Raw genomic sequence first — 54,966 nt, forward strand, 5'->3', positions numbered from 1 at the left:
GGCATTGAGGAACACCGCTTTCCAATGTGGAATGATCGGCTGGTGGCTGGCGATATCGGCATCGTCATAGAGCGCGGGGATGGTCGGCAGGTTGGCGGTCTTCAGCGTGCGGTATTTCTGCATTGCCGGCGAGGCGATGAACTTGACCAGTTCGATCGCCGCCTCCTTGTGCCTGGAATATTTCGAGACCGCGAGGTTCCAGCCGCCCAGCGTCGCCGCCGGCCGGGCGCCCTCGCCCGTGCCCGCCGGCAGCGGCGCGACGTCGAACTTGCCCTTGATCGGCGACCCCTGGCTGTTGCCCAGCGCATAGGCATAGGGCCAGTTGCGCATGAACACCGCATTGCCGGTCTGCCACACGCCGCGCGCCTCCTCTTCCTGATAGGCGAGCACGCCCGGCGGCGCGATGGTACCGATCCAGCCCCTGGCCATGTCGAGCGCCGCCGCCGCCCGGGCGTTGTTGATGGAAATCGCGCCGTCCGGCTCGACGATCTGGCCGCCGCCATTCGATACCACCCATTCGAACGCGTCGCAGGTCAGCCCCTCATAGGCGTTGCCCTGGAAGACGAAGCCCCAGATATCCCTGTTGCCCGAGGCCCGCTCCTTGTCCATCACCAGCCTGGCGGTGTCGCCCAGTTCCTTCCAGCTGGCCGGCACCTTGGCGCCGTATTTGTCGAGCAGATCCTTGCGGTAATAGAGCGCCGGCGCATCGGTGAAAATGGGCAGCGCCACCAGCCTGCCGTCGACGGTCTGCGACTGGATGATCGACGCGAAATGCTGGCCCACGACATCCCTGGTCGCTTCGGTCAGGTCGACGAACTGGCGGGCCAGCTGCGGCGCCCAGATGACATCGGTGTGGTAGACGTCGACGTCGCTGTTGCCCGCCGCGAGCCACAGCCTGTACTGGCCGAACTGGTCGGTTCCCGACGATGGCATGGCGACGATGGTGACCTTGTCGCCGGTCTCCTTCTCGTAGTGGTCGAGGATCTCGCGCAGCACCTTGAGGCCGTTGCCGGTGTCGCCCGACACGATCGACAGCTCGACCGCCCGCGCCGGACCCGCCGCGAGGACGGCAGCGACGCTCAACGCCAGCAATGCGTGGAAAAGCCTCATCGCGGTGGATCTCCCTTGGCGGCCGGCGGCGCAGAGCACCGGCAGCCGGTCAGACCCCACCGTTCATTGAATGCAAAGCAGCGCTTTGGGTTCCCCAACCGGCCGTCGCCGGTGACGGCCAGGATCAACGCCGCCGGTCAGCCTTCCCAGGCAACGGGCCGCATGCCCAGCCGCTCGTAGAGCCGCACGGCGGCGGCGTTCTCGAGCGTATTGGTCTTGAGGTCGACATGGGAGGCACCCCGGTCGCGAAAAATGGCGAAGGCGTGCCACATCAGCGCTTCGCCGACCCCCTTGCCGCGCGCCTCGGGATGGACGGCGAGGTCCTTGACGAAGGCCGAGCTCCAGCACAGTGCGGCCGCCGCCAGCCGGCCCTTGGCATCGATGACCAGGAAACACAGCTCCGGATCGAATTCGGGATCTTCTGAAATGCGCGGCCACCATTCGTCGAAGTGGCCGTCGGTGCCATCGTCGAACACTTCGCCCAGCAGCGCATGCAAAGGCAGCGCGTCACCACGCTCGAAGCTGCGCATGACAAAACCATCAGGCCAGTGCGGCGCAACCAGCGTCTCGTCGAGGATCTTGCGCAGCCGGATGTCGTTTGGAGCCGGCGGGCGCGGTTCGGGCATAGCGCTCAGGCGTCGGGCTGCAGGCGGTGCCGTTTGCGGTCGACACCGAGCCCGGTCGCCTCGAGCAGGCCCTTGCGCTTGGCGTCGAAATAATAACCGGTCTGGTAGAGCCAGTCGGCCTTCTTGGCGTTGCCGTCGGACACCAGCCAGGCGCCGCGCAGATATTTGACCGCGTATTTCAAATTGGTCTCGGCGTCGAACAGGCCCTTGGCCGGCCCGTCATAACCCATGCCGCGCGCGGTTGCGTGCTTGATCTGCATCAAGCCCCAATGGCCGTTGTTATAGGCCTTGGGATTGTAGGTGCTTTCGCGGTTGACGACATGGCGCACCAGATCCACCGGCACCTGATAGAGGGCGGCGTATTTGACGATCAGCCGGTCGACGTCGCCGCGCATGCCGGTGTGCTCTTCTCGCGCCGGGGCGGCCGGATCAACCGGCACGGACGGGAACTGCACCAGCGCGGCAGGGTTATGCGGCACGACATAGGCCACTTGCTGCACGCCGGGCATTTTCTGGCCGCCGGCTGTCGCCGGCACGATGAGCCCGGCTGTCGTGTAGGTCTCGGCGGACTTGATTACTGGCAAGCCTGCCTTGATCGCTGGCAAGCCTGCCTTGGCCGGCTGGCCAGCCTTGGCGGGCGCCGGAGCCTGCCAGGCGTTGGTGCCGACGACCATGATGGCGGGCACGGCCGGAGCCGCGGGCGTCGCGCCGGCAAAGGCCGCGGTCGCGGCGGCCGGCCGCGTGGCGGGCTCACCCTCGGAAATGACCGTCGGGCCGGACGTCACTTCGACGGTCTGGACCGGCGCGATGCCCGAGGATTGCGGCAGCACCGAAACCGTTTCCGGCAGCGGGATCGTGAAGCCCGCATCACTGCCGGCAACGGTCGCTGTTTCGGTCAGGGACGGCGCGGCTTTCATCTGCGAGGTCGACGTGCAGCCGCTCATGCTGGCCGCCGCCACGATCACGCCAATCGCGATAAGGGTTTGTTTTGCTGGCAAGCCGCGCTCGAAGTCCGGTTTGTCGGGTCGTTAAGATTTCCCTTACACCAGCGATTCCTGGGTAGCAATCGGGGCCATCCGGTGGTTTTCGGGTGGCGGGATGCAGGCAGCGATGCCATATTGTTCCTGATATGTACCGACGGAATGCCGGATTTCGCCGCTTTGCGAAAAGGAGCGCATCATGGAAACGACCACTTCGATCACAGCTGGCCACGCAGTGTTAGAAACAGTGATCGGCTTCATGGGCATCGCCTGGAGCGAAAAGGGCCTGATCCGGCTCTGCCTGCCCGAACGCAGCCGCGAAGCGGTGGAGCGGCGGCTGATGCGCCATGCCGGCGTTTCCGCCTCCACGGCACAGCCGCCCTGGGTGGTCGAACTGGTCGCCGCGATCAAGGCTTACGCCGCCGGGAAGGACGTCGATTTCACCGGCTTTCCCGTCGACCTCGACGGCGTCGACGATTTCCGCCTCGCCATCTACGACGCGGCCCGAAAACTCGGCTATGGCGAAACCACGACCTATGGTGAATTGGCCAAGCGCGCCGGCCATGCCGGCCTGCCGCGCGAAACGGGTGCCGCGCTGGGCGCCAATCCGGTGCCGCTGGTCATCCCGTGCCATCGCATCATGGCGGCAGGCGGCAAGATCGGCGGCTTCTCCGCGCCGGGCGGTTCGGTCACCAAGGAAAAGATGCTGGCCATGGAAGGCGTGCACGTCGGCCCGCCGCCGCCAGCACAGGTTTCGTTCGGATTTTGATGTCAGCCGCTCTAACGGCGGTGGATGAAGCGATGCCTGAAATGCTCGTTGTCCGGCCGCTTGCAGTTGTAGACCGGGCAGGACTTGGTGTCGGCGCTCGGCACATAGGCGCGCGTCCTCACCTCGCCCATGGTGCAGAATTGCTGGCTCTGCACATAGCGGTCGTAGAGCGGCAGCCCCGGCACCCGTTTCGACTGATAGCGCAGGATGACCGCACCTTGGCGCGCGATCGTTGACTGCACCTTGCCGCAGCTCATACGCGTCGGGTCGTAGCGCGAGATCGCCTGCGCCTGGGCGGCCACCAGCGTCAGGCAGGTGGCAAGAAGGATGGTTTTCATGGTCCTCTCCCCTCGACCCGCCGCCCACGGACGGCGCGATCTGCGTCACGGTTTCACCAGATTGGGGCGGCCGTTGGGCGGCCCCGGATCACGACGTTTTCACGCAGTCTTGTTTTTTGTGCGAAAGCAGCCTATATCAGCCCCATTGATATTTCGGCCGATCGATCCGGGCCTCGCGATCTTCGCGTTTGCTGACGTCTATCTCCAAAATCTCGATGCACACCGGCTGGACTTCGGTCCGGTCATACCAAAGCAAATGTGAAGGACTATTTTTATGGCAACTGGAACGGTCAAGTGGTTCAACGCCACCAAGGGTTTCGGCTTCATCCAGCCTGACAGCGGCGGCGCGGACGTTTTCGTCCACATCTCGGCTGTCGAGCGCGCTGGCCTGTCGACCCTGGTCGAAGGCCAGAAGATCAACTTCGAGATCGAGCAGGACCGCCGCACTGGCAAGTCGTCCGCTGGTTCTCTGAGCAAGGCAGCCTGATTTTGAAATGGCGCGCGCCGGACGAGAGTTCGGGGCGCGCGGCAAGTCACGGATGTACTGACGGTCGCGCGAGAAGCGCGCCGGAGCGGAAAGACCCGACAAGCTGGAACAGCAGATAGCTGCCAGCCCGGACCGGACGCTCCCAATCAGGCTACCGAAATGGGAAGGCGGGATTTATCCCGCCTTTTTATTTGTCTGGAGTTGGGGCGCCGCAGCCGGCGATATAGCCCCACTTATGGTGCTTTTGGTCCAATAGTGGTACCATTTCGTCATGACAAAGCTTGAGCAAATTGAAAAATCCATCACCGAACTGAGCCCCGAAGAACTAAAGGCGTTTGCCGCCTAGTTTGAGGCGCTCCGGGCCGATCAATGGGACAAGCAGATTGAAGCCGACGCCCATGCAGGTCGGCTGGACAAGCTGGCCGCACAAGCTTTGGCCGATCATCGCGCCGGCCGGACCCGACCTCTGTGAACCACGTCCTCAATCATCGACAATTTGGCGAAGGCGACGAAGCTGCATCCTTCTCCCCGTCTATATACGGGGAGAAGTGCCCGGCAGGGCGATGAGGGGCAGCGCAATTGCCCTTTTTGAAATTATCCAGAGAGGCTGGCGCCGCCCCTCATCTGGCTGCCGCCATCTTCTCCCCGTGAACGGGGAGAAGGACGCTCCCTCAACCCACCCACCCGATCGGCACGTGCCCCGGATCCGCTTCCACGCGGCCGAGCCAGGCGACCACCGCCGGATAGGCGTCAAGCTGGAAGCCGCCCTTTTCCGCCGTGTGCGTGTAGGCATAGAGCGCGATGTCGGCGACGCTGTAGGCGCCACCGCTGAAGAAGGTATGGGTTTCGAGATGCCGGTTCATCACGCCAAGCGCTTTGTTGCCGCGCTCCAGCGTCACTGCCAGCCGCTCCGGCGTGGCATCCCTGGCACGCTCGGGAACGGTCAGCAGTACCTTGCGCACGGCAATGTAGGGTTCGTGGCTGTACTGTTCGAAGAACAGCCACTGATAGGCCAACCCCCGCTCGTATCTGTCCGTCGGCAGAAAGCGCGTGCCTTCGGCGAGATAGAGCAGGATGGCGTTGGATTCGGCTAGCCGGCGGCCGTCCTCGAGTTCCAGCAGCGGCACCATGGCGTTCGGGTTCTTGGCGACGAAATCGGCTGTGCGCGTATCGCCGGCATGCGAACTCATCTCGACAGTGGTGAAGGCAAGGCCGAGCTTGGCCATCAGCAGGCGCGGCTTGTAGCAATTGCCGCTGTCGATCATGCTGTAAAGTATCATCGTCTGGTCCCCGAGCGCTGCTTCTAGGGCGGGATTATCGCAGCGGCGGCATCCTCAACCAATGATTTGTTTTGGCGCGACCATCAACGCCGCTTATGCAACGGCACCACCTTGTTGTCGAAGCCAAGCAGCGCCTCGATGGCAAGCGGCTTCTCGTCGAAGAGGGTGCCGGCCAGCGCCGGACGCCCGAGCAGAAAACCCTGCAGCAGGTCGACGCCGCCTTCGATCGCGACTCGCAGGTGGACGGGCTGTTCGATCCCCTCGACCAGCACCTTGGCGCCACGGTCATGCAGGCTAGACACCAGCGGACGAAAGAAGCGTTCCGCCGCGGCATGACGGCAGAATTCCGCGAACCAGCCGCCATCGATCTTGACGATGTCGGGCTGGAGCAGGCTCACCCGCTCCTCGGTCGAGTGGCCGGTGCCGAAATCGTCGATGGCGATGCGGATGCCGCCGCGCCGCATCTCGCGCACCAGCCTGGCCAGCAGCGCATCGTCCGCTGCCTGTTCGGTGATTTCACAGACCAGCATGGCGGGCGCCAGGCCGAGTTCGTCGAGATGCCGGCTCATCAGCCGGATCTCGGCCAGCGCCCGTCCAGCATGGTCGTTGACCAGCGGGTTGTAGTTGAAGAACAGGTCGAGCCCATCGACGCCGATATTGTGGAAATTCCGGAGATGCAGCATCCGGCACATGGTTTCGACGAACAGCCGGTCCGCGGCCGCGAGGCTGTCGAAGAACATCCTCGGCGACCCTGGCCGACCGGCGCGGTGCGGCTCGATCAGGCCTTCGACGGCCACCGGATATAAGCTGCCGCCGCGCGGGGCGTAGATCGGCTGGTAGACGCTGCGCAGGCGGAAGTCGCCATGGACGCCATATTCGATGCCGATCTCGTCGACGAAGATCGCGTCGCCGAGTATGCGCCGCCGCTCGGCCCTCATGGCACGACCCTGCGCCCGAAAGCCTTTGCCGGCCGCCCCGCGCGCGGCACAATGGGAGCGGGAGCAGGCGCGTGGCTTGCGGCGGGGACAGGTTCGGGACTGCTCCTGGCGAAAACACGGAAACTCGTCGGCGCCAGTTCGGGACGGGCGAGCACGTAACCCTGGACCATCGAGGCGCCCGATCGCTCGGCCAGTTCCAGTTGCCAGCCTTCCTCGATACCTTCGAACACGGTGCGGATGCCCTGGTCCCCGAAGCTCCTCACCATGGAGGTCAGCAGCGCGAAACCAGGACCCGATTCCATCAGTTGCGTGATCCACTGCGCGTCGAACTTGACGATGTCGGGCTTCAGCTCCTTGATGCGGTTGATGTCGGAATCGTCAGCGCCATAGTCGTCGACGGCGATGCGGAAGCCGTTGGCTCTGAGCGCCGCCACGAAGCCGTGCAGGGTTTCCTGCGACGCCGATCTCTGCTCCGTCACCTCGCACACGACGCGGCCCGGATCGATGCCGGCCTCGTGCAGCACCAGCCGCATGTCGCGCAAGGCACTGTCGGCGACAGCGCGCTCGGTGAACACCGACGGGTCGAAATTGACGAAGACCGACGCCTCGTGCGGCAGGCAGGCGCCCGCATTGAGCAGATGCAATGTCCTGGTCAGCGCTTCGACGTGCAGGCGGTCGGCGGCTGGGCATGTCGAGAAGAAGCTCATCGGCGATTGCGGCTCGCCATCGCGAAACGGACGGATCAGCCCTTCGAAAGCGGCAACCGAGAGCTTGCCCTCGTTGAAGGCGAAGATCGGCTGGAAAGCACTCTGCAGCGTGTAGATGCCCCAGACACCTGACGAGGTGCCGTCATCATGACGGATGATATGGGCAAGCCCAATGCTGCGTGACAAGGGTTCCTCGCTCCGCGACCTGGCGGAATTGGATTTACGATCCTGCCATGCAAGCCTCTACCGTGCGTTAATGAACTTTCTATTGATCACGCCTCATTGACCGCACCGCCATACCTGGCCCAGCCGACAATGCTTGCACTTGCCGGCGTCATGCGACATGAGAAGCGCCGCGGCCGCTCCTGGCCGCGCCGATCCTTTGGAGAGACAAAAGGTCATGGCCTTTCTTGCCGACACCCTTTCCCGCGTTAAGCCTTCCGCCACCATCGCGGTGACGCAGAAAGCCCGCGAGCTGAAAAATGCCGGCCGGGACATTATTGGCCTTGGCGCCGGCGAGCCGGACTTCGATACGCCCGACAACATCAAGAACGCGGCGATCGAGGCCATCCGCCGTGGCGAAACCAAGTACCCGCCGGTTTCGGGCATCGTCCCGCTGCGCGAGGCGATCGCCAGGAAGTTCAAGCGCGAGAACAATCTCGACTACAAGCCCGAGCAGACCATCGTCGGCACCGGCGGCAAGCAGATCCTGTTCAACGCCTTCATGGCGACGCTGAACCCCGGCGACGAGGTCGTCATCCCCCGCCCTTACTGGGTCAGCTACCCCGAAATGGTGGCGATCTGCGGCGGCGCTTCGGTGTTTGCCGACACCTCGATCGACAATGGCTTCAAGCTGACCCCAGCGGTGCTAGAGAAGGCGATCACGCCGAAGACCAAATGGCTGCTGATGAACTCGCCGTCCAACCCGTCGGGCGCCGCCTATACGGAGGCCGAGCTGCGGGCGCTCGCCGACGTGCTCTTGAAGCATCCGCATGTCTGGACGCTGACCGACGACATGTACGAGCACCTGACCTATGGCGACTTCGTCTTCAAGACCATCGCCGAGGTCGAGCCGAAGCTCTACGAGCGCACCCTGACCATGAACGGCGTCTCGAAAGCCTATGCCATGACCGGCTGGCGCATTGGCTACGCCGCCGGTCCGGTCCAGCTGATCAAGGCGATGGACATGATCCAGGGCCAGCAGACCTCGGGCGCCTGCACCATCGCGCAATGGGCCTCGGTCGAGGCGTTGAATGGCCCGCAGGACTTCATCGCCAGGAACAAGGCGATCTTTCAAGGCAGGCGCGACCTCGTCGTCTCGATGCTCAACCAGGCGCGCGGCATCTCTTGCCCGTCGCCCGAAGGCGCCTTCTATGTCTATCCGTCCTGCGCCCAGCTCATCGGCAAGAAGACCAAGTCCGGCAAGGTGATCGACACCGACGAGGCCTTCTGCTCGGAACTGCTCGAGGCCGAGGGCGTCGCGGTGGTGTTCGGCTCGGCCTTCGGCCTCGGCCCCAACTTCCGCATTTCCTACGCCACGTCGGACGCGTTGCTGGAGGAAGCCTGCACCCGCATCCAGCGCTTCACGGCGTCGCTGACCTGATCTGGTAAGTCCAAAACAAAACCCGGCGTCAACGCTGAGGCGTCACCGCCGGGTTTCGTCAATCCAAGCTCAGCACTCAGCCGCCATATTGCGCCGGCGTCACCGCTTCTAGCCAGTCGGCATGGATGCCGTCGAGCGCCTCCTGCATGGCGATATGCGTCATCGCCGATTTCGGCGCCGCGCCATGCCAATGCTTCTCGCCGGGCGCGAAGGAGATGACGTCACCGGCCTTGATCTCCCGGATTGGCCCGTCCCACGTCTGGGCCAGGCCGGCGCCCGCGGTGACATAAAGCGTCTGGCCAAGCGGATGCGTGTGCCAGTGGGTACGCGCGCCGGGTTCGAAACTGACCAGCGTGGCCCTGAGCCGCGCCGGCGCCTCGGTCTCGATGATCGGCGTCTGCAGAACCCGACCGCTGAAGTATTTGTCCGGCGCGATGACGGTCGGCACGCTGCCGCAAGCAATTATTTTCATGGTCTGTCCCTGGTGGAAGCCGGCGAAACGCCGGCCCCTTTCGAAGTGAAACGCATTCTCGGCCCGAATTGGCCCTGATGCAATCGGCCGTATTGCGGGCTTGGACGGAGGCCTGATTTTCTCTTAACCATGAACCTTGCCCGCTTGGGATCGCCGAGCGAAATGCCGGCGAATTCAATGTCTTCTTAACGGCTGCCCACTAGCCGTGAGCCTGCAGTGCGGGGGCTGGCCGATGAGCATACTGGCGACGATCAAGGACCATAGCGGCCGGATCTACCGCGGTATCCAGTCGCTGCTTGTGATCAGCATCGCCGTAGCGGCACTTGGCGCTTTCGACATCTCGCAAGACCTACCGGCCGGCAGTGCCTTCGCCATCTCGATACTGGCCACGAGCCTGGCCTTGCTGGCATTGATGTATATGCGCAGCAGCGTCGTCCATCGGCTCCAGTCGGCCGCCGCCGCCGAGGCCGAGAAACATCATTTCCTCACCAGGGACGCGATGACCGGCGCGATGACGAGACGCTATTTCCTCGAAGCGCTGCGCGACAGCCTGGGCACCATGCGCGACAGGCGCGAGGCGGCCTTGCTCTTGATCGACCTCGACCATTTCAAGCAGTTGAACGACACGTTCGGTCACCAGTTCGGCGACCTCACCCTGATGCATCTGGTCAAGACCTCGGAGCGCATCTTTGCCGGTGCCATGGTCGGACGCCTTGGCGGCGACGAATTCGGCGTCATCATTCCGCACGGCGACCTCAACGCCATCAACAAGGATGTCAGGCAATTGCTGGATGCCATGCGCGCCGGCAAATCGCATGAAGGCAAGACCATTCCGCTCTCCATTTCGGTTGGCGTGGCCCTGGCGCCGGCCCATGCCTCGAACACGACGGAACTGATGCTGGTTGCCGATCTGGCGCTCTATGAAAGCAAGGCGGCGGGCCGTGGCCGCGTTACCGTCTTCGACGAGGAGATGCTGTCCGACAAGCGCTACCGGCGCCTGGTCGAACGGGAATTGCGCGCCGCGGTCTATCTCGGCGAACTCGAACTGCATTACCAGCCGATCGTCAACCCGGACGGGTCCACCCAGGCGCTCGAAGGGCTCATCCGCTGGCGTCACCCGGTGCGCGGGCTGATCGCGCCGGCCGAGTTCATCGCCATCGCCGAACGCTCGACGTTGATCGACATGCTCGGCGAATGGGTGTTCAAGCGCGCCTGTGCCGACATCGGCCAGTTCCCCGGCCGCCGCATCTCCATCAACGTCTCCGGCGAGCAGCTCAAGCGCGACGAGATCGTCACCATGTGCGCCCGCGTGCTGAAGGAAACCGGCCGGTCGGCGTCACAGTTCATCATCGAGATCACCGAGACGGTGGCGACCGCCGCCACATCGGAGATCCTGCGCCGCCTCGAGGCATTGCGCGGCCTCGGCTTTCACATCGCCCTCGACGATTTCGGCACCGGCCATTGCGGCTTCAACTATCTCAAGACCTTGCCCGTCGATATCATCAAGATCGATCGCTCCTACGTCCGTTCCCTCGCCCATGACCAGGTGGCGCAGATCTTCGTTTCGGCGCTGGCGCAGATCGCGCGCATCCAGCAGGTCACCATCGTGGCGGAAGGCGTCGAGACCGCGGAAGAATTCGCTCTCGCCAAGGCCGCCGGCTGCAACCGTTTCCAGGGTTATTTCTTTGGCAGGCCGGCGCCACGCGACAAGCTCGCGCTGCCTGACGGACGCTCGGCCGAACCGCTGGCGCTCAGCGCCTGAGCCGGCCATCCGCACCGGCTTCCTATTTTCCTTGCCCTCCCGGCAAACAAGTGGGACGATAATCGCGGGCAGGCCGAAACAGGCCGCTCGCGACGGTCGAACAGGCCGGCCGCCGCTCAGGACCGATTGACCTTGGCCTGAACCATGAATGCCAGTCGGTCCCCAGGAAAACGCCTGAGTGGAGGTCAGTCATGGGTAATCGCGCCGGAGGACGACGCACGGGACCGAAATGCATTGCCATAGTCGGTCCCTTCGCAAGCGGTAAGACGACACTTCTCGAAGCCATATTGGCCCGTACGGGCGCCATTCCCCGCCAGAACCCGGTTTCCTCGGGCAACACCGTTTCAGACCATTCGCCCGAGGCGCGCGCCCATGCCATGAGCGTCGAGGCGTCGATCGCCACCACCGAATTCATGGGCGAGCAGTTCACCTTCATCGACTGCCCCGGATCGATCGAATTCTCCTTCGAGGCCGAACCGGTGCTGGCCGCCTGCGATGTCGCGGTGGTCGTGGCCGAGGCCGACGAAAAGAAGATCCCCGCCTTGCAGCTGATCATGCGCAAGCTCGACGATCTCGGTGTGCCGCGCATCCTGTTCCTCAACAAGGTCGACAAGGCGATCGCGGGCGTGCGCGACACGCTGAAGATGCTGCAGCCGACGAGTTCGGCGCCGCTGCTTCTGCGCCAGATTCCGCTGCGCAAGGACGGCGTCGTCATCGGCTCGATCGATCTGGCGCTGGAGCGCGCCTACATCTACCGCGAATATGCCGAGAGCGAGGTGGCCGAGATACCCGGCGACGACAAGGCGCGCGAACTGGAGGCGCGCTTCTCCATGCTGGAGACGTTGGCCGACCATGACGACCAGCTGATGGAACAGTTGCTCGAGGAGATCGAGCCACCCAAGGACGCGGTCTTCGACGACCTCGCCGCCGATCTGCGCGACGGCGCGGTGACGCCGGTGCTGATCGGCACCGCCGAGAAAGGCAATGGCGTGCTGCGCCTCTTGAAGACGATCCGCCACGACGCGCCCGACATCGAGGCGACCCGCAAACGGCTCGGTGCCCCGGACGGCAACGCGACGGTGGTCCAGGTGATGAAGACCATCCACACGCCGCATGGGGGCAAGCTGTCGGTATCGCGCGTCCTGTCCGGCCAGATTGCCGACGGCTCGGAACTGTGGCTGCCCGGCGGCGACACCGCCAAGGTTTCCGGTATCTACAAGATGCTGGGCAAGGACCAGGTCAAGCTGACATCCGCCAGGGTCGGCGACACCGTGGCGCTCGGCAAGCTGGACGAGGTCAAGACAGGCCAGACGCTGAGTTCGGCCAAGGGCGGCATCAAGCCGCTGTTCAACTTCGAGCCGCCGCAGCCGGTCTTTGCCTTCGCGCTGCGCCCCAAGGAGCGCAAGGACGAGGTCAAGATGTCGGCCGCAATCCAGCGCCTGGCCGAGGAAGATCCCTCGCTCAGCCTGCGCCACAACCAGGACTCGGCCGAGACCGTGCTTTCGGGCCACGGAGAGATGCATCTGCGCGTGGTGCGCGAGCGGCTGGAGGGCAAGAACCAGATCCCGGTCGAAGGCCATGCGCCGGCCGTGCCCTATCGCGAGACGATCCGCAAATCGGTGCAGCAGCGCGGCCGCCACAAGAAGCAGTCCGGCGGCCACGGCCAGTTCGGCGATGTGGTGATCGAGATCAAGCCGCTGCCGCGCGGCTCCGGCTTCCAGTTCACCGACACCATCACCGGCGGCGTCGTGCCCAAGACCTATATCCAGTCGGTCGAGATTGGGATACGCGACTACCTCAAGTCGGGGCCGCTCGGCTTTCCCGTGGTCGACGTCGCGGTCAACCTGTCGGATGGGTCCTACCATGCGGTCGATTCCTCCGACATGGCCTTCCAGATGGCGGCCAAGCTCGCCATGAAGGAAGGCATGGCCGCCTGCTCGCCGGTGCTCTTGGAGCCGGTGATGAAGGTCGAGATCGTCACGCCTTCGGACGCGACATCGAAGATCATCGCGCTGATCCCGCAGCGGCGCGGCCAGATCCTGGGTTATGACGCGCGGCCCGACTGGCCGGGTTGGGATGTCGTCGAGGCGACCATGCCGCAGGCCGAGATCGGTGATCTGATCATCGAGCTGCGCTCGGCCACCTCGGGCGTCGCCAGCTACCGCGCCGCTTTCGACCATATGGCCGAACTCACCGGCCGTCTTGCCGACGAGGCGATGAACGCCAACGGCAAGGCGGCCTGATTCTGGCGGCCTGATTCTGGCCGCCCGTTTCTCTGGCCGCCCGTTTCTCTGGCCGATGCACATGAAGCCCCCTCGAATGATCGAGGGGGCAAAACCAAAAACGACGCCCGGGGGGCCGGACGCCGTTTTGTTCGCGGACCGTTTTCTTGGGAGGAGAAACGGCAGGTCCGCCGCGTGTAAGTCGCCTAACTCCGGCGGGAAAAGGTTCGGACGCGGTAGCCGCCTGAGCCCGGGCCGTACGAGTGATGCCCCCATCTCCCGTCCGAACCACACCGCGTCCTATCCTTCACTTAGCAGATGAAGGGTGTGCTTGTCATGTTACCAGAGGTTACATGACACTGTTACGCGGCAATTTCGGTGAAATTTTCATCTGCCCCTGCAGCATGCGGGCAACAAAGCCAGGGTGCGGGCAACAAAAAAGCCGGATCAACGAAGATCCGGCTGAGTTTGATTGGAAGTGCCTGTTAAGGCTAACCTCCAGAGGGGAACACTCGAGGGCGCTAATGGGAGGAGAACGCGCCCAGGAGATGATCTATATATCTGCTCATCATGCCCAAGAAACAAGCATCTATTTTGCAACACACGCATGCAAAAAGATGCAGGCTGTGGTCTAACCCATTCCGAGAGCCAGTAGGACCAGCAGAATCGACGAAAATGGGCGCCCGATGAAGCGATTGCCGTGATCCAATCGCCAATCACGCTCGGCTTTCGTTCCAAAATCGCAAAAATGCATAATGACGTGCGAACGGGCAGCAGGCGTTTATTCCTGAGGCATGTCGCCCAAAACCGCGGAGGCAAAAGATGCGGACCCTTTCGGCGACCGCCGGCAGTGCCGCCTTTTTCATCGCCGCGCCTTGCGTCGTCGCAGGGCTGGCGCCGTGGCTGCTGAGCGACCGCTGGAGGCTGCCACGGTCGAGCCTGCCGGGCATGGTGCCGCTGGGCTGGGTCCTGATCGTGGTCGGAGTGGCGGCATTGCTGCACGCCTTCGGCCGCTTCGCGCTGGAAGGCCTCGGCACGCCCGCCCCGGTCGCGCCGACCGAGAAACTGGTGGTCGGCGGCATCTATCGCCATGTTCGCAATCCGATGTATGTCGCCGTACTGGCGATCATTCTCGGCCAGGTGCTGATGTTTTCGAGCTGGACGCTTGCCGCCTATGGCGTCGTCGCGGCAATCGCCATGGCCACCTTCGTCAAGCTCTACGAGGAGCCGACGCTCGCCGGCCGCTACGGTGCCGAGTACGAGGCCTACCGCCGCAACGTACCGGGCTGGCTGCCGCGGCTGACGCCCTGGCGGCAGTAACATGACGACAAGAGGATGAGCGGCAGCCGGTCGCGGGTCAATAAGACCAGCTACGCGCCTTGGCGATGATGAAGTCGCGGAACACGTGCAGCTTGGCCTGGTTCTTCATCGCGTCGGGATAGGCGAAATAGGTGTCGAAGGACGGCACCTCGGTCTCCGGCAGAAGCTGCACCAGGCCGGAATCCTTGCTGATCACATAATCCGGCAGCATGGCGATGCCGGCGCCACCCTCCACGGCGCGCTTGATCGACAGGATGTCGTTGATCTGCAGTGTCGGCACGCGCCGGCCGCTCTCGAAATCACCGACCGTCTCCAGCCAGTTCAACTCCGACAGATGCGACGGCACAGGCAGGCCAAAGGTGACGATGCGATGGCTTCTCAACTCTGCGGTCGAGCCCGGCTTGCCATATTTGGCGACGTAGGATGGGGCGGCGTAGAGATGGAAATGCACGGTGAACAGACGGCGCTGGATCAGGTCCGGCTGTTGCGGCTGGCGCAGCCGGATGGCGCAATCGGCCTGGCGCATGGTGAGGTCGAGCTCCTCATTGGCGAGGATCAGCTGCAGGCTGATCTCGGGGTAAAGCTCGATGAACTCCTGCACCCGCTCGGTCAGCCAGCCGGCGCCGAGACCGACGGTCGTCGTCACCCTGAGCACACCGGACGGGCGGTCCTTGGTCTCGATCAGCCGCGACTTGATGGTTTCCAGCTTCATCAGCACGTCATGCGCCGTGCGGAACAGCATCTCGCCCTGTTCGGTCAGCACAAGGCCGCGTGCATGGCGATTGAACAGCGGCACGCCGACATCATGTTCGAGCGCGCTGACCTGCCTCGATATCGCCGATTGCGACAGATGCAGCGTCTCGGCCGCATGCGTAAACGACCCCGCTTCCGCCGCAGCGTGAAACACGCGTAGCTTATCCCAGTCCAACGCCATGACTTCCCCTCGTTCCGGTTGGCGTTTGAATGAAAAATCAGGCTTTTACACGGCGTTTCTAAGCCGTTTTTTTAACAGTTTTGCAAGCGCCCCTATTCCGCTGCTTCGCGATGCACCTCGATGCCGGCCAGATACTTTTCCGCTTCGAGCGCGGCCATGCAGCCGAGCCCGGCCGCCGTCACCGCCTGGCGGTAGATATCGTCCGTCACGTCGCCGGCGGCGAACACGCCAGGCACGTCGGTACGCGTCGAGTCCGGCGCCGTCCACAGATAGCCGTTCGGCTTCTGCTTCAGCTTGCCGGCGAACAACTCGACCGCGGGCGCATGGCCGATGGCCACGAAGACGCCGTCGATCTTGAGGTGGCTCTCGGCACCGGTCACGGCATGCCTGAGCTTCAGCCCTTCGACCGAAGGCGGCAGCGGTGCCTTGCCCGGCCGCCCGGTGATCTCGTCGACGATCGTGTCCCAGATGACGCGGACATTGTCCTTCTTCAACAGGCGCTCACGTAGGATGCGCTCGGCACGGAAGTCCGAGCGCCTGTGGATGACGGTGACACTCTTGGCGAGGTTGGACAGATAGAGCGCCTCTTCCACCGCCGAATTGCCGCCGCCGACCACCGCGACATCCTTGCCGCGATAGAAGAAGCCGTCGCAGGTGGCGCAGGCCGAAACGCCGAAGCCCATGAAGTCCTGCTCGGTCGGAATGCCCAGCCACTTGGCTTGCGCGCCGGTGGCGATGATCAGTGCATCGGCCGTGTAGGTCGTGCCGGAATCGCCCTTGGCACGGAATGGCCGCACGTTGAGATCGACCTCGGTGATGATGTCGTTGATGATGTCGGTGCCGACATGCTCGGCCTGCTTGAGCATCTGCTCCATCAGCCACGGCCCCTGGATCGGATCGGCGAAGCCGGGATAGTTCTCGACATCGGTGGTGATCATCAACTGGCCGCCTTGCTGCAGGCCGGCGACGAGCATCGGCTTCAGCATGGCGCGCGCGGCATAGACCGCCGCCGTGTAGCCGGCTGGGCCGGAACCGATGATGAGAACAGGCGCGTGCTTGGTGGTCATTTAGAGCCTCTGCGGGGCAGACAAACGGGTGTGCCTTGGAAAAAAGACGTGGAATGTCGTGCTTAATGTAAGGGTTGCCAATCACGCCAGCAAGACGAACGGGCCGTCGTCCCCGGAAAGCTTCGGCCCCATGTGGATATTCGCGCGACGGCCGCTTTCGTTACCGTTCCAGAATCGCGTTGACGAGGGCTGGCATCGACACAAAAGTCGTTTAATTACAAAATCGCGAAAGATTCTTGCGCAACCTGATCATCGAGAACCCTCATGCCACTCAAGGCCGACCTCGACGCCATCGACTGGAAGATCCTGCGCGAGCTCCAGTCGGACGGGCGCATGACCAATGTCGAGCTGTCGAACCGCGTCGGCATTTCGGCCCCGCCCTGCCTGCGCCGGGTCAAGCGGCTGGAGGAAGCCGGCATCATTCGCGGCTATCGCGCGCTGCTCAACGCCCCGGCGCTGGGCCTCGATGTCGTCGCCTTCTGCCTCGTCGGGCTGCATCACCAGGCCGATGCCGAACTGCGTATCTTCGCAGAGCGCACGCGCGGCTGGCCGATCGTGCGCGATGCCTGGATGGTGTCGGGCGAGTCCGACTTCCTGTTGCATTGCGTGGCCAGCGACCTCGGTGCCTTCCAGACCTTCGTCATCGAGGAACTGACCTCGACGCCGAATGTCGACACGGTTCGCACCGCCCTCACCATCCGCCGTGTCAAGGATGAAGGGCTGGTCTCGTTCGAGCGGCCCTGAGCCGGGCGAACGCCCGTACGCTGGCGAGTTCCAGAGGTTCGCCACACCGGTGCCGCGTTGGTATTCGAAAGACGCTGATGTACAAGGCTCTGCCGAACTTCACTGCTTGACCAGGCGCTTGACTGGCTTCTCAAGCAGTTCCAGGAAAAATATGTAACGGTTTTCCGCCCGGAATTGCTTGAGAACAAATGGCGCGAGCAGCATGAATTCCGGGAGGATCCGCCATGGGAAGGGGACCATGACTCGATTTGCAAGCCCGATTTCGGCGCTTATCATCTGCATGAACGAGGCTGGCATGGTCGGCCCGTGCCTCGAAAGCGTCGACTTCTGTGCCGAGATCATCGTCGTCGATTCTGGTTCCACGGACGGCACCCTGGACATCGTGCGGGAATTTATCACCAAGGGCTATCCGATAAGGTTGATTCACAATGCCTGGCCGGGCTTTCCGCGTCAGCGGCAATTCGCGCTCGATCATGCCACGCAGCCATGGTGCCTTGCGATCGAGGCCGACGAGGCCGTCGACGATGAGCTGCGGCAATCGATCATCGCCGCGATAGGGCCTGGGAACGACGCCGTGGATGGATGGTACATAAGACGCCGCGACAAGCTGAAGGGCTACGGCTATGCGCACCGCTGGGTGTTGCACAACCGGCTGATGCGTCTCTTCCGCCGCGATAAGGCCACCATGGATCTGAGCCTTCGGGTGCATGAATCGTTCGAGGTCCCGGGCGAGACCCGCACGATCGACAACGGTGTGATCCTGCATCGCCGCGAAGTGACCGTCGAGGAGGACCTGGCAAGGGCCAACACCTACTCCAGCCTCAAGGTTGCCACGCTGGTCGAGAGAGGCAAGAAGCCCGGCCTGGTGCGGCTGGTGCTGTCGCCGCTCGGCAATTTCCTGAAATTCTACCTGGCCAAGCGCTACTTCCTGTGTGGCCGGCATGGCTTCGTCTACTCGATGTCGGTGATGATCTATTCCTTCGCCACCGAGGCCAAGCTCTACGAAGCCTCGCGGCGCGACGACCAGCTGTAGACCCTCAATCCCCGCGATCCCCAACGAGCGTCTCGATGGCGGCGGTGAGGCCGCCGAGATCGTGGTCGTCATGCAGGCGCCTGATGGCGAAGCCAGGCTGGAAGGCCGCCTCGCCGTCGACCAGCCAGCCTTGTGCTAGGCCGGCGCGCCGGGCCGCCTGCATATCCGCCGGCTTGTCGCCGACCATCAGGGAACCCTGGAGATCGAGATCAAGGCGCCTGCCCGCCTCGATCAGCATGCCTGGATTGGGCTTGCGCATCGGGTGGTCCGCGATGGCGAGCGGCCCGACACCGGCCTCGTGATAGCCGCAGGCCAGCACCATGTCGACGAACACACCTTCCCCATGCAGCAGTTCGAGCACGCGGCCGTTCACTTTGGCGAAGACGTCCCAGCCGAAATAGCCGCGCGCGATGCCGGACTGGTTGGTGACGATGACCACCGGGATGCCGCACCGGTTGGCGGCGGCGATCGCCGGCAGCATCCCTGGCCTGAGCTCGATTTCGGCCGGATCGCTGGGATAGTCCGTATCGACGTTGATGGTGCCGTCGCGGTCGAGGAACAGCGCCGGCGAGCGTGCCGGGAAAATCCTGTCGCCGATCCGCTCCACCCACAGGCCGGGTTCGGTCAGCGGGTGCGGTGTGCCGATCCTGTCAGCCATTCGACAGGCGGGCTTCGACCACCTCGCACAGATAGTGATAGAGGCACAGATGGCCTTGCTGGATGATAGGCGTCGAGGTCGAGGGGACGTTGAGCAGGATGTCGGTGAGCGGCTTCAGCTTGCCGCCAGTGTCGCCGGTCAGGCTGATCACCGTCATGTCCATCATCCGTGCCTGTTCGGCGGCGGCGAGGATGCTCGGCGAATTGCCGCTGGTCGAGATCGCCAGAAGCACGCCGCCGGCCGCGCCATGCGCTTCGACCTGGCGCGAAAACACCGTGTCGAAGCCGTAATCATTGCCCCAGGCGGTCAGCATCCCGGCGTTGGCGGGCAGCGCGATGACATTGTAGGCCTTGCGCTCCTTGAGGAAGCGGCCGACCAGTTCGGTGGCGATGTGGATGGCGTCGCTGGCCGAGCCGCCATTGCCGCAGACCAGCAAGGCCTTTCCCTGGGAAAGCGCCGTCACGACGGCGCTCGCCGCCCGCTCCATCTCGCCGGTCAGATCGCGCTCGACCGTGGCAGTGATGGCGGCCGCCGAGCGGACCAGATAGTCGTTCAGTTCAGACATGAGATCCCTCAGTTGGTGGCGCCACCGGCGCGCAATTTGCCGATGGTGCCGGTGGTGCTCTTGCCGGCGACGAGATCGACCAGCACGACGCGCCCGCCCGCCTTTTGCACCACATCGGCACCGACCACGGTGTCGACCGTGTAGTCGGCGCCCTTGACCAGTATGTCGGGCAGAAGCGCCTCGATCAGCGCCAGCGGCGTATCCTCCTCGAAGACAATGACGGCATCGACCGAGGCGAGCGCTGCCAGCACGCAGGCGCGGTCATGCTGGTCGTTGACGGGGCGGCCCGGTCCTTTCAGCCGCCGCACGGAGGCATCGCTGTTGAGCCCGAGCACCAGCCGGTCGCACTGGCTGCGCGCCGCGTGCAGCAGGCTGACATGGCCGGCATGGAGGATGTCGAAGCAGCCATTGGTGAAGCCGACGCTCAGGCCCTCCGCCTTCCACGCCGCCACCATGCGCGCGGCCGAGGCGGCGTCGAGGATGGCGTCCTTGTGCGCGGTCGGACCATGCGAGCGAAACAGCGCGCCGGTAAGTTCCTCGACGCTGAGCCGCGCCGTGCCGCGTTTTCCCACCACGACGCCGCCGGCGGCGTTGGCGATGGCGGCCGCGGCGACAGGATCGGCGCCGGCGGCAAGCGCCAGTGCGAAGGTCGCGATCACCGTATCGCCGGCGCCAGAGACGTCGAACACCTCGCGCGCCTGGGTGGCGATGTGGCTTGCCTCGTCGGGGCCGACCACGCTCATGCCTTTTTCGCTGCGTGTGGCGACGACGAACTCGAAGCCATGCGCCGAAATCAGTTCGCGCGCCGCCGCCACGATCTCCTCATCGCCGAACACCGCGCGGCCAACGGCCTCGCCTAGCTCCTTGCGGTTGGGCGTGACAGCGGTCGCTCCGGCATAGCGCTCATAGTCGCGGCCCTTCGGATCGACCAGCACCGGCTTTCCCGCCTCGCGGCAGATGGCGATCAGCTCGGCGGCGACGCCGTCCAGCAAGATGCCCTTGCCATAGTCGGACAGGATGACGATGTCCGCCTGTTTCAGCGCATCCCGGAAACGGCGGATCAGCTCCGCCCGTTCCGCCGCGCCGAGCGGCTTGATCTCTTCCTCGTCGAAACGCAGCACCTGCTGGTTGAGCGCGCTGAAGCGGCTCTTCGACGAGGTCATGCGGCCGCGCTGCTGCGCAAGACCCACTGTCTCGGCGCCAAGCTCGCCCAGCATCCGCACCAGGCTGTCGCCGGCGGGATCCGTGCCGATCACCGACACCGGAATGCCGCGCGCGCCAAGCGACACGATGTTGGCCACGACATTGCCGGCGCCACCCATGGCCGAGCTTTCGCCGCGTCCATGCAGCACCGGGATCGGCGCTTCGGGCGAGATCCGCTCGATGACGCCATTGACGAAGCGGTCGAGGATGATGTCGCCGACCACCAGCACGGCAATGTCGCCAAAGCGCGCGATGGCGCGGTGCAGGGGCTCGGGAGAAGGCGGATTGTGCTTGATCATGTCATCTGCCACGCGCGGGAAACGCCGATCTCAGATATGTCGAAACACCAGATTTGCGAGGCCGGTCGGTCATGCCTGCCGATATACCGCAATTCGGCACAGCGCAACGCCGAGGCGAAGGCAAACCCGGACAGGTCAGCTTTTCTGCAAGGCGACGTGCACGCCAAGCCCGACCAGCACCGCGCCGCCGGCCCGCTGCATCAGCCGCTGTGCCCGGCTCGAACGCCGCAGCCGGCCGATCACGAGGCCGGCCAGGAACACGCAGACGACATCGGCCGAGGAGAACATCAGGTTGACGATGGTGCCCAGCACGACGAATTGCAGCCACACCGGGAACGCCGCCGAGGCATCGATGAACTGCGGCAGGAACGCCATGAAGAAGATCGCGGTCTTGGGATTGAGCACCTCGACGGTGATGCTCTCGAAGAACGCGCGCCGCGCCGACTTGCGCTCGATCGCGGGCAATGCCACGTCGCCCTCCACGCGCTTGCGAAACAGCGAGACCCCCAACCAGATCAGGTACAGCGCGCCGACCAGCTTGACCGCCATGTAGAGCGGCGGCACGGCGTGGAACAGCACCGACAGGCCGGCGGCGGCGGCAAAGACATGCACATAGCCGCCCAGATGAATGCCGAGTGCCGCCGTCAGCCCCGACCAGCGCCCGCGCGCCATCGTCTGCGCGGCGGCATAGAGCATCGCCGGGCCCGGGATATAGGCGAAGATCGCCGTGGTGGCGAAAAACGCGATCAGCAGTTCGGTCGACGGCATTTCTTGTCCCTTGATAATTGCGTCTCGGACAGGCCGTTAGTCCGCCCGTGGGATGGCTTTGGATTGGCCTGTGCGAACAGCCGCAATGAAAGCCGACATGACTTTTTTGTGGAATGAGGGGCTGAAGGCACCGAGGCGCGCACCCGGTTCGAAATAGGCAGACGATTCCAGGATATCGTGATTGTACTCGTCGACCATGACCCAAAGGGGAATAGGGTCAAGACCGGCGCGGTGGCGTTCAATTTCCGGAACGCCAACGGCTACGCGATCGCGGCCCGGCTGCGCGGAGGTGATCGCAAGAATGAAAAGGTTCGTGCCTCCGGCTTTTCCGGGAAGAACAGCGACGAAGGCGACAGGCCTGGTCTTGCGGCCTTCGGTCTCGCCATCTCCATGTTGGCGATGCCACAGATATGGATATCGCCAGACGTCCGCGGCAATGGGTTTAATCACGGTCCAATTCCGCGGCGTACTCCTCAAGCATCTCGATATGTTCCAGCGGTGCATCCTCCGCCGCGTAGGCCCGACGGCTATCGTTGCCGAAGTGCGCTTCGTAGGTCTCGATGCTCATCAGGACGTATCGCGGCTTGTTGTGACGAGTTATGGAGACCGGCTGCTGGCTGGCAGCCGCAAGCACGTCTCCGAGATTCTGTTTCAAATCGGTCGATGGATAGTGTTTCATCGGATCTCCATTTTGGACATAATAGACAAAATGGACAAAACAGACAACCGCGAATATGGCGAGATGGAGAGACCACCTGCTTTGTCGACAGCCCGGCCAGCCTCCCTTATAAGGACCGGAATCGTACGCAACCAGAGGCCTTCATGATCATCGTCACGGGCGGCGCCGGCATGATCGGCTCCAACATCGTCGCCGCGCTCAATGCGGAAGGCCATGACGACATACTGGTCGTCGACGACCTCACCGATGGCCACAAGATCGCCAACCTCGCCGATCTCAGAATATCGGACTATCTCGACAAGGATGATTTCCTGGGCCTCATGGAGGCCGGCTCGCTCGGCCGCATCGAGGCCGTGTTCCACCAGGGCGCCTGCTCGACCACCACCGAGTGGAACGGCAAGTTCATGATGGAGGTGAATTACGCCTATTCGAAACGGCTGCTGCATGCCTGCCAGGCGCTGCGCGTGCCCTTCCTCTACGCCTCCTCGGCCTCGGTCTATGGCGGCGGATCCGAGTTTCGCGAGGAGCCGGCGCTGGAGCGGCCGCTCAACGTCTATGCCTATTCCAAGAAGCTGTTCGACGACTATGTCAGGCGCACCGTCTTCGGCAGCGATCATTCGCAGGTCGCCGGCCTGCGCTACTTCAACGTCTATGGCCCGCGCGAGGCGCACAAGGGCGCCATGGCCTCGGTCGCCTTCCACCTGTTCAACCAGGTCGAGCGCGGTGAAAATCCGAAGCTGTTCGGCGCCTATGACGGTTTTGGTCCCGGCCAACAGAGCCGCGACTTCATCCATGTCGGCGATATCGCCGACGTCAATCTGTGGCTGTGGAAGCGTGGCGCGAGCGGCATCTTCAACTGCGGCACCGGCCGCGCCCAGCCGTTCCGCGCCATCGCCGAAACGGTCATCGACACGCTGGGCAAGGGCGAGATCGAGTTCATCCCCTTCCCCGACCACCTCAAGGGCAGCTACCAGAGTTTTACCCAGGCCGATATGTCCCGCTTGCGCGGGGCCGGTTATAACGGTCAATTCCGGAGCGTCGAAACTGGCGTCAGAGACTATGCCGAATGGCTGAAAGCCCAACGATCCTCGTGATCGGCCCACGCTGGGTGGGCGATATGGTGATGGCGCAGTGCCTGTTCTCGGCGCTGAAGGAACTCCATCCCGACGCCGCGATCGATGTGCTGGCGCCGGCTTGGGCGGCACCTCTGGTCAAGCGCATGCCTGAAATCCGCCAGCAGATCGACTTTCCGCTGAAGCCCGGCGCGCTCGAATTCAGCCATCGCCGCCGTTTCGGCCGCCTGCTGCGCGGCCGCTACGACATGGCCTATGTCCTGCCGGGCAGCTGGAAGTCGGCGCTGATCCCGTTCTTTGCCCGCATTCCGCGCCGTTTCGGCAATTTGCGTGAAATGCGCTATGGCTTGCTCACCGACATCGTGCCCTTGCCCGACGCCGTGAAACGGCGCACCGCGCAAGCCTATTTCGGCCTCGCCCAGGGCGGCGGCTTCCGCGCGCCCCGGCTGACCGTGGACCCGAAGAACCAGGCCAGCTTGCTTGAGCGTTTCGGACTGGCGCCGCAGGAATTCGTGGCGCTGATGCCCGGTGCCGAGTTCGGCCCGGCCAAGCGCTGGCCAAGCGAACACCATGCCGGACTTGCCCGCGACTTCATGGGCAAGGGCTTGAAGGTCGCCCTGTTCGGCTCGAAGAACGACCGCGACGTGACGGCCGAGATCGCGGCGCTGGCCCCTGGCGTCGTCGACCTCGCCGGCCAGACGCGGCTGGAGGACGCCATCGACCTGATCGCCGCGGCGCGGCTCGCGGTCTCCAACGACAGCGGGCTGATGCATGTCGCGGCCGCCGTCGGCACGCCGATCGTTGCCGTCTACGGCTCGACCTCGCCTGAAAACACGCCGCCGCTGGCGGAGCGGCGCGAACTGGTTTGGCTCGGCCTGTCCTGCTCGCCTTGCCACCAGAAGATCTGTCCGCTCGGCCACCTCAATTGCCTCAGAACAATGGAAGTCGGCCAGGTCGCCGCCGCGGCCGACCGGCTGCTGGAAGTTCCGGCCGCGGCATGAAGGTGCTGATCGTCAAGACCTCGTCGATGGGCGATGTCATCCACACCTTTCCGGCCCTCGAGGATGCCTCCCGCGCCCGGCCCGATATCGCTTTCGACTGGTGCGTGGAGGAGGCGTTTGCCGGTATCGTCGCGCTGCATCCGGCGATCGGCACCATCCACACGGTGGCGATAAGGCGCTGGCGGAAGGCCCTTTTCGACACCAACACCTGGCACGAGGCGGCTGAACTGCGCCGTGCCTTGCGCGGCTGCCGCTACGATCTCGTCATCGACGCGCAAGGCCTGCTGAAATCGGCCCTGGTGGCACGCCAGGCGCGCGCACCGATCGCCGGTTTCGATCGGTCGAGCGCGCGCGAACCCTCGGCGACGCTGTTCTACGACATCACCTACGCCGTGCCACGCGACCTGCACGCCATCGAACGAACGCGCCGGCTGTTCGGGCAGGCGCTCGGTTATCGGCCCGATCTCTCGACGCTCGATTCCGGCATAGTCGCGCCGGTGGGCGCGGTCGCGCCCATCGATGGCAAGATCGCCTTCCTGCTGCATGGCACCAGCCGCGAGGACAAGAAATGGCCTGCCGAGGACTGGATCGGAACAGCCCGCCTGCTGGTAGAGCGCGGCATGACACCGGTAACCACCTGGTCCAACGAACGGGAAAAGGCGGTGGCCGAAGCGATCGCCAAGGCCGTGCCATCCACGGTCGTGGTGCCCAAATCGCCGCTGGCCGACATCGCCGCCATTCTCGGCCGCTCCACGTTGATCATCGGCGCCGACACCGGGCTGACCCACCTCGCCAGCGCTTTCGGCTTGCCGACGGTCGCGGTTTTTCTGGCGACGGAGCCGGGGTTGACCGGTCCGCGCGGGCCGTACGCATCGACGCTCCTGGCAACGCCCGGGGACCATGTGATGCCTGAACAGGTAGTCGCGGAAGCGGAACGACTTTTAGAGCTTAGCCGGGCAACCACCGGAAAAGGCTGACTTTTCGACCGAACGATTGGGAAAGGTCAGCGCTGCCCCTCATCTGCCTGCCGGCATCTTCTCCCCGTATAGAGACGGGGAGAAGGGGCTGAAACACGCTGTCGGCGCCCCGTACTGACAATTGGCGAAATCATCGATGACAGCGTCTTTCTCCCCGTCTCTATACGGGGAGAAATGCCCGGCAGGGCAATGAGGGGCGGCGCCAACCTTGGTCGGAAAGCGCCTATATGCGAAGCAGCGCCCAGCCGACGCCCTCAGATAAACTGCACCTGGACGATCTCGTACCCGCGTGCACCACCGGGCGCATTGACCTCGATGGCGTCGCCGACTTCCTTGCCGATCAGCGCACGCGCGATGGGCGAGGAGATCGAGATGCGGCCGGACTTCACATCGGCTTCCTGGTCGCCGACGATCTGGTAGGTCTTCTTTTCCTCGGTATCCTCGTCGACCAGCACCACGGTGGCGCCGAACTTGACCTTGTCGCCGCTGAGCTTGGTGACGTCGATCACCTCGGCGCGCGCGATCAGGTCCTCGAGTTCGTTGACACGGCCCTCATTGAGGCTCTGCGCCTCCTTGGCGGCATGATATTCGGCATTTTCGGACAGGTCGCCATGCGAGCGCGCCTCGGAGATCGCCTCGATGATGCGCGGCCGCTCTTCCTGCTGGCGCCAACGCAGCTCTTCCTTCAATGACGCGAACCCCTCGCCTGTCATCGGGACCTTGTTCATAATGCCTGACCTTTCCTGCCACCGCCCCCGCGTTTCGGGGGAAGCCTTGTCGTTGGGTACAAAAAGAAAACGGTCCGGCAGCCTCGGGCTAACGGAACCGTTTCACCGCAATTTGCTAAGATATAGCAATCTTTGCGGGCTTTTCACGCTCAAAAATCAGTTTTGCAAAAAACTTCCGCTGTTTTGATGGGCGGATGCGGCCGCCATGGCAAACAAAAACGGCCGCGATCGCTCGCGGCCGCTTCGAGAAATCATCGAGGCCCGATCAGCTCCTCATGAAATGTTCGATCTGCTCGGCCAGCATGCCGTATTCGCGCGAACCCTTGCCGGTGCGCTTTTCGATCTCCGCCAGCTGCTGCTGGGCACCGGCCAGGTCGCCGATCTGCAGATGCGCCTCGCCGAGATATTCGCGCACCAGCGTGTAATTCGGGTCGATGCGCAGCGCCTCCTCGTAATAGCCGAGGCCGACGGTCACGCGGCCGGAATGGCGGTGCGAATAGCCGAGATAGTTGAGAATGCGCGGATCCTGCTTGTTGGCGGCAAGGACGAGAACCGAGATCGCCTCGTCATAGCGGCCGGCCATCGCCAGCGCATGGCCCGCGTCATAGATGCTGTCGTCATCCAGCATGCCTTCCTTGGGCGGTACGCATTTCTGCTTCTTCTTGTCCCAGACCTCCCCCTTCTTGCATTGGGTGACAGTCTGGTCGCTACCGCCGCCGCTACTACCGGCGGCGAATGTCGGAACGGCAAGAAACTGCAGAGCGATAAGCGCGCTCGCCGCCTGGATCAGCACTCTTTTATGCATCGAAGCCTCCTGGAGGGTGTGACAATGCAACATTAACGCCGAGTGGCCCGCGTTTCATCCCGGAAAAATCAGGCCTGGAGAACATCAGGTGACGGATGCCGCAAATCCGCTATCATCCGGCAAACGACTGACGGAGACGGCCCGTGCAGCGACGGCTTGAAAAGGACTGGGATCTCACGATCGGACCCGACACCGTGCGGCTGTTCATTCTCAAGGCCAAGGCGCTGAGCGCGGCCGTCAACGAGGACTACGCCGACGGCGCCGAACACGAGATCGAGTTCGACGGCGACACGCATGACAACCACCACCATGACGGCCTTGCCGAGGAAAGCTCGGAAAACCTCACCGAGGAAGAGCTGCGCGAGCTGATCAACGACCTCAACGTCGATGAAGCCGCCGAGCTCATCGCGCTGGCCTGGATCGGACGCGGCGACTATGACGCCGCGGAATGGTCCGAAGCGGTGGCGGCGGCGCGGGAGCGGGCCAACAAGCGCACGGCGAAATATTTGCTCGGCATGCCGCTGCTCGCCGACTTGCTGGAGGAAGGGCTCGAAGCGATCGGTGCGTAACGTGCCGGTAACCGATTGTGATCCGTTCGCGGGGCAACCTAGGCATGCCGACGCCGTTTGCAGGCGATGGCAACGCTGAGCTTTTCCCGATTTTGCACTCTGGCGCTGCTTTTGGCGGCCGCGGTCCTGCTGGTGACGCCGGCCGACGCCAGGCATCGTCACAAACATCACGGGCCGCTAAGCCCGCGCGTGGATCAGCCGCTGACGCAGCGGGCCGATCAGCCGCTGCGGCCAAGAGGCAAGCAGCGTGTGCGATCGCGGGGCAAGCAGCATGTCACACCCCGACAGGCACCCCAACAGACCCAGCAGACGCCGGACCAGCCGATCGCGCCCCCGGATGTTCCGGTGCCTGCGTTGCGTCCGGCGGACGCACCAAAGGCCGACGCCGCAACCGCGCAGGAGAAAAAGACGCAGGAGCCAAAGGCCCCCCACGCACCCGACCAGCTCAATGAAGAAAAGGCAAAGCAGGCGCGGCCCGAGCCTTCGGCCCCGGAGCCGTCCGTCGACACGGAAAGCGAGCCGGAGCCGCCCGCCGAAGTGCCGATCCCGACGCAAAGGCCCGACATCTCCGAACCCGGGACCCAGCCGCCGGCCGTGGCTCCGCAACCGCCGCCCAAGCCGGCGGATGCGGACGACAAGAAGATGCTGCCTGACCCACGCTCGGCCGATCTTCCAGAAGACAAGATGCCGGCTGAGGAAGTCGCCTGCCGCGAGCGCCTGAAGACGCTCGGCGTCGAATTCGAGGAGCACAAGGCCGAGAGCAACCCCGAAATCGGCTGCTCGATCCCCTACCCGATCATGCTGAAGACGCTCGGCAAATCGATCGCGATTACCCCCGGCACCGAACTCAACTGCCCGATGGCGGAGGCTGCCGTGCGTTTTGCCGCCGACGTCATCCAGCCGGCGGCGAAGGCCGAATTCGGCGCCGACCTCAAATCGATCAGCCAGGCGTCCGCCTTCGTCTGCCGCCCGCGCCACGGCACGCGCAAACTGTCGGAACACGCTTTCGGCAACGCGCTCGACATCGCCAGCTTTACGCTGTCCGACGGCAAGACGATCGAGGTCGGCCCGGCGCCGCCGGAAAAGGACGGCAAATTCCTCGACGCCGTGCGCAAGGCGGCCTGCGGCCCATTCAAGACCGTGCTCGGACCCGGCGCCGATGCCGACCATTCCCTGCATTTCCATTTTGATCTTGAGCCACGCCGCCACGGCGGCACGTTTTGCCAGTGAGCGGAATGATCCCTGCCGCAATTCAGCCGCAGGCGTGAACGCGGGCGCTGAGCTTTCCTTTACCCTTGATCGTTAAAATGCCGGACATCTGGGAACAGGGATCCGCCGATGGCCGGGATATTCCGCGCCGCCGTGATGGCTGCGCGCCGAGCAAAACCTGCAGTGATGGTCGCCGCCGGCCTGACACTGGCCACGGTTTCGGCCTGCAACACCGGCAGCGTGCTGTCGCTGCAGCCGGCCGTCGATGTCGGCGCGCAGACCGCGGCCGTACCGCAATATCAGGGCATGCAGAGGCTTGTTCCGTCCAATCCCTATATGACGCAGGCCGCCTATCCGCGCATGGACGAGCCGATGTCCCAGCCCGAGCAGATGCCGGCCAGCGAAACCGATTGCCGCAGCGAATTGAAGCGGCTCGGCGTCACCTACACCGATCTGGCGCCCATCCATGAGGGCCAGTGCGGCATCGACTTTCCGGTCAAGGTCTCGGCCATCGGCAGCGTCCAGATGAAGCCCGCCGCGACGCTGACCTGCGACATGGCCGCCACCTTCGCCGCCTGGACGAAGAACGAACTCGTTCCCTCCGCCCGCTGGCGCTACTTTTCCGGCGTCAAGACCATTCACCAGGGCTCCAGCTATTCCTGCCGCAACATTGCCGGCGAAGGCGTGCTGTCCGAGCACGGCAAGGGCAACGCGCTCGACGTCATGAGCATCGAGCTCAACAATGGCGACGACATCGACGTGCGCAAGCCCGGCCTGTTCGCCTTCCGCACCCGCGGCTTCCTCAACAATGTGCGCGCCGACGGCTGCCAGTATTTCACCACCGTGCTCGGCCCCGGCTACAATTACGACCACCGCAACCATTTCCATTTCGACATCAAGAACCGCAAGAGCGGCTACCGCGCCTGCCGGTAGGAAAAGATCAGGCGTCGCCGGTGGACGCGATAATTTGCCGGGCCACGAGATCCTGGATGCGCCAGAGATTCTTATCGCGAATGCCGCTTTCCTCCAGCTTGCTGACGGTCCGGAACAGATACTGCGCCGACGAGCCCCAGTGTCCGGCGGCTCGCGCCAGCGTGTCGGCAACCTGCTCCAACGGCAGCCGTCCGGCATAGGCCTTGCCACCCGGCGCGGCGACGAAAGCCAAGGCGCGCAACGGACCCTCCCTGGTCTTGACCTTGATCCAGCAGGGCACGTTGGTTGGCGGGTTGGCATCGATCTCGCGGCGCATCAGCTGGCCGATTTGCCCGAAATGATCTTCGTCAGGCAGCCGGTAGACGATCCCATTGCAGCTGCCGCCGCGGTCCAGCGCCAGCATCAAGGCAGGCAAGTCGCGCGTCCCGCGCCAACGCGTCAGCTTGAGACAGAATGAGCGATGCCATCCCGGCGCCGTGGCGGGACGCTGTTCAACATGGACGAACTCGGGATTCCAGATCAGCGACCCATAGGCAAAGACCCAGAGCGCTTTGGGCCGATACTCCGAAAGCAGCTTATCGACCAGACGATCGAACTCCGCATCCGTGTGCTCATTGGTCCCTGGCTCCGGTCCCGGATCGGGCTCAACGCGCTCCACCCTCGCCACAAGCTCGGCGGTCAACACCATTGACCTGTCGCCTACCAGATTCCGCCCCATTGCCGCCCCCGCGCTCAATGGGGCGATTATAGATTGGCGACGCGGGGCTTGCCATTGATTAAAACGGTCTGCCGGGCGACAGATATCGCACCGTATCGAGGGTACATGAGCCAACGAAGCTTTCGGCGAAGCGCAACAGTGTCGATGGCTGCCCTGCTGGCTGCCTATGTAGTGCTCGCCTATGTCGCGGCGCCGGAATTCTGGACATTCCGTGATCGCGGCTTCCGTGACCGGCGTTTCGAGATGGTGACGCACACGTCGCAGGGCATTCCGGGCGACCCGATCAATGTTGGCCTGGTCGGCACCGAGAAGGAACTGGTCTATGCTTTCGCCGTCGCCGGCTGGGACACCGCCGACGCCGTCACCTTGAGAACCGCCATCGATATCGGCGAAAGCGTCCTGTTTTCCCGCCCCTATCCCGATGCCCCGATGAGCCGCCTGCTGTTCGAAGGCCGCGCCCAGGAACTCGCCTTCGAGAAGCCGGTCGGCGACAGTGCCGACCGGCGCCACCACGTCCGTTTCTGGCAGACCGATACGATCGGCGACGACGGCAGGCCGCTCTGGCTGGGGGCCGCCAGCTTCGATCGCGGCGTCGGCTTGAGCCACGACACCGGCGCCATCACCCATCATATCGGCCCCGATCTCGACGCTGAACGCAACTTTTTGATCGGGGCTCTCAATGCCGCCGGGCTGCTGCTCTCGACCAGCGAGATGGCGGGCATCGGCGCCACCACAACCGGCCGCAATGGCGGCGGCGACCCTTATTTCACCGATGGCAAGGCCATCGTCGGCGTGCTGAAGCAGTTGCCGTGACCGGGAGATCAGGCCGTGGCGATGACGATCTTGCCGAACGGCCCTTTCTCGAGATGCTTGAAGGCTCGCGGCACCTCGTCGAACCCAAACACCTTGTCGACGACCGGCTTGATCGCCAGCGCCTCGATCGCCTGGTTCATCCGCTCGAAGGCACGGCGGTGGCCGATCGAAATGCCCTGCACGACAATGCGGTTGCGCAGGAAGGGAACGATCGGAAAGCTGAGCTCCATGCTGCCCACCAGGCCGATGACCGACAGCCTCCCGTCGGCGGCCAGCGCATCGAGCGAGCGCCGCGCATTGTCGCCGCCGACCATTTCGAGGATATGGTTGACGCCGGCGCCGCCCGTCAACGCACGCGCCGCCTCATCCCATGCGGGGTTGGTGCGATAGTTGATCACCTGCCAGGCGCCGAGCGCCTTCGCCCGCTCGAGCTTGGCGTCGCTGCTCGACGTGACGATGGGGCGCAAGCCGAACGCATGGGCGAATTGCAGCGCAAACAGGGAGACCCCGCCCGTGCCCTGGATAAGAATGGTCTGGCCGGGCACAGGTCTTGTCGCCTCGGCCATGGCGAACCAGGCGGTCAGTGCCGCGATCGGCAGCGTCGAAGCCTCCGCATCGCTGAGCGACGGCGGCGCCGGCACGGCGGCATCCTCGTGCAGCAGCAGGTAGTCGCTCAACGTGCCGGGCAGTGACGACCCCAGCGTATGCTGGTGCAGCACCGGAGGCGCGTCGCCGTCCGGCCAGTCGGCAATCACCTGCCCCAGCACGCGCTGGCCGGTCTTGAAGCGGCTGACGCCGCCACCGACCGCCATCACTTCGCCCACCGCATCCGATGTCGGCACGAACGGAAAGGCAAGGTCGGGGATCAGCACGCCATCGACGATCATCCTGTCCTTGTAGTTCAGCGATACCGCCTTGATCCGCACCAGCAGCTCATGCGGGGATCTTCCCCTCGGCCAATTCCAGCCTGGGCAGGCCGAAGCCGGTCATCCGCCAGGATCTGTTGATGTCGCTCTTCATTGCGTCTGCTCCCGATTGCGTGGCTGTCGGGACGTCTACTATGGAAATTTGCGCTTCCATACGGCATATTCGGCAACGAATTGGCTACTAGACGTCTACAATAGGATACTCCCGATGGACCCTACTGATCTGCAAGGGATCGTCGCCTTCGTTCAAACGATCGAGGCCGGAAGCTTCACCGGCGCCGGAGAGCGGCTGCGCGTGACGAAATCGGCGGTCGGCAAATCGGTCGCGCAGCTGGAACAGCGGCTTGGCATCCGCTTACTCAACCGCACCACGCGCAGCCTCGGCCCGACAAGCGAAGGCCTGTGCTATTACGAGGCCTGCGTCAGGGCGCTGTCCGAGATCGAAGCCGCCCAGGCGCTGCTTGCCTCGCGCCGGCAGGTGCCCTCGGGCCGGCTTCGGGTCGACCTGCCCTCGGCTTTCGGCCACCGCTGCGTGGCGCCCGTGCTGTTCGACGTTTCCAGGCGATTTCCCGATCTGGCCATGGAGATTTCCTTCAATGACCGCCGCGTCGACCTCATCGAGGAAGGCATCGACCTCGCGGTCCGCATGGGCGATCTCGACAACAGCCTGTCGCTCGCCGCGCGCCGACTCTATACCCAGCGCTCGGCCATATGCGCCGCCCCGGCCTATCTCGACAGAACCGGCAGGCCAAAAACGATCGAGGATCTCGCCGGCCATGACCTGATCGGCTACACCCGCAACGGCGTCGCCCACCCCTGGAGCATCCGGCAATCCGACGGCCATGTCGTGAAGTTCACGCCGCGGGCAAGGCTGGTGCTCGACAATGGCGAACCGATGCTGGGCGCCGTCCTTGCCGGTTGCGGCATCACCTTCCTGCCGACCTGGCTGGTGGCCGACAGCCTCAAGAGCGGCGCGCTGGAAATGGTGTTGGTCGACACGCTCGTCGAAAGCATCTGCGTCCATGCCATCTGGCCGGTGACGCGAGCCTTGACGCCCAAGGTGCGGGTCGTGGTCGACGCGCTGGTCGCGCATTTCTCGTCGCCGCCCTGGGATGCTGTCTGACCGACCCGCATCCACTGTCATCATTTTAAAATGGCCGCCGGCTATTTTCGAAAGCCGTGCGGCAATGCTATTGAGCCCTCATGTTATACGTTGAAATCGCCACCGTGGTCGTCCTCATCTGCGTGAACGGCCTTCTGTCGATGTCCGAACTCGCTATCGTCTCGTCGCGGCCGGCTCGCCTGAAGGCGATGATCGACCGCAACGTCAAGGGTGCCGGCCGCGCTTTGGCGCTTGGCTCCAATCCCGGCAAATTCCTGTCTTCCGTACAGATCGGCATCACGCTGGTCGGCGTGCTTTCGGGCGCCTTCTCCGGCGCCACGCTCGGTCAGAGGCTGGCGCAATATCTGGCCTCGGCGGGCATTCGCGAAAACATCGCCGATCCGCTCGGCGTCGGCATCGTCGTGGCCGTCATCACCTATTTCTCGCTGATCATCGGCGAACTGGTGCCCAAGCAGATCGCGTTGCGCGATCCCGAGCGCGTCGCGGCACGCGCGGCGCCGGCGATGACGATCCTCGCCACCGTCTCGGCCCCTCTGGTCTTCCTGCTCGACATTTCGGGCCGTGCCGTGCTCTGGCTGCTCGGCCAGCGCGGCGAAAGCGAGGAAAAGGTCACCGACGAGGAAATCAAGATGCTGGTCGCCGAGGCCGAGCATCACGGCACCATCGAATCCGACGAGCGGCGGATGATCGCCGGCGTCATGCGGCTTGGCGACCGCGCCGTGCGCGCCGTGATGTCGCCGCGCACCGATGTCGACTGGATCAACCTGCAATCCGATGAAGCCACGATCCGCAAGCTGCTGATGGACACCCAGCATTCTCGCCTACCCGCCGGCGACGGCGGGGTGGACGCCATGATTGGCGTCATCCAGACGCGCGACGTGCTGGCCGCGCTGCTCGGCGGGCGTGCGCTCGATCCGCGCAAATATGTGCGCACCGCACCCATCGTGCACGACCAGGCCGATGCGCTCGACGTGCTGCAGAAGCTGAAGGAAAGCGACGTGCCGATGGCGCTGGTGCATGACGAATACGGCCATTTCGAAGGCATCGTCACGCCGGCCGACATTCTGGAGGCCATCACCGGCGTCTTCCGCTCGGACCTCGAGGCCGGCGAGGAAGAAAACGCCGTCCAGCGCGACGACGGCTCATGGCTGCTCGCCGGCTACATGCAGGCCGACGAGATGGGAGAGGTGCTGGGCATCGACCTGCCGGAAAATCGCGACTACGAAACCGTCGCCGGCTATGTGCTGTCGCACATGCACCATCTGCCGGCGACCGGCGAATGCGTCGACGCGCAGGGCTGGCGCTTCGAGGTGGTCGACCTCGACGGCCGCCGCATCGACAAGCTGATCGCCACCCGCCTGCCCAGCGGCCACCGCGAAGTGGCGCGCTGACGGTCCAAATGCCTAGGGCCGGTGGCGGTCATTAGAGCAATTCCAGGAAAAGTGTGAAACGGTTTTCCCGGGAGAAACGCGTAGCGCTTCCCCTTCGGAATTGCGTAAAAACAAAGAGTTAGAGCCCGTTCGCGATTCCGTGAAACGCGGAACGGCTCTAGCATCGCGCCGGCTGTTTGCCGGTCCGAGATCTACTGCTCCGCGAAAGCGCGCGCGAAGGAATCGAGCATCGGCCGCGCGAGATACGCAAAGAACGTCCTATCGCCGGTACTGATGAACGCCTCGACCGGTGTCCCCGGATAAAGCTGCTCGCGCCGCACGCCGGGCGGCAGGTCGGCGGCAATCGTCAGCTTGGCGCGGAAATAGGGTTCGCGCGTGGCCGGGTCGGTGAGCCGGTCCGCCGAAATCTGTGTCACGGTGGCTGAAACCTCGGGCGTCAGCCGCGCGTTCAAGGCGGACAATCGCAGTTTCGCCGGCTGGCCGACACGGACCTGGTCGATGTCCTTCGGCCGCAGCTTCGCATCGACGACCAGCCCCGAAGCGGTAGGCAGGATCTCCATGATCTTTTCGCCCGGAGCAATCACGCTGCCTTTGGAATTGTAGGTCGACGACACCACGATGCCCGCCGCCGGCGCCTTGATCGTCGTTCGCCGCAGCACCGCCTGCGCCGCCCTGATCTGTTCCTCGACGTCGGCCAGGTTGGAGCGGACGTCGTCCAGTTTCGTCAGCGCTTCCTCGACGCGTTGCGTGGTCAGCCGCTCGGTCTGCTGCTGGGCTTCGACGATCTGGGTGTTGGCCGCGGCGAGATTGGCCTCCAGCGCCCCCGCCTGCCCGACCAGATCGGCCTCGCTGCGCAACAGCTGCGAGTATTCGGTTCGATTGGTGAGGCCCTTGTCCAGCAAGCCGGTCTTGATGCCGAGCTCCTTGTTGACGATCTCGGCCTGTTGCTGGACGGCCCTTTGCTGAGCCTGCAATCCCACCACCGACTGCCGATGCATGGCGACCCGTTGCGCCAGGATCGATTGTTCGGAGCGGAACCGGGCAAGCCTGGCATCGAATTCCTTCCGCTGTTCTCCAACCAGGGTCTCGAAATCCTGCTGCAGGGGCGCCGGCGCCGCTTCGGTGATTGGCGCCAGCCCGTTCAACCCGTCGCGTTCCGCCTCCAGCCGCGCCGCACTTGCCCTGAGCGCGATCGACTGTCTCGTCAGCCGGTTGAGGTTGGCCTGCGCGGCTGTCGGATCCAGCACCACCAGATCCTGGTCTGGTTGGACGCGATCGCCTTCATGGACCAGCAGCGCCTGCACGATGCCGCCCTCGGGCTGCTGGATCAGGATGTTTCCGCCCGTCGCCGAGATCGTGCCTTGGGTGATCACCGCTCCCGACAAGGGCGCGCTGACGGCCCAGTAGCCGAAGCCGCCCGCCAGCAGCGCTATGGCGGCATAACCGGTGAACGCCACGCGTCTTATGTTGGTGCGTGGCTGGCTATCCCAGGCGAGGCTCTGTGTGGTCATCGCTACGATCCGAAACCGCCATGCGCGCGGATCGTCGGGACGAACGACCCGGTCACCACCGTGCCCTGCCGCGGGCCCTTGCTGCTGGCCGAGCGCCGCAGCACCTCGCCGCTTGGGCCGAAGGCTTCGATCATGCCGCCACGCAACAGCAACACGCGGTCGCAGGCGGCGGCGATCGAAGGACGATGGGTGACCACGATGACCGTGACGCCCGCCTGCCGCGCCGCCGAAACCACCGCTTCGAGCGCGGCCTCGCCGGCACCGTCGAGATGGGAACTGGGCTCGTCCAGGACCAGCAATCGCGGATTGCCGTAGAAGGCGCGCGCCAGCCCGATCCGCTGGCGTTCGCCGCCCGACAGCGCCCTGGCCGACGGGCCGACCATGGTCTGGTAGCCGTCGCGCTGCGCCAGGATCAGCTCGTGCGCCTGGGCGCGCGCCGCCGCCTCGATGATCGCGGCGTCGTCCGCTTCCGGGTCGAAGCGGGCGACGTTCTGCGCGATCGATCCTGGAAAGAGTTCCACTTCCTGAGCCAGGTAGCCGATATGCTTTCCGAGCTGGTTTTCGTCCCAGGTCCCGAGGTCGGCGCCGTCGATCCTGATCGAGCCGCCGGTGGGTTGAGCGGCTCCCACGAGCAACCGCGCCAGCGTCGATTTGCCGGCGCCGCTCGGGCCGACGATGGCCAGCGCCTCGCCCGCGCCGATCGCAAAATTCAGCCGCTTGAGGATGGGCTCCGTGCCGGGTTGGGCATTCGGCGCCATGAAGAAGACGTCCTGCACGGAAATCGCCCCCGCCGGGTCGGGCAGGATCAGTTTTCGCGGCTCGGCCGGGCCTGCCGCGAGCGCCTTTTCCAGCCGTGCCCAGGCGCGCCGGGCGTCGGCGATCTGCCGCCAGGCGCCGATCAACTGGTCGAGCGGCTGCAGGGCGCGCGACGAGACCAGCGAAGAGGCGAAGATCATGCCGGCCGTCATCTGCCCCTGGATCACAAGCCATGCGCCGGCGCCGAGGATCGCCAGTTGCAGCACCATGCGCAGCGCCCGCGAGGCGCCGCTGAAGATCGCATTGGCGCTTGAGGAACGATCGTGGAAGGTGAGCGCCGCCGCCACGTGCCGTCCCCAGACCCGCGCGGCGTTCTCCACCATGCCCATGGCGCGCAGCGTGTCCGCATTGCGGGCAAAGGCCTGTTCCGCCTGGCTGGCCAAAGCCGAACGCTCGGTGAACAAGGCGTCGTTCCGGCCGATGGCGAGCTGGTTGGCCACGACCAGGAAAATCAGAAGCACCGCGCCGGCGACCGTCACCCAGAACAGCACCGGATGGATGAGGTAGAGCAAGGCAAGGAAGACAGGGGCGAAGGGCAGGTCGAACAACACCGCCACGCCGCGCGACCTGATGAAGGCGCAGACCGAGGCGAGGTCACGCAGCGGCGACAGGCCGCCGGCATATTTCGCGCCAAGCGAAATGGCGAAGGTGCCGGCACCGAGCTTGCGGTCGACAGTCGCCGCGACGCGCTGGGTATAAACGGCGCGGATCGCGTCCAGCAGCCCGAGGAAAGCGAGCGCGAAGACCGCGATGCCCGAGAGATAGACGAGCGTCTCGATGCTGGAGGACGGCAGCACGCGGTCATAGACCTGCAGCAAATAGAGCGGAACGACCAGAAGCAGGACGTTGATCAGCAGCGAGAAGACGCCGACATCGACGACGGCGCGCAGGAAGACCGGACGCAGGCCGGACGGTCCAGTCATTTCCGCATTCCCTGCCGCTGCATGATTTCGAGACCTTACGAGTGGCCCCCGAATTCGGAACCATTGTGCAGCGTGCTGCTGGCGATGCTATGCGTGGCGGTGCTGGTGGTGTGCAAAGCGCTCGCCGGCGCATTGTCCAGCGTATAGGCGCGGATATAGTCGATCTTCATCTCGGCCGGCGTCGCCAGATGGTCCGGGGGCGCGCCGGCAAAGCCGCCGACCGCGAGATCTGCCAGCATGTACATGGGTTTGTGCATGTCGGACGGCGTCGCCGCTTCCGCGACCTGCACACCGTCATAGGTCCAGACCAGCTTGTCCGGTGTCCAAAGCAGGCCATAGGTGTGGAAGCCCGCGGTATCCATCGTATTCACCGTCGACGTGACCTTGGTGTGCGTCCCCGTTGCATTCGAGTGCGCCGTCATGATCAGCGAGTTCGGGTCCTGCCCGCGCGTTTCCACCACATCGAGTTCCGGCGGCCACGAACCGTCCTCCGGCAGCAGCCAGAAGGCCGGCCAGGCGCCGGTGTTTTCGGGCAGGTCGGCGCGCATTTCGAAATAGCCGTAGGTCTGCGAGAACGTGTCATGCGTCGTGATGATGCCTGACGTGTATTCGTAGTTGTTGATCAGCGGCTTGATGTCGGCCGGCGCCTGCGCCGCGGTGATGGTGAGCACGCCGTTCCCCACGCTGAACGGATGGACTGAACTCGTCGGCGCGTAATTTGCGTCGATGTACCATTGCAGTTCGCCATTGCTGGTCAAGGTGCTGCCGTTCGGAGCACCCCACGAGAAATTGGTATCCCATGTGCCGCCCTGGGCGTTATGAAGATTGAGCGCGTTGAAATCGTCGCTGAAGGACAGCTTCATCGTGGACATGTCGATCGGCAATTTGAACTGGCCGGGCTGCAGCTTGTCGATGGTCGTGTCCTTGAACTCGAGGATCTCGCCGGATCCCAAATTCAACAGCACGTTCGAACCCGCCTGGATCATGTTCGAGTGGATGGCGTCGAACGACGTGAACCCGTAGCCATTGAGACGGACGGTGTCGGTGGCGGCGAAATTCGCGATCAGATCGCTGCCATTGCCTTTCGAGATGACGAACGTGTCGTAGCCGCCGCCGCCATCGATCAGCACATCGTTTCCCGCGCCGCCATCGATCGTCTGGTGTCCGGCCTGGGCGGTGATGATGTTGTCCAACGTATTTCCGAAGGCATAGTTGTTCGGGTTCGTGACGATGAGGTTCTCGACATTGTCGGGGAGCTTGTAGCTCATCCATGTACTGATCGTGTCGATGCCCGCGCCAGCGCCTTCGGCCACCTTGTTACCCGCCCCATATAGGTAATAGATGTCGTCGCCCGTGCCACCATGCATGGTGACGTTGGCGCCGCCTGCTCCGTAGAAAGAGTCGTTCCCGGTGCTGCCGTACAGGTCCGGCCCGGCTCCTGCCGCCGAGTACCAATGGTTGGAAGCGCCGCTATAGGGAAGAGGGACGCCGAGTGCGTTGACGAAGAAGCTCATCGGATAAATCCTCCTCGCGATGCCTGGCCGTCTCGAACCGTTCGCTTACGATGGCCACATCGGATCAATGCTGAGAGGAACGGTTTCGTTCCGGGGAATCATTAGCGTTCCAGCATAACATCGATCTTTCAGAAGACATATACTTATCGTTCGGAAAAAAGCACCGCTTAAGCCAAGCTATTTAGTAAAATGGTGTACAAATTAGAAATTGCAAAGGATCTACTTAGATGAACAATCTACTTAGATGATGGCCATCCTCCTACGAGCCCGTCAGCCTCCCTTCTCGGCGCCTGGCGTAAGGCAAGCGCGCCTTCAGACGGCGGCTTCGATCGGCTCGGCAAGCCTGGGATTTGACCGCGCCGCGATCAGGCAACTGGCCACGATGAGGCCCGCTCCCGCCAGCGTCGTCCAGGTCACCGCCTCGTCGAAGAAGAACCAGCCAAGCGCGATCGCCCAGATAAAGGCCGAGTATTCCGTCGGGATCAGATATTGCGCTTCGGCGCGCGCATAGGCCCAGCTCATCAGGAACTGGCCGGCGAGCGACAGCGCCGTCACTCCGGCAAGCGGAAGCCAGAACTCCCTCGGCAGGGAAATGGCGAGCCAGGGCGCCGCAAGACCAAGCATGATTGCCACGCAAAGGTTCTGGAACAGCATGATCTCGATCGGTTTGGCCACCTGCGCCTGCTGCCGGGCGAGGATCAGATTGTAGGCGTAGAACACTGTCGATACCAGCACCGCCGCCGTGCCGAGCAAGGCATCCCTGGCGTGGTTCGCCTGACCGAACTGACCGCCGACGATAATTGCGACACCGGCTATGCCGGCCAGCGAGGCCCAGACCGCCTGACGCTGTATGCTTTCGCCGAGCAGCAGCGCGGCGAGCAGCAAGGCAAACAAAGGTGCGACGAAACTGAGCCCGATCGCCTCCGCCAGCGGCAGCCTGGCGAGCCCCCAGAAGAAGGACAGCAGGACGACGCCAACGACCGCGGCACGCAACGCATGCAGCTTCAGTACCGAGGGAGCGGGTAATTTGCGTGGCCCCATCGACCAGCCCGTGGCCGCGACCACGGTTGCCAGCATGCTGCGCCACAGCATCGTGTTGTAGACGCCGACCGCCAGGACCAGCACCTTCATCGCCGCGTCCATTCCCGACAGCAGGAAGATGCCGAGCGCGCAGACAAGCACCGGGACCATGGGAGAAACGGCGCCTGCCAGGCTGGATGACTTCAAGAGGCCCCTCATGTGATGGATCGCAGCCGGATATATCAGGGCGGACCGGCGGGACCAGATGGCAGCCCCGCCGATAAGGCGGTCCAACCATGCCGGATGTGGCATGACCGGGGAGCCGAGCCACTGGGGTCCAAACTTTTTGCCGCACGCGTGTCGATTTCTCCGTCGCCGGTTCGTCATATGATTGAACCAACCCACAAGGAGAAGACCATGCGGTTCATGATGCTGATGATCCCCGGCGGCTACGCTACGGCCGCACCCGATGTCATGCCCAGCGCCGAGGCGGTGGAAGGGATGATGAAATACAATCACGAACTGAAGAAAGCCGGCGTGTTGCTGACGCTTGACGGCCTGCATCCGCCGTCCTCGGGGGCGCGGGTCACCTTCAAGGGCGGCAAGCCCGTGGTCGTCGACGGCCCCTTCGCCGAGGTCAAGGAAGTGCTGGGCGGCTATTGGGTGATCGACGTGCGCTCGCGCGACGAGGCCATCGAATGGGCCCGTCGCTGCCCCGCAGGCGAGAACGACACCATTGAAATCCGCCAGGTCTTCGAAATGAGCGAATTTCCCGAGGACGTCCAGAAGGTGGCGGACCGCCTCGGCAGGATCAAGGATTGATCGCCCATAGAACCATCGAAGCCGTCTGGCGGATCGAGCAGCCGAAGCTCACCGCCAGACTGGCGCGCATCCTCGGGGATGTCGGACTGGCCGAGGAAATCGCGCAGGACGCCTTCGTGCTGGCGCTGGAGCGCTGGCCTCGCGACGGCATCCCGCGCAACCCGGCCGCCTGGTTGACCGAGGTCGCCAGGAACCGCGCGCTCGACCGGCTGCGCCGCACCACCATGATCGACGGCAAGCATCGCGAACTCGCCATCGACCTCACCGAACTGGAGCGCGAGATGCCCGACTTCGAGGCGGCGCTCGATCGGGATATCGACGACGACCTCTTGCGGCTGATCTTCACCGCTTGCCATCCCGTGCTGCCGGCCGAGCAACGCGCCGCGCTGGCCCTGCGGCTCCTGGGCGGCCTGTCGACGCCGGAGATCGCCCGCGCCTTCCTGGTGCCCGAAGCCACCGCCGCCCAGCGCATCGTGCGTGCCAAGCGGACGCTTCGCGATGCCGGCATCCGGTTCGAGACGCCGCGCGCCGAGGAACTGCGCGACCGCGTCAGTGCGGTGCTGGAGGTGGTCTATCTGATCTTCAACGAGGGCTATGTGGCGACCACAGGGCCGGACTGGCTGCGCCCCGATCTGTGCGCCGAGGCGCTGCGCCTCGGCCGCTCGCTGGCGGCGCTGTTGCCCGATGAGCCCGAGGTGCGGGGGCTGGTGGCGCTGATGGAGTTCAACACATCGCGTTTCGCGGCCCGCACCGGCAAGGCGGGCGACCCGATCCTGCTGCTCGACCAGGATCGCGGCCGGTGGGACTGGTCGCTCATCCGCAGCGGCCTCGACGGCCTGAACCGCGCCATGGCGCTGACCTCGGCGCCCGGCCCCTATCTCTTGCAGGCGATGATCGCCGCCTGCCATGCCCGCGCGGTGACCGCCGAAGACACCGACTGGATCGCCATATCGGCATACTACCAGGCGCTTGCCTTGGCGGCCCCCTCGCCCATCGTCGAACTCAACCGCGCGGTGGCGGTCGGCATGGCGTTCGGTCCGGCGCAAGGGCTCGCCATCGTCGAGGCGCTGAAGGACGAACCGCGCCTGAAGGACTCGCATCTCCTGCCCACGGTGCGCGGCGATTTCCTGGAAAAGCTCGGCCATCAGGCGCAAGCCCGCGCCGCATTCCGCCAGGCCGCCCAATTGACCGGCAACGACAGGGAGCGCGCGCTGCTGCTCGCCCGCGCGGGCGATTAGGCGACTCCTCCGGCGGCGGGTTCACCCGATCGCCGCGCGACGAATGGCGGCCTTGCGCCTTCGTAGCCCCGGGGCATCGGCGCCCGGCTCCCGAACAGTTCCATCGCGCCATCGACAACACGCGCCGAAACGATGTTGTTGCCGCCGAGGAAGCCCGCGACGAAGCGTGAGGCGGGCGCGCGGTATATGTCGCGCGGGGTGCCAACCTGGACGATTCCGCCATTGTGGAAGACCGCTATGCGATCCGACATGGCGTAGGCTTCCTCCTGGTCATGGGTAACATAGACGAAGGTCACGCCGGTTTCCTGATGCAGCCGTTTGAGTTCGCGCCGCATGGTATCGCGCAGCGTGCGGTCGAGCGCCGACAGCGGTTCGTCGAGCAGCAGTATCTTTGCCCGAAGGCCAGCGCGTGGCCGATCCTCTCAGTTCAGCCGCGAGTACAAGCGCCTTTTTGGCGAGCCGCCGCGACGGGATGCTGACATGGTGAAAACGATTGTCGAAACCGGCTTCTGACAGGTTGTGGGCGAGCGCATCGGAGCAAAAACGACGTGCGCACTGACGGCCAAGTTGGGCCTATGTCTGGAAATAGTATGACAGTACGGGGCGCCGTGCGCGATGCCATCGGACCAGGGATACGCGTCGTCGGCTTTGAGAGGCGTGTATCGATCCTGTTTCGGGTCGACGGAGATCGGGGGCTGATCTACCCCTCCCATCCGGAGGACGACGCGGACGCCCGATCCGCGCGCGTCGGCTCTAGAGCAATTCCAGGAAAAGTGTATAACGATTTTCCGTCCGGAATTGCGTAAAAACAAAGGGTTAGAGCGGCTCACGATTCCACCAAAACGGTGAACCGCTCTAACGAGAAAAGGGCGGCGCAAGCGCCGCCCCCATATTCCTTGGGAGGACAATCCGATCCGGTGGATCAGGCCGCCTGGGCTTCCCCGGCGATGGCATCGGCGGCGCGAGCGGCCTTCAGCACCTTTGCCCACCAGGCGACGTCGTTGACCAGCGCGGTGGCGGCCTGGTTCAGGTGCTCGAGATCCTCAAGCTTCTTCTCGCCCTGGCGCACGGCGAGGAAGTCGCCCCAGGCGATGTGGACGGCGGACTTGACCGGCGCCATCTGCAATTCGACCGCGTGGAGACGAAGCTGTTCGACGGCGCGGGCGCCGCCGACGCTGCCATAACCGACAAAGCCGGCCGACTTCTTGTTCCATTCATTGGCGGCGTAGTCGATGGCGTTCTTCAGCACGGCGGTCGGGCCGTGATTGTATTCGGCGGCGGTGAAGATGAAGCCGTCGAACTCGGCGACCTTCTTCTGCCAGCGCTGCGCGACCTCGTTCTGCGACGGCGCCCAGGCGGAGGAGGCCACTTCGTCGAAGAAGGGCAGCGGGAAATCACGCAGGTCGACGACTTCGACATCGATGTCGGCATGTGACTTGGCGATCTTGGCGATCCACTGCGTCGGCACGTCGGCGAAGCGAGCGGCGCGCGTCGAACCGACGACAATGGCGATCTTGGGCTTGGACATAAGGGGCTCTCCTTGCGGGAATTTGGTATCGTTTGGATACCGGCGCTATATGTGATACTGACAATTCGGCGCGCAAGGAGGCACGTTTTTGTTACTGAGGCACCCGCATAACACCGAGGACTGCCGGGCCGTGTCGGAAATCCTGCAGCGTGTCGGCGACAAATGGACCGTGCTCGTGGTCGGCAAGCTTGGCGGCGGACCGCTGCGTTTCAACGAGCTGCGCGCGGCTGTCGGAGGCATCTCGCAGAAGATGCTGACCACCACATTGCGCGGCCTGGAGCGCGACGGTTTCGTCACCCGCAAGGTGTTTCCGACCATCCCGCCGCGCGTCGATTACGAGCTGACCGAGCTCGGCCACGAGTTGCTGGTGCCGGTCGCGGCACTTGGCGAATGGGCGCGCAAGAACACCCAACGCGTCCAGTCGGCACGCGCGAGATTCGACGAGATGCGTGTCTGAAACCCTTGCGTGGCAAGGGCTGCGGAGTTTCGAGAGCAAGCGGCATTGCCTGACGCGGTCGAATTCGTTGACCCGACCTGCAACCTGGTCTTGCGCCCGTCCGGATGACACCCCGCGAGTTCCGCTCCGCTGACAACGGTCGGTATCCCAAAGGCGTGAAAGTCAGGCTCCTGGCGCCCCGTCCTCGCAAGCCGCCGGAGCGCAGTTTGCGCACGGTGCGGCCGGCTGCTTCACGCCCGCATTGTCATGCAAGCAGGTGGTGCGTGGCCTCTCTTCTTTGACTTCGGCATAGGCGGTGATGCCGAGCAGGAAAACGAGGGCGACCATGGCTGCCACGAGCCCGCCGTTCAGCATGTGTTGACGCATTGTCTCTCCCCCAACGCCGTCAGGATCGGTGGTGAAGGCAACCATTGGATGTCGCCACGCGCATCGCCCGCGCGCGCGAAGTTACAAATGCCGTGGATTGGGAGAATCGCCTCGCGTCAGCCTTCCGGCGGAACCGCTTTCGGCTTGCCCTCACCGTCGAGCGCGACCATGACGAAATCGGCGTGCGTCACCTTTTCCATCAGGTCGGAGAGATAGCGCTGCGCCCAAGCTTCGACCTTGAGCGTCATCGAGGTGCGGCCGACGCGTTCGACATGGGTGTAGATGCACAGCGTGTCGCCGATCTTCATCGGCTTGGCGAAGGACATCTCCTTGACCGCCGCGGTCACCACCCGGCCCCTGGCGCGCTCGGCGGCACGGATGCCGCAGGCAAGGTCCATCTGCGCCATCACCCAGCCGCCAAAAATGTCGCCGGCCGCGTTGGCGTCGGATGGCATGGCCAGCGTGCGCAGCGTCAGGTCTCCGATCGGCCGTCCATCGGCATAGTGCACCATGCGAGATCCCTCGATATCGACTGCCCTCGCTCCCGTAGCGTCAAGGCGCCCGGAGGTCAACGCGCGACCGGGTGATGTCATGGCGGAAGCAGTCAACGGGGATTGGCGGCTCGGTCAGGGGCAACGAAGGTGTTGATTTCGAAGGCCAGCATATCCGGAATTTCCTCCGCCATGTGATGGCCGCTCGGCAGTCCCTTGCCGATGAGAGTCGAGCCTGCCCAGGGCCTCCAGATTGCCAGGATATCTCCATACAAGGCTTCGAGATCGTCTTTCAGCGACCACAACACCGCCATCGGGCACTGAATCCGGCGACCCGATCGACGATCTTCCGCATCGTGGAGATGGTCGATCGACAGGCCGGCCCGATAGTCTTCGATCATGCCATGGACGATTTCGGGATTGCGGATCGCTTCGAGATAGTCCGCATACGCTTCTTTGCCCATCTCTCCTGGCGATCCGCCGTACCATTGTTCGGGGGCAGCGCTTATGGCGCGCTCGGGCTTGTCCGGCTGCGCGAAGAAGAACCAATGCCACCATGCGGCGGCAAATCGAGCGTCGCAGCGCTCCAGTGCTTCGAGGATCGGAACCCCATCCAGGATCATCAGACGGCTGACGGCGGCCGGGTGGTCCATCGCCAGCCTGAAGGCCGTATAGCTGCCGCGATCATGCCCGACCGCCGCGAAACGGTCGAACCCCAAATAACGCATGAGTTCGATGCAATCCTGGGCCTTCGCTCGCTTCGAGGATCCGGAATGATCTGTCGTGTCATCGGGAATCGAGGATTGCCCGAACCCGCGCAAGTCGGGGCAGACAACGGTATGATCCTTCACCAGGAGGTCGGCTACCTTGTGCCAGGTGACATGCGTGCGCGGATGCCCGTGCAGCAAGAGGATTGCTGGTCCGCTCCCGCCGACACGAACGCGGAGCGTCGCGCTCGTAAGGCGGACCTTCTCCAGTCGGAAACCGTCGAACATGATGTCGAAATCAACGGTGCCAGGGAAGGTTCCCAGCCCAGGTCCAAGTCTAGGCCAAGGCTGATGGGCTCCTAGAAATAACGGCCGAGGCTAGCTCGGATGCGGTCCAGCACCGTGTCGCCGGACAGGTCGGGCATAAACGTCTTGCCGGTGATCGCCTCATAGGCCCGGGCATAGATGCGCGAAGCCTGTCCGACGATCTCGACCGGTATCTCGGGGATCGGGTCCTTGTAGGGATCGCAGCGCGCCGTCACCCACGAGCGGATGAAATCCTTGTCGAAGCTCTCCGGCCGCGTGCCGTTCTCCAGCGCCTGTGCGTAGCTCGCCGCGATCCAGTAGCGGCTCGAGTCGGGCGTGTGGATTTCGTCGGCGAGAATGATCTTCCCGTCCTTGTTGGTGCCGAATTCGTATTTCGTGTCGGCAAGGATCAGGCCGCGCTCGGCGGCGCGCGCCTGGCCGCGGGCGAACAGCTTCAAGGCGTAGCGCGAAACGGTGTCCCACTGCGCCGGCGTAAGCAGCCCCTGCCCGATGATCTCGGCCCTGGACAACGGCTCGTCATGGCCGCCATCGGCCGCCTTGCTGGTCGGCGTGATGACCGGTTCGGCCAGCTTCTCGTTGTCGCGTATTCCGTCCGGCAGGCGCATTCCATACATCTCCCGCTCGCCGCGCTTGTACCGGGTCAGGATTGAGGTGCTGGTGGTCCCGGCCAGATAGCCGCGCACGACGATCTCGACCGGCAGGATGTCGAGCCTTGTACCGACCACGACATTCGGGTCGGGATATTCGAGCACATGGTTCGGACAGATGTCGGCGGTTTCCTCGAACCAGTAGCGCGCGGTCTGGGTGAGGATCTCGCCCTTGAACGGGATCGAGGTCAGGATGATGTCGAAGGCGCTGAGCCGGTCGGTGGCGATGATAATGCGCCTGCCGTCGGCTAGGTCATAATTTTCGCGGACCTTGCCCCGGTAATAGCCCGGCAGTTCGGGAATGAAAGCATCCGACAGGACACGCATGGGTTCTCCTGCCTTGTGCAGAGTGGCCGATGTCACCGCATAGTCCGTCGACCCCATGCATATCAAGCGCGATTGTCGGTATTCCCCGCAACTCGCCCCGACATCGCGGTCGCTTTTTTCACAACGCATGCCGGAAGGCCCGGCGACTTCTCGACACCGCCACGTCTAGGCTGCGCCCTGTTTTCAGGAGCCTCCCATTTCCATCATGCAGACCTATGACTTCATCATCGTCGGCTCCGGCTCGGCCGGCTCGGTGCTCGCCGACAAGCTCTCGGCCTCCGGCCGCTTCTCGGTGCTGGTGCTGGAGGCCGGCGGCAGCGACCGCCGCTTCTACGTGCAGATGCCGCTCGGCTACGGCAAGACCTTCTTCGATCCCCAGGTCAACTGGAACTACAAGGCCGAGCCGGACCCCGGCCTTGGCGGCAATGTCGACCACTGGCCGCGCGGCAAGCTGCTCGGCGGCTCGAGTTCGATCAACGCCATGGTCTGGATCCGAGGCGCGCGGGAGGATTTCGACGATTGGCGCGCCGCCGGCAACCCCGGCTGGGGCTATGACGATCTGCTGCCCGCCTTCAAGGCGATCGAGGACAACGAGGCCGGCGCCGACTCATGGCGCGGCACCGGCGGGCCACTCCACATCAGCGACACCACTGATGCCGTCCACCCGCTGACCAAGCGCTATCTCGCCGCCGGCCAGCAGGCCGGCCTGCCGCTCAATCCCGACTTCAACGGTGCGGCCCAGGAAGGCGTCGGCACCTACCAGATCTCGACCAGGAACGGCCGCCGCATGTCGGCCGCGCGCGCCTTCCTGCGCCCGGCGATGAAGCGCGCCAATGTGCGCGTCGAGACCAACGCGCTGGCCAGCCGCATCCTGTTCGAGGGCAAGCGTGCCGTGGGCATCGAGTACCTTCAGAACGGCCGGACGAAGACCGCGCGCGCCGGCCACGAAGTGATCCTGTCCGCAGGCTCGATCAACTCGCCGCAGCTGCTGCAGCTTTCCGGCGTCGGCCCTTCGGCCCTGCTCAAGGGGCTGGGCATCCCGGTCGTCCACGCCAGCGAGAATGTCGGCGCCAACCTGCAGGACCATGTCGGCATCAACTACACCTTCAAGGGCAAGCTGCCGACGCTCAACCAGATCCTGCGCCCCTGGTGGGGCAAGCTGCTCGTCGGCATGCAGTACATCCTGACGCGCTCCGGGCCGCTGTCGCTGTCGATGAACCATGGCGGCGGCTTCTTCCGCACCGATCCGGCGTTTTCGCGGCCCAACATGCAGCTCTATTTCCAGGCCTTCTCGACCGTCATCCCGAGGAACGGCGAGCGGCCGATCCTGACGCCCGATCCATGGCCGGGTTTCTCCATCGGCCTGTCCAACTGCCGCCCATCGAGCCGGGGCGAGATCATGATCCGCTCCAAGAACCCGCTGGATTATCCGAAAATCGTCGCCAACGCCTACTCGACCAATGCCGATGTCGACGAGATGCTGGCGGCGGTGAAATTCGTGCGCAAGATCGCCTCGATGCCTGCCATGGCCGAGATCATCGCCGAAGAGGTGTTGCCCGGTCCGTCGATCCAGTCCGACGCCGACCTGATCACCGATTTCAGGAAGCGCTCCGGCACCGTCTACCACCCGGTGTCGACCTGCCGCATGGGGCCCGACCCCTCGCGTTCGGTCGTCGATCCGCGCCTGAAAGTACACGGCCTTGAAGGGCTGCGCGTCATCGACGCCTCGATCTTTCCCGACAACATCACCGGCAATACCAACGCCGCCTCGGTCATGACCGGGTGGAAGGGCGCCGAACTGGTTCTGGAGGACCACACATGAAGATCACCGACGTCAAGACCTGGGTTGTCGGCAACCCGCCGCCCGGCATCGGCGGCAAATACTTCATCTTCGTCAAGCTGACCACCGATGGCGGCGTGGTCGGCTATGGCGAGGCCTACAACGCCACCTTCTCGGCCCACATCACGGCCAGGATGATCGAGGACATGGCCGAGCGCTACCTCGTCGGCCGTGATCCGCACGACATCGAGAACTTCTTCCGCCGCGCCTATTCCTCCGGCTTCACCCAGCGTCCCGACGTCTCCGGCATGGGCTGCTTCTCAGCACTCGAAATGGCCTGCTGGGACATCATCGGCAAGGAGGCCAACAAGCCGGTCTACAAGCTGCTCGGCGGCCAGGTGCACGAGACGCTGCGCTCCTACACCTATCTCTATCCGCACACCGGCAGCGTCCATTCCGAGGACGCGCCGGACGGCAGGAACGTCTACAACGACCCCGAGATGGCTGCGGCCTGCGCGCTCGAATATGTCGAGCAGGGTTTCAATGCCGTCAAGCTCGACCCGGCTGGTCCCTACACCGCCTTCGACGGCCACCAGCCACGCCTCGTCGACATCGATGTCTCGACCCGCATGATCAAGGCCATCCGCGAGGCGGTCGGCACCCGCGCCGACATATTGTTCGGCACGCACGGCCAGTTCACCGCATCGGGCGCGCTGCGCATGGCGCGCGCCATCGAGCCCTATGATCCCCTCTGGTTCGAGGAGCCGGTGCCGCCCGATATGCCCGAAGTGATGGCGCAGGTGGCGCGTGCGACTTCCATCCCGATCGCCACCGGCGAGCGGCTGACGACGAAGTTCGAATTCGCCCGCGTCATCGAGAACCGCGCCGCGACCATCCTGCAGCCGGACCTCGGCCGCTCCGGCGGCATTCTCGAAACCAAGAAGATCGCCGCCATGGCCGAGGCCTACCACATCCAGATCGCGCCGCATTGCTATTGCGGGCCGATCGTCGGTGCCGCCAACATCCAGCTCGCGGTGACCTTGCCCAACTTCCTGATCCTGGAATCGCTGAAGCAGTGGGACGGTTTCCACGCCACGCTGCTGAAGAAGAAAATCGAATGGCAGGACGGCAATGTCATTCCCTCGAAGGAGCCCGGCCTCGGCGTCGAACTCAACGAGGCGGTCTGCGACGCGCATCCCTACACTGGCAAGGACCTGCATCTGCAGATGATGCAGACGCCGCTGATGCCGTGAGCGAAAGCTACGCCTTCATCGGCCTTGGCCATCTCGGCGGCAACCTTGCCGCCAGCCTGATCCGCCATGGCTTTGCCGTCACCGTTGTCGACCGCGACCCCACCGCCGTCGAGCGCCTCGTCGCGCTCGGCGCTACGTCAGCGAACACCCCGGCCGAAGCCGCGGCACGGACCGGCAATGCCATAAGCTGCCTGCCCTCGCCGAAGGTCAGCGAAGCGGTGCTGGCCGGCCCGGGCGGATTGCTGGAAGGCCTGCCAAAAGGTGGCACCTGGATCGAGATGTCGACCAACGGCCGCGACGAGATTTTGCGGCTTGCCGCCCTCGCCTCGGCCAAGGGGATCGAGACACTGGAATGCCCGGTCACCGGCGGCGTGCATCTGGCGGCGGTGGGAAAGATCACCGCGCTGGTCGGCGGCGACGCCGCCCTCTACGAGCGCCACCGCAAGGCCATCGAAGCGATGTGCGCGAAATCGTTCCTGATGGGTCCGGTCGGCTCGGCGGCGGTGATCAAGGTCATCACCAACATGCTGGCCTTCATCCATCTCGTCGCCGCCGGCGAGGCGCTGATGCTGGCCAAGCAAGGCGGGCTCGATCTGGCGCAATCCTATCACGCCATTGTGGCCTCCTCCGGCAACAGCTTCGTTCACGAGACCGAAAGCCAGCTCGTGCTGAACGGCTCCTACGACATCGGCTTCACCATGGACCTGGCGCTAAAGGACCTTGGCTTCGCGCTCGCCATAGCCGAAAAATCCGGCGTGCCGCTCGAGCTTGCATCGCGCGTCAACGCAATGTTCGAGCAAGGCAAGGCAGCCTATGGCGGCGGCGCCTGGTCGACGCAGATCGTCAAATTGCTGGAAGACGCGGTCGGAACAGAGCTACGCGCGCCTGGTTTTCCGGCCAAGCTCGAAGTCTGAGACGGCACAGGATATCAAGCAATTTCATCGCGTTGGATGGCAACGCGAAATCACTCTGCCAACCAATTGAATCAGGCTCTCAGCTTCTTGATTCAATATCTCAGCGCCAGCACCCCGGGCAGGATCTCAAAGGTCGCCGGTATGCGCCCGGGCGATTCGCCGTCGATGTCGACCAGCGCACCGTTCTTCTCGACGTCGCCGAGCGGTTCGACAACCACTTTCCGGCCGCGCAGGATGGTGATCGCCGGGTGGTTGCGGTGCCTGCCGCCATAGAGCAGCCTGATGTCCCAGATCAGCTTCAGCTTGCCCGCCGCGCGCAGGATGACGATGTCGAACTGTCCGTCGGCCAGCTCCGCATCCGGCGCGATCATCATGCCGCCGCCGAAGAATTTGCCGTTGGCCACCGCCACCAGCGCCATGCGTGCCTCGACCGGGGCGCCATCGTCGACGGTGATCCGTACGTCCTGAAAGCGGTAACGGGTGAACTCGACCACGGTGCGCCACAGGAACAGCGCCTTGGCCGACGTCCTGCCCTTGCGCTTGTCGGCATTGACGGCGCGGTCGGTGGCGCCCGACAGGCCAAGGCTGGCGATGTTGATGAAGTGCCGGCTGGCCAGCGCGCCATGATCGTCGATATAGCAGATGCGGCCGGCGTCGACCGCCCTGGCCTTGGCCTCGGCAATCCGCTTCAGCGTCGCGTCGATCTCGTTCGGCAGGCCGAGGCCGCGCGCGAAATCGATGCCGGTGCCGCACGGCAGGAGGCCGAGTTCGGTTGTCCTGCCGCCCTCCTCGCGGGCCTGCAGCAAGCCGTCGGCCACTTCGCTCGCCGTGCCGTCGCCCCCGGCCGCGATCACCAGGTCGAAGCCGTTCGCCGCAAGATCGAGCGCCAGCCGCTCGGCATCGCCCTCTGCCTGCGTCTCGCGCAATTCGAAATCGCCGAAGTGCTTTTTCAGCGCGGCCGCGACATCGGGCCAATGCCGTTTCAGCCGGCCGCCGCCGGCAATCGGATTGAGCACCACCCCGACCTTCAAATTCTCGCCCTCCCCGGCGCCGGGCATGGAGAACCCGATCCTTTGCCGGGCCCGATCCTTTGCCGGCCCCGATCCTTTGCCGGCATTGAAACCCGCGTCCGTCGGCAGGGCAAGGGGCGTGTGGGTTCGTGCGCCGAAAAAGCGGGCAGGCTGTCTAAGGCGTTCGTGCTTGAATTTCCTTGGCTTCTGGCATCGGTCCCCGATAATCCCGCTATCCACAGGGGCACGGGCATTCCCCAAGACCCTTACCCGGCGTAAGTTCAACCCATCTCAGGCGGCTACCGATCGCCAAGCCGAAAGGCGGAAGTGAAAGGCGGATTTCCTGAGGCCCGTACGGCCCGAAGCGAGAGCAGGCTTGCCTGTTCGAGGGACGGAGCCGAGACCTACGGGGCCGCGGAAAGCGTGCCAACGCCGACGGCGGACCGATGCTGCCATGAAGGACGGCAAAAACCTTCGATGGCACGCAGGGCAAAGCCCGCAAGGGTGAAGGCCAGCGTGGTCTGGAACGGGCATCGCCCTCGGGTGATGACTGGCAGGACCGTCAAAATCAAGGCCGGCATGGCGCGACGACTTTACGGAAGTTGCTGCCGCGACCGTGTCCTGATCTGACAGGGAGGCGCTGGGAGAAATCCCGGCGCCGACTGTCTTTTGGCCCCCTCGAAGTTCTTTCCCGGCGAAGTTGCGGGCGCCGCTTCACCGCGCGTCAAAATCGGTTAGTATCGCTGCGTCGTCAGAGTCCGTCAGCAACGGGCTCTTCGAAGGGGGATACTTCATGACGCTGATCCAGAAGCTTGCCGTTGCCTACGCCTTCCTGTTCTTCGCGGTCGTCGCCATCGGCTACATTCCCGCCTTCAACGATGCCAACGGCAATCTGTTCGGCCTGTTCTCCCTGCAATGGTATGACGATCTGCTGCACGCCTTTTCAGGCGTCTGGGCGCTGGCCGCCGCCTTCATCTCGCACCGCCAGGCGGTGTTCTATTTCAAGCTGTTCGGCTCGGTCTATCTGTTCGACGGCGTGCTCGGGCTGATCACCGGCTCCGGCTGCCTCGATGCCGGCATCTTCATCAACGGTTTCCGCTCCCTCAACGACATCGAGTTTCCTGCCCGCTTCTTCGCCAACCTGCCGCACATCGTCATCGGCGGCTTCGCCGTCTATGTCGGCTTCTGGCTGTCGAAGCGCATCCATGACCACTTCGCCACGGCCTGACCGGCCATGTTCCTGTTCCGCTTGATAAAGCGCATCATCAAGACGATCCTCTGGCTGATCGTCATCGTCATCCTGATCCCGATCGCGGGGCTGGGTTATGGCTTCCTGACCACCCCGTCGCTCGACAAGACGCCGCTGCCCGGCATTGCCGACGGCGCGCCGCCCAAGGCGCTGGCCGACAAGGTGCGCGCCGAAATTCCCGGCTACCAGCGGCCGGAGGAATCGACCTTCCTCACCTACCCGGAATGGGCGATCGTCTATGCCGCGCGCGAATATGCCGGTTTCGTCGCCAAGGACCAGCCGAGCGGCTTTCCCTATTGGTCCTATGTCGGCCGCTTCTGGCAGGATTACGCCACGGTGATCCGCGCCAGCTCCGCCTACAAATTCAACTACGCCAACCACCAGATGCTGGTCATCATCGGCACCAGCCACTCGATCGAGCATATCCTGCAATGGGCCTATGAGAACACCGTCGGCCGCGTCACCGAGGCGACATCGGCCAAGCGCACCGCCGCCGACATCTACCAGGCCAAGGTGGCGGCGGACTATGCGGGCTTTCTCGACCAGGTGCCGTGGTACCAGTTCCCCTATGCCGAGAAGCGCGCCGGGCTTTTCGCGGTGCAGCCGGCGCCTGGCGACAGTTCCATCCGCACCAGCGAACGCAAGCTTGCCTTCGGCCTCGCCGACACCATCAAGCAAGGCTATGCCGACCTGATCAAGCAGGCGCTGGCCGCCACCTCCGACCCGGCCTTCCTCGATGTCCATGTCTGGGCCAGGGGACCGGTCGGCGAAGCCACGCGCAACGAGCCCGACACCTTGCTGGAGCGCGACTATGGTGCCGACGGCACCATCTTCGTCACCAAGCGCTACCAGGTGTTCACCGACATGATCCCGCGCCTGATCGACAAGGGTGTCTCCTTTGTCGAAATCGGCGGCAATGACGAGATCATGGTGACGATGCTGTCGACCGACGCGATCGCCGTCCCCGAAGGCATGCGCATCCTGTTCAGCTATCCGCTGCCGGCCGACCCCTCGACGCGCCGCACCGGCATGGTCGTCGCCGTGCGCAAGCTGCATCTGGTGCTGCCATCACTGATGAAGGCAGGCGCGAAGCTCGAACACGTCTACGACTACTGAGCCTTTCGGCCACATCAGGGCATATTGATCTCTTCGTCACGACGATTCCACAATCGCGGCCAAATCCCGCCTTGTTCGCGCGCGAAGGGGACGGCTGGATTGCCGGGGGGCATCTCGAAG

General features: G+C 64.2%; 56 protein-coding genes (1 of these 56 only partly in view). 25 read left to right on the plus strand and 31 right to left on the minus strand.

The genetic code is table 11. The features are described 5' to 3' along the window. The 3 genes from LB564_RS29745 to LB564_RS29755 form a co-directional block, all read right to left on the minus strand. Positions 1–1,110 carry the 5' portion of an ABC transporter substrate-binding protein gene (locus LB564_RS29745; protein ID WP_224542651.1) on the minus strand. 159 nt of this gene lie to the left of the window's left edge, so 1,110 of the gene's 1,269 nt are visible here — the first part of the coding sequence; its start codon is at positions 1,108–1,110; the stop codon falls past the left edge of the window. A gap of 137 nt (positions 1,111–1,247) precedes the next feature. Continuing rightward, positions 1,248–1,736: a GNAT family N-acetyltransferase gene (locus LB564_RS29750; RefSeq protein WP_224542652.1), complete on the minus strand. Its 489-nt coding sequence runs from the start codon at positions 1,734–1,736 to the stop codon at positions 1,248–1,250. A gap of 5 nt (positions 1,737–1,741) precedes the next feature. Further along, complete coding sequence (locus LB564_RS29755) at positions 1,742–2,734, minus strand: lytic transglycosylase domain-containing protein (protein WP_224542653.1); 993 nt, start codon at positions 2,732–2,734, stop codon at positions 1,742–1,744. 181 nt (positions 2,735–2,915) lie between these two features. Between LB564_RS29755 and LB564_RS29760 the strand changes: the two genes are divergently transcribed. Further along, positions 2,916–3,485 (plus strand): methylated-DNA--[protein]-cysteine S-methyltransferase, encoded by a 570-nt coding sequence (locus tag LB564_RS29760; RefSeq protein WP_224542654.1) that lies wholly within the window; start codon positions 2,916–2,918, stop codon positions 3,483–3,485. 11 nt (positions 3,486–3,496) lie between these two features. On the opposite strand, the gene LB564_RS29765 is transcribed toward LB564_RS29760, so the two are convergent. Further along, on the minus strand, positions 3,497–3,823 hold the full coding sequence (locus LB564_RS29765; RefSeq protein WP_140704976.1) for a hypothetical protein: 327 nt from the start codon (positions 3,821–3,823) through the stop codon (positions 3,497–3,499). Positions 3,824–4,097: 274 nt separating this feature from the next. Here LB564_RS29765 and LB564_RS29770 point away from each other — a divergent pair, with 274 nt between their 5' ends. Next, entirely contained in the window at positions 4,098–4,310 is a 213-nt protein-coding gene (locus tag LB564_RS29770) for a cold-shock protein (RefSeq protein WP_015316174.1), read from the plus strand. Positions 4,311–4,981: 671 nt separating this feature from the next. On the opposite strand, the gene LB564_RS29780 is transcribed toward LB564_RS29770, so the two are convergent. From LB564_RS29780 to LB564_RS29790, 3 genes are all read right to left on the minus strand, one after another. After that, the gene (locus tag LB564_RS29780; protein ID WP_224542655.1) at positions 4,982–5,590 is read right to left on the minus strand and encodes a glutathione S-transferase family protein; all 609 of its coding nucleotides are present in this window, start codon (positions 5,588–5,590) and stop codon (positions 4,982–4,984) included. Between the two features lie 83 nt (positions 5,591–5,673). Beyond that, positions 5,674–6,528 (minus strand): EAL domain-containing protein, encoded by an 855-nt coding sequence (locus LB564_RS29785; protein WP_224542656.1) that lies wholly within the window; start codon positions 6,526–6,528, stop codon positions 5,674–5,676. After that, entirely contained in the window at positions 6,525–7,421 is an 897-nt protein-coding gene (locus LB564_RS29790; protein ID WP_224542657.1) for an EAL domain-containing protein, read from the minus strand. The genes LB564_RS29785 and LB564_RS29790 overlap by 4 nt, the downstream gene beginning before the upstream one ends. A 214-nt stretch (positions 7,422–7,635) precedes the next feature. Here LB564_RS29790 and LB564_RS29795 point away from each other — a divergent pair, with 214 nt between their 5' ends. Continuing rightward, entirely contained in the window at positions 7,636–8,838 is a 1,203-nt protein-coding gene (locus LB564_RS29795; RefSeq protein WP_224542658.1) for a pyridoxal phosphate-dependent aminotransferase, read from the plus strand. A gap of 76 nt (positions 8,839–8,914) precedes the next feature. Here the strand turns inward: LB564_RS29795 and LB564_RS29800 are convergent, their stop codons facing one another. Beyond that, the gene (locus LB564_RS29800) at positions 8,915–9,310 is read right to left on the minus strand and encodes a cupin domain-containing protein (RefSeq protein ID WP_140704967.1); all 396 of its coding nucleotides are present in this window, start codon (positions 9,308–9,310) and stop codon (positions 8,915–8,917) included. Between the two features lie 232 nt (positions 9,311–9,542). Between LB564_RS29800 and LB564_RS29805 the strand changes: the two genes are divergently transcribed. From LB564_RS29805 to LB564_RS29815, 3 genes are all read left to right on the plus strand, one after another. Further along, the gene (locus tag LB564_RS29805) at positions 9,543–11,072 is read left to right on the plus strand and encodes a putative bifunctional diguanylate cyclase/phosphodiesterase (protein ID WP_224542659.1); all 1,530 of its coding nucleotides are present in this window, start codon (positions 9,543–9,545) and stop codon (positions 11,070–11,072) included. 191 nt (positions 11,073–11,263) lie between these two features. Further along, positions 11,264–13,315, plus strand: a complete 2,052-nt coding sequence (locus LB564_RS29810; protein ID WP_224542660.1) for an elongation factor G — start codon at positions 11,264–11,266, stop codon at positions 13,313–13,315. 801 nt (positions 13,316–14,116) lie between these two features. Further along, positions 14,117–14,614, plus strand: a complete 498-nt coding sequence (locus LB564_RS29815) for a methyltransferase family protein (RefSeq protein WP_224542661.1) — start codon at positions 14,117–14,119, stop codon at positions 14,612–14,614. A gap of 37 nt (positions 14,615–14,651) precedes the next feature. Here LB564_RS29815 and LB564_RS29820 read toward each other — a convergent pair whose 3' ends face one another. Next, positions 14,652–15,548 carry a LysR family transcriptional regulator gene (locus tag LB564_RS29820; protein ID WP_224542662.1) on the minus strand — a complete coding sequence of 299 codons (897 nt, stop codon included), beginning with the start codon at positions 15,546–15,548 and terminating at the stop codon, positions 14,652–14,654. Between the two features lie 92 nt (positions 15,549–15,640). Further along, the gene (trxB, locus tag LB564_RS29825) at positions 15,641–16,615 is read right to left on the minus strand and encodes a thioredoxin-disulfide reductase (RefSeq protein ID WP_127873462.1); all 975 of its coding nucleotides are present in this window, start codon (positions 16,613–16,615) and stop codon (positions 15,641–15,643) included. Between the two features lie 264 nt (positions 16,616–16,879). Here trxB and LB564_RS29830 point away from each other — a divergent pair, with 264 nt between their 5' ends. Beyond that, positions 16,880–17,359: an Lrp/AsnC family transcriptional regulator gene (locus LB564_RS29830; protein ID WP_140704957.1), complete on the plus strand. Its 480-nt coding sequence runs from the start codon at positions 16,880–16,882 to the stop codon at positions 17,357–17,359. Positions 17,360–17,597: 238 nt separating this feature from the next. Continuing rightward, positions 17,598–18,392, plus strand: coding sequence for a glycosyltransferase family 2 protein (locus LB564_RS29835; RefSeq protein ID WP_224542663.1), 795 nt, complete (start codon positions 17,598–17,600; stop codon positions 18,390–18,392). Between the two features lie 4 nt (positions 18,393–18,396). Here LB564_RS29835 and gmhB read toward each other — a convergent pair whose 3' ends face one another. The 6 genes from gmhB to LB564_RS29865 form a co-directional block, all read right to left on the minus strand. Continuing rightward, positions 18,397–19,050: a D-glycero-beta-D-manno-heptose 1,7-bisphosphate 7-phosphatase gene (gene gmhB / locus LB564_RS29840; RefSeq protein WP_224542664.1), complete on the minus strand. Its 654-nt coding sequence runs from the start codon at positions 19,048–19,050 to the stop codon at positions 18,397–18,399. Continuing rightward, positions 19,043–19,615 (minus strand): SIS domain-containing protein, encoded by a 573-nt coding sequence (locus LB564_RS29845; protein ID WP_140704951.1) that lies wholly within the window; start codon positions 19,613–19,615, stop codon positions 19,043–19,045. The genes gmhB and LB564_RS29845 overlap by 8 nt, the downstream gene beginning before the upstream one ends. Positions 19,616–19,623: 8 nt before the next feature. Continuing rightward, on the minus strand, positions 19,624–21,117 hold the full coding sequence (gene rfaE1, locus LB564_RS29850) for a D-glycero-beta-D-manno-heptose-7-phosphate kinase (RefSeq protein WP_224542665.1): 1,494 nt from the start codon (positions 21,115–21,117) through the stop codon (positions 19,624–19,626). A 135-nt stretch (positions 21,118–21,252) separates the two neighbouring features. After that, positions 21,253–21,885, minus strand: coding sequence for a LysE family translocator (locus tag LB564_RS29855; RefSeq protein ID WP_140704947.1), 633 nt, complete (start codon positions 21,883–21,885; stop codon positions 21,253–21,255). A gap of 36 nt (positions 21,886–21,921) precedes the next feature. Continuing rightward, a complete protein-coding gene (locus tag LB564_RS29860; protein ID WP_224542666.1) occupies positions 21,922–22,335 on the minus strand; it encodes a hypothetical protein in 414 nt (137 codons plus the stop codon). Continuing rightward, complete coding sequence (locus tag LB564_RS29865) at positions 22,328–22,564, minus strand: type II toxin-antitoxin system Phd/YefM family antitoxin (RefSeq protein ID WP_224542667.1); 237 nt, start codon at positions 22,562–22,564, stop codon at positions 22,328–22,330. Before LB564_RS29865 ends, LB564_RS29860 begins: the two co-directional genes overlap by 8 nt. Positions 22,565–22,707: 143 nt before the next feature. Here LB564_RS29865 and rfaD point away from each other — a divergent pair, with 143 nt between their 5' ends. From rfaD to waaC, 3 genes are read left to right on the plus strand one after another with little or no spacing between them, the layout of a single operon-like run. Beyond that, positions 22,708–23,658 (plus strand): ADP-glyceromanno-heptose 6-epimerase, encoded by a 951-nt coding sequence (gene rfaD, locus LB564_RS29870; protein WP_224542668.1) that lies wholly within the window; start codon positions 22,708–22,710, stop codon positions 23,656–23,658. Next, positions 23,631–24,638, plus strand: a complete 1,008-nt coding sequence (waaF, locus tag LB564_RS29875) for a lipopolysaccharide heptosyltransferase II (protein ID WP_224542669.1) — start codon at positions 23,631–23,633, stop codon at positions 24,636–24,638. Before rfaD ends, waaF begins: the two co-directional genes overlap by 28 nt. Beyond that, positions 24,635–25,615 carry a lipopolysaccharide heptosyltransferase I gene (gene waaC, locus LB564_RS29880; protein ID WP_224542670.1) on the plus strand — a complete coding sequence of 327 codons (981 nt, stop codon included), beginning with the start codon at positions 24,635–24,637 and terminating at the stop codon, positions 25,613–25,615. Before waaF ends, waaC begins: the two co-directional genes overlap by 4 nt. Before the next feature lie 254 nt (positions 25,616–25,869). Here waaC and greA read toward each other — a convergent pair whose 3' ends face one another. Then, on the minus strand, positions 25,870–26,343 hold the full coding sequence (greA, locus tag LB564_RS29885; protein ID WP_008877613.1) for a transcription elongation factor GreA: 474 nt from the start codon (positions 26,341–26,343) through the stop codon (positions 25,870–25,872). Between the two features lie 265 nt (positions 26,344–26,608). Next, positions 26,609–27,148: a tetratricopeptide repeat protein gene (locus LB564_RS29890; protein WP_140704939.1), complete on the minus strand. Its 540-nt coding sequence runs from the start codon at positions 27,146–27,148 to the stop codon at positions 26,609–26,611. Between the two features lie 143 nt (positions 27,149–27,291). Between LB564_RS29890 and LB564_RS29895 the strand changes: the two genes are divergently transcribed. From LB564_RS29895 to LB564_RS29905, 3 genes are all read left to right on the plus strand, one after another. After that, a complete protein-coding gene (locus LB564_RS29895; protein ID WP_140704937.1) occupies positions 27,292–27,717 on the plus strand; it encodes a DUF3775 domain-containing protein in 426 nt (141 codons plus the stop codon). A 189-nt stretch (positions 27,718–27,906) separates the two neighbouring features. After that, positions 27,907–28,947, plus strand: coding sequence for an extensin family protein (locus tag LB564_RS29900; protein WP_224542696.1), 1,041 nt, complete (start codon positions 27,907–27,909; stop codon positions 28,945–28,947). Positions 28,948–29,055: 108 nt separating this feature from the next. Continuing rightward, positions 29,056–29,859, plus strand: a complete 804-nt coding sequence (locus LB564_RS29905; RefSeq protein ID WP_224542671.1) for an extensin family protein — start codon at positions 29,056–29,058, stop codon at positions 29,857–29,859. A 7-nt stretch (positions 29,860–29,866) separates the two neighbouring features. On the opposite strand, the gene LB564_RS29910 is transcribed toward LB564_RS29905, so the two are convergent. Then, positions 29,867–30,547: a gamma-glutamylcyclotransferase gene (locus tag LB564_RS29910; protein WP_224542672.1), complete on the minus strand. Its 681-nt coding sequence runs from the start codon at positions 30,545–30,547 to the stop codon at positions 29,867–29,869. A gap of 135 nt (positions 30,548–30,682) precedes the next feature. Between LB564_RS29910 and LB564_RS29915 the strand changes: the two genes are divergently transcribed. Then, positions 30,683–31,390 (plus strand): LssY C-terminal domain-containing protein, encoded by a 708-nt coding sequence (locus LB564_RS29915; protein ID WP_224542673.1) that lies wholly within the window; start codon positions 30,683–30,685, stop codon positions 31,388–31,390. Positions 31,391–31,398: 8 nt separating this feature from the next. On the opposite strand, the gene LB564_RS29920 is transcribed toward LB564_RS29915, so the two are convergent. Further along, positions 31,399–32,316, minus strand: a complete 918-nt coding sequence (locus LB564_RS29920; RefSeq protein WP_224542674.1) for a zinc-dependent alcohol dehydrogenase family protein — start codon at positions 32,314–32,316, stop codon at positions 31,399–31,401. A 208-nt stretch (positions 32,317–32,524) separates the two neighbouring features. Here LB564_RS29920 and LB564_RS29925 point away from each other — a divergent pair, with 208 nt between their 5' ends. Then, positions 32,525–33,439: a LysR family transcriptional regulator gene (locus tag LB564_RS29925; RefSeq protein WP_224542675.1), complete on the plus strand. Its 915-nt coding sequence runs from the start codon at positions 32,525–32,527 to the stop codon at positions 33,437–33,439. 80 nt (positions 33,440–33,519) lie between these two features. After that, positions 33,520–34,830 carry a hemolysin family protein gene (locus tag LB564_RS29930; RefSeq protein WP_224542676.1) on the plus strand — a complete coding sequence of 437 codons (1,311 nt, stop codon included), beginning with the start codon at positions 33,520–33,522 and terminating at the stop codon, positions 34,828–34,830. 191 nt (positions 34,831–35,021) lie between these two features. Here LB564_RS29930 and LB564_RS29935 read toward each other — a convergent pair whose 3' ends face one another. The 4 genes from LB564_RS29935 to LB564_RS29950 form a co-directional block, all read right to left on the minus strand. Next, a complete protein-coding gene (locus tag LB564_RS29935) occupies positions 35,022–36,341 on the minus strand; it encodes an HlyD family type I secretion periplasmic adaptor subunit (RefSeq protein ID WP_224542677.1) in 1,320 nt (439 codons plus the stop codon). A 2-nt stretch (positions 36,342–36,343) separates the two neighbouring features. Continuing rightward, positions 36,344–38,080: a type I secretion system permease/ATPase gene (locus LB564_RS29940; protein ID WP_224542678.1), complete on the minus strand. Its 1,737-nt coding sequence runs from the start codon at positions 38,078–38,080 to the stop codon at positions 36,344–36,346. Positions 38,081–38,115: 35 nt separating this feature from the next. Continuing rightward, on the minus strand, positions 38,116–39,594 hold the full coding sequence (locus tag LB564_RS29945) for a family 16 glycosylhydrolase (protein WP_224542679.1): 1,479 nt from the start codon (positions 39,592–39,594) through the stop codon (positions 38,116–38,118). 312 nt (positions 39,595–39,906) lie between these two features. Continuing rightward, positions 39,907–40,833 carry a DMT family transporter gene (locus LB564_RS29950; RefSeq protein ID WP_224542680.1) on the minus strand — a complete coding sequence of 309 codons (927 nt, stop codon included), beginning with the start codon at positions 40,831–40,833 and terminating at the stop codon, positions 39,907–39,909. Between the two features lie 198 nt (positions 40,834–41,031). Here LB564_RS29950 and LB564_RS29955 point away from each other — a divergent pair, with 198 nt between their 5' ends. Next, a complete protein-coding gene (locus LB564_RS29955) occupies positions 41,032–41,436 on the plus strand; it encodes a YciI family protein (protein ID WP_140704916.1) in 405 nt (134 codons plus the stop codon). Then, a complete protein-coding gene (locus tag LB564_RS29960) occupies positions 41,433–42,674 on the plus strand; it encodes an RNA polymerase sigma factor (protein ID WP_224542681.1) in 1,242 nt (413 codons plus the stop codon). The genes LB564_RS29955 and LB564_RS29960 overlap by 4 nt, the downstream gene beginning before the upstream one ends. On the opposite strand, the gene LB564_RS31810 is transcribed toward LB564_RS29960, so the two are convergent. Both LB564_RS31810 and LB564_RS29970 read right to left on the minus strand, forming a co-directional pair. Then, on the minus strand, positions 42,671–42,970 hold the full coding sequence (locus tag LB564_RS31810; RefSeq protein ID WP_411961799.1) for a hypothetical protein: 300 nt from the start codon (positions 42,968–42,970) through the stop codon (positions 42,671–42,673). The two genes, LB564_RS29960 and LB564_RS31810, sit on opposite strands and share 4 nt — an antisense overlap. A 626-nt stretch (positions 42,971–43,596) precedes the next feature. Continuing rightward, positions 43,597–44,202, minus strand: a complete 606-nt coding sequence (locus LB564_RS29970; RefSeq protein WP_224542682.1) for an NADPH-dependent FMN reductase — start codon at positions 44,200–44,202, stop codon at positions 43,597–43,599. Positions 44,203–44,290: 88 nt separating this feature from the next. On the opposite strand from LB564_RS29970, the gene LB564_RS29975 reads away from it, so the two are divergent. After that, positions 44,291–44,659 carry a winged helix-turn-helix transcriptional regulator gene (locus LB564_RS29975; protein ID WP_140704910.1) on the plus strand — a complete coding sequence of 123 codons (369 nt, stop codon included), beginning with the start codon at positions 44,291–44,293 and terminating at the stop codon, positions 44,657–44,659. A 162-nt stretch (positions 44,660–44,821) separates the two neighbouring features. Here the strand turns inward: LB564_RS29975 and LB564_RS29980 are convergent, their stop codons facing one another. The 4 genes from LB564_RS29980 to LB564_RS29995 all read right to left on the minus strand — a co-directional run bounded on the left by LB564_RS29980 (position 44,822) and on the right by LB564_RS29995 (position 47,524). Continuing rightward, positions 44,822–45,070, minus strand: coding sequence for a hypothetical protein (locus LB564_RS29980; RefSeq protein WP_224542683.1), 249 nt, complete (start codon positions 45,068–45,070; stop codon positions 44,822–44,824). A 71-nt stretch (positions 45,071–45,141) separates the two neighbouring features. Then, the gene (locus tag LB564_RS29985; RefSeq protein ID WP_140704906.1) at positions 45,142–45,537 is read right to left on the minus strand and encodes an acyl-CoA thioesterase; all 396 of its coding nucleotides are present in this window, start codon (positions 45,535–45,537) and stop codon (positions 45,142–45,144) included. A gap of 92 nt (positions 45,538–45,629) precedes the next feature. Further along, entirely contained in the window at positions 45,630–46,511 is an 882-nt protein-coding gene (locus tag LB564_RS29990) for an alpha/beta fold hydrolase (RefSeq protein WP_224542684.1), read from the minus strand. 71 nt (positions 46,512–46,582) lie between these two features. Beyond that, a complete protein-coding gene (locus tag LB564_RS29995) occupies positions 46,583–47,524 on the minus strand; it encodes a phosphoribosylaminoimidazolesuccinocarboxamide synthase (RefSeq protein WP_224542685.1) in 942 nt (313 codons plus the stop codon). A 205-nt stretch (positions 47,525–47,729) separates the two neighbouring features. On the opposite strand from LB564_RS29995, the gene LB564_RS30000 reads away from it, so the two are divergent. Genes LB564_RS30000 through LB564_RS30010 form a run of 3 tightly spaced genes read left to right on the plus strand, consistent with a single transcriptional unit; the run spans position 47,730 to position 51,471 of the window. Beyond that, positions 47,730–49,346: a GMC family oxidoreductase gene (locus LB564_RS30000; RefSeq protein WP_224542686.1), complete on the plus strand. Its 1,617-nt coding sequence runs from the start codon at positions 47,730–47,732 to the stop codon at positions 49,344–49,346. Then, the gene (locus LB564_RS30005; protein WP_140704900.1) at positions 49,343–50,557 is read left to right on the plus strand and encodes a mandelate racemase/muconate lactonizing enzyme family protein; all 1,215 of its coding nucleotides are present in this window, start codon (positions 49,343–49,345) and stop codon (positions 50,555–50,557) included. The genes LB564_RS30000 and LB564_RS30005 overlap by 4 nt, the downstream gene beginning before the upstream one ends. Further along, positions 50,554–51,471 (plus strand): NAD(P)-dependent oxidoreductase, encoded by a 918-nt coding sequence (locus LB564_RS30010; protein WP_224542687.1) that lies wholly within the window; start codon positions 50,554–50,556, stop codon positions 51,469–51,471. Before LB564_RS30005 ends, LB564_RS30010 begins: the two co-directional genes overlap by 4 nt. A 92-nt stretch (positions 51,472–51,563) precedes the next feature. Here the strand turns inward: LB564_RS30010 and LB564_RS30015 are convergent, their stop codons facing one another. Beyond that, positions 51,564–52,502, minus strand: coding sequence for a diacylglycerol kinase family lipid kinase (locus tag LB564_RS30015; RefSeq protein ID WP_318012868.1), 939 nt, complete (start codon positions 52,500–52,502; stop codon positions 51,564–51,566). A 772-nt stretch (positions 52,503–53,274) separates the two neighbouring features. Here LB564_RS30015 and LB564_RS30020 point away from each other — a divergent pair. Together LB564_RS30020 and LB564_RS30025 are read left to right on the plus strand one after the other, a co-directional pair. Continuing rightward, a complete protein-coding gene (locus LB564_RS30020) occupies positions 53,275–53,709 on the plus strand; it encodes a DUF4383 domain-containing protein (protein ID WP_095792823.1) in 435 nt (144 codons plus the stop codon). A gap of 6 nt (positions 53,710–53,715) precedes the next feature. Continuing rightward, positions 53,716–54,846 (plus strand): hypothetical protein, encoded by a 1,131-nt coding sequence (locus LB564_RS30025; protein WP_224542689.1) that lies wholly within the window; start codon positions 53,716–53,718, stop codon positions 54,844–54,846. The last annotated feature ends 120 nt before the right edge of the window (positions 54,847–54,966 follow it).

This window comes from Mesorhizobium sp. ES1-6, from assembly GCF_020164775.1.
Classification (GTDB): domain Bacteria; phylum Pseudomonadota; class Alphaproteobacteria; order Rhizobiales; family Rhizobiaceae; genus Mesorhizobium.

What these genes read in the sequence shown, in the direction of transcription:
- LB564_RS30025 (WP_224542689.1), top strand. Translation starts at nt 53,716, where the DNA reads ATGTTCCTGTTCCGCTTGATAAAGCGCATCATCAAGACGATCCTCTGG.
- LB564_RS29760 (WP_224542654.1), top strand. Translation starts at nt 2,916, where the DNA reads ATGGAAACGACCACTTCGATCACAGCTGGCCACGCAGTGTTAGAAACA.
- waaF (WP_224542669.1), top strand. Translation starts at nt 23,631, where the DNA reads ATGGCTGAAAGCCCAACGATCCTCGTGATCGGCCCACGCTGGGTGGGC.
- LB564_RS29940 (WP_224542678.1), bottom strand. Translation starts at nt 38,080, where the DNA reads ATGACTGGACCGTCCGGCCTGCGTCCGGTCTTCCTGCGCGCCGTCGTC.
- LB564_RS29795 (WP_224542658.1), top strand. Translation starts at nt 7,636, where the DNA reads ATGGCCTTTCTTGCCGACACCCTTTCCCGCGTTAAGCCTTCCGCCACC.
- LB564_RS29835 (WP_224542663.1), top strand. Translation starts at nt 17,598, where the DNA reads ATGACTCGATTTGCAAGCCCGATTTCGGCGCTTATCATCTGCATGAAC.
- LB564_RS29950 (WP_224542680.1), bottom strand. Translation starts at nt 40,833, where the DNA reads ATGAGGGGCCTCTTGAAGTCATCCAGCCTGGCAGGCGCCGTTTCTCCC.
- LB564_RS30000 (WP_224542686.1), top strand. Translation starts at nt 47,730, where the DNA reads ATGCAGACCTATGACTTCATCATCGTCGGCTCCGGCTCGGCCGGCTCG.
- LB564_RS29995 (WP_224542685.1), bottom strand. Translation starts at nt 47,524, where the DNA reads ATGCGTGTCCTGTCGGATGCTTTCATTCCCGAACTGCCGGGCTATTAC.
- LB564_RS29750 (WP_224542652.1), bottom strand. Translation starts at nt 1,736, where the DNA reads ATGCCCGAACCGCGCCCGCCGGCTCCAAACGACATCCGGCTGCGCAAG.
- LB564_RS29830 (WP_140704957.1), top strand. Translation starts at nt 16,880, where the DNA reads ATGCCACTCAAGGCCGACCTCGACGCCATCGACTGGAAGATCCTGCGC.
- LB564_RS29945 (WP_224542679.1), bottom strand. Translation starts at nt 39,594, where the DNA reads ATGAGCTTCTTCGTCAACGCACTCGGCGTCCCTCTTCCCTATAGCGGC.
- LB564_RS29980 (WP_224542683.1), bottom strand. Translation starts at nt 45,070, where the DNA reads ATGGTTGCCTTCACCACCGATCCTGACGGCGTTGGGGGAGAGACAATG.
- LB564_RS29820 (WP_224542662.1), bottom strand. Translation starts at nt 15,548, where the DNA reads ATGGCGTTGGACTGGGATAAGCTACGCGTGTTTCACGCTGCGGCGGAA.
- LB564_RS29990 (WP_224542684.1), bottom strand. Translation starts at nt 46,511, where the DNA reads ATGTTCGACGGTTTCCGACTGGAGAAGGTCCGCCTTACGAGCGCGACG.
- LB564_RS29845 (WP_140704951.1), bottom strand. Translation starts at nt 19,615, where the DNA reads ATGTCTGAACTGAACGACTATCTGGTCCGCTCGGCGGCCGCCATCACT.
- LB564_RS29765 (WP_140704976.1), bottom strand. Translation starts at nt 3,823, where the DNA reads ATGAAAACCATCCTTCTTGCCACCTGCCTGACGCTGGTGGCCGCCCAG.
- LB564_RS29780 (WP_224542655.1), bottom strand. Translation starts at nt 5,590, where the DNA reads ATGATACTTTACAGCATGATCGACAGCGGCAATTGCTACAAGCCGCGC.
- LB564_RS29925 (WP_224542675.1), top strand. Translation starts at nt 32,525, where the DNA reads ATGGACCCTACTGATCTGCAAGGGATCGTCGCCTTCGTTCAAACGATC.
- LB564_RS29810 (WP_224542660.1), top strand. Translation starts at nt 11,264, where the DNA reads ATGGGTAATCGCGCCGGAGGACGACGCACGGGACCGAAATGCATTGCC.
- LB564_RS29930 (WP_224542676.1), top strand. Translation starts at nt 33,520, where the DNA reads ATGTTATACGTTGAAATCGCCACCGTGGTCGTCCTCATCTGCGTGAAC.
- LB564_RS29935 (WP_224542677.1), bottom strand. Translation starts at nt 36,341, where the DNA reads ATGACCACACAGAGCCTCGCCTGGGATAGCCAGCCACGCACCAACATA.
- rfaD (WP_224542668.1), top strand. Translation starts at nt 22,708, where the DNA reads ATGATCATCGTCACGGGCGGCGCCGGCATGATCGGCTCCAACATCGTC.
- greA (WP_008877613.1), bottom strand. Translation starts at nt 26,343, where the DNA reads ATGAACAAGGTCCCGATGACAGGCGAGGGGTTCGCGTCATTGAAGGAA.
- LB564_RS29955 (WP_140704916.1), top strand. Translation starts at nt 41,032, where the DNA reads ATGCGGTTCATGATGCTGATGATCCCCGGCGGCTACGCTACGGCCGCA.
- LB564_RS29915 (WP_224542673.1), top strand. Translation starts at nt 30,683, where the DNA reads ATGAGCCAACGAAGCTTTCGGCGAAGCGCAACAGTGTCGATGGCTGCC.
- LB564_RS29855 (WP_140704947.1), bottom strand. Translation starts at nt 21,885, where the DNA reads ATGCCGTCGACCGAACTGCTGATCGCGTTTTTCGCCACCACGGCGATC.
- gmhB (WP_224542664.1), bottom strand. Translation starts at nt 19,050, where the DNA reads ATGGCTGACAGGATCGGCACACCGCACCCGCTGACCGAACCCGGCCTG.
- LB564_RS29890 (WP_140704939.1), bottom strand. Translation starts at nt 27,148, where the DNA reads ATGCATAAAAGAGTGCTGATCCAGGCGGCGAGCGCGCTTATCGCTCTG.
- LB564_RS29785 (WP_224542656.1), bottom strand. Translation starts at nt 6,528, where the DNA reads ATGAGGGCCGAGCGGCGGCGCATACTCGGCGACGCGATCTTCGTCGAC.
- LB564_RS29805 (WP_224542659.1), top strand. Translation starts at nt 9,543, where the DNA reads ATGAGCATACTGGCGACGATCAAGGACCATAGCGGCCGGATCTACCGC.
- LB564_RS29815 (WP_224542661.1), top strand. Translation starts at nt 14,117, where the DNA reads ATGCGGACCCTTTCGGCGACCGCCGGCAGTGCCGCCTTTTTCATCGCC.
- waaC (WP_224542670.1), top strand. Translation starts at nt 24,635, where the DNA reads ATGAAGGTGCTGATCGTCAAGACCTCGTCGATGGGCGATGTCATCCAC.
- rfaE1 (WP_224542665.1), bottom strand. Translation starts at nt 21,117, where the DNA reads ATGATCAAGCACAATCCGCCTTCTCCCGAGCCCCTGCACCGCGCCATC.
- LB564_RS29910 (WP_224542672.1), bottom strand. Translation starts at nt 30,547, where the DNA reads ATGGTGTTGACCGCCGAGCTTGTGGCGAGGGTGGAGCGCGTTGAGCCC.
- trxB (WP_127873462.1), bottom strand. Translation starts at nt 16,615, where the DNA reads ATGACCACCAAGCACGCGCCTGTTCTCATCATCGGTTCCGGCCCAGCC.
- LB564_RS29905 (WP_224542671.1), top strand. Translation starts at nt 29,056, where the DNA reads ATGGCCGGGATATTCCGCGCCGCCGTGATGGCTGCGCGCCGAGCAAAA.
- LB564_RS29865 (WP_224542667.1), bottom strand. Translation starts at nt 22,564, where the DNA reads ATGAAACACTATCCATCGACCGATTTGAAACAGAATCTCGGAGACGTG.
- LB564_RS30005 (WP_140704900.1), top strand. Translation starts at nt 49,343, where the DNA reads ATGAAGATCACCGACGTCAAGACCTGGGTTGTCGGCAACCCGCCGCCC.
- LB564_RS29770 (WP_015316174.1), top strand. Translation starts at nt 4,098, where the DNA reads ATGGCAACTGGAACGGTCAAGTGGTTCAACGCCACCAAGGGTTTCGGC.
- LB564_RS30020 (WP_095792823.1), top strand. Translation starts at nt 53,275, where the DNA reads ATGACGCTGATCCAGAAGCTTGCCGTTGCCTACGCCTTCCTGTTCTTC.
- LB564_RS29985 (WP_140704906.1), bottom strand. Translation starts at nt 45,537, where the DNA reads ATGGTGCACTATGCCGATGGACGGCCGATCGGAGACCTGACGCTGCGC.
- LB564_RS29970 (WP_224542682.1), bottom strand. Translation starts at nt 44,202, where the DNA reads ATGTCCAAGCCCAAGATCGCCATTGTCGTCGGTTCGACGCGCGCCGCT.
- LB564_RS29800 (WP_140704967.1), bottom strand. Translation starts at nt 9,310, where the DNA reads ATGAAAATAATTGCTTGCGGCAGCGTGCCGACCGTCATCGCGCCGGAC.